Consider the following 51,935-nt stretch of genomic DNA (forward strand, 5'->3'; position numbering starts at 1 on the left):
GTCCATCGCGAAGCGACGCCGAAGGCGCCCTTGACTTTGGAGGGGCGGCCCCGTACGCCAGCGCCGCCCCCACCGCCCGATATCCCATCTCCCCGATATCCCATGGCCCGGCGCCTGACCGTCGCCATACCTTTACTCGGACTGGCCGGTTTCGAGCTTCTCATAATCGTAGGTCATGCCGATTCCGAGGGTGCTCTGCATTGGAAGGAGTCCGGTGCCGACGATGTCGAGAACGATAGGCATCAGCAAGTCCGCCAATTCCTTCACCTCGCCGGACGTGAGCAGATCCCACGGACCAGCGGCGAGTTCGTCGGTGCGCTTCTCGACCGCCGCGCGAACCCGGACGCCCTCTTCGGTAGCGGTGACTGCCGCAGCGCTCGCTTGACCGACACGCCCGGGCGCCGCCGCCCCCTCCGTCCCCGCCTCGCCCACGTCGCCCGCCTCGCCCGCGTTGCCCGGCTCGCCCGCCTTTTCCCCAGCCGCTTTCTCATCCGCCCGCACCAGCCCGCGAGCGGCGAGACGGTCACGAGCGGCGTTCCACTGCTCGACGGTCCACTGCCGGCTGGCGAACACTTCGGCGGGAGCGGCACCCACCGCGGCGTGCGAGACCAGCGCCTCGGCGGGACCGATGTCATAGGCCCGGAGCGCCGCTATGTGGCCGTCGCCGCGGTGCTCGCGCAGGATGGTAGCGGCCTGCCACAGCACCATGTGCGGCTCGTCCGGCCAGGGCAGTGCGGCGTTGGCGGCGGCCATCGGCCGATCCGCCACGTCCGCCGCCTCGGCGACTCGACGCGCCGTCTGGGCAGCTTGCCGCAGTTCCGGTGAACCGATCCGATCGCCCAGGATCCGGCGCAGCACCCGGTCCATGGCGCTACGGCGCGCGGCCAGAACCTGCTCGGGCGTTGCTGTTTGCCAGGCCGCTGCCATGTACCGCTCGACCATCTCCGGGTTGAAGCTGTAGAAGAGCTCGCTCACCGTCTGCGGGTCCACCGCTCCCAGGGGAGCGGCCCGGTACGGGAAATAGCTCGGCCAGCGCTCGTCGACGGCATATCCCAAGGCCGCAGCCTCTTCGGAAGCCTCGGGCGCGTAGTACAGGACGGCATGGACGGGCTCCAGCAGCTGCCACATCTGCCGGACGGTGCTCAAGTCATGATTCATGGCCATCTCCGTCACCTCAAACTCCCCGCTGCCGCTCCCCGCTCGTGGAGTCACGGCTCGCAGCGCAATCTTGTCACTGTCTAGATCCGGGTACAGCTTCACCTGCGAACGCGAACTTGTCAATGCCTAGTTCTGGCGACGGCGCCGCCGCTCAGCCCTCCGAGGCGCGGCGAAGAAGAGTCCGGACGTCCTCGACGTACACCAGGCGCCGGAACGGAACCCTCCGGTACCTGATCGGGAAGCCGAAAGAGGCCCGCTCACCCGTCCGATGCTCCACGAGCACGCGGACCTCCCCGTCCAGAACCGGCAGTTCACGGTAGAGAAGCCCTACGAGCACGCCGAGGCAACCCCAGGTACGGGACGGCAGCGCATTCCCATAGACCAGGGCGGCGCAACGACACGTCCGTGCCTTCGCGTGAACGGCAGGCCAGAACGAGTCCTCACCCCGGAGGCGGTCCCAGTCCACAGCGAGGTCCTCGTGCGTAGGCTTCTGCACTCGCACCTGGCCCTGATCACGGGCCCCGCCCCCGTCCCGGCTTCAACCGGCGCTCCCGCGACTGAGCACTCGCCGTCGAGCCGTCCAAGACGACCCACCGCAGCGGGACGCCCCGAAAGCGACCCCACTCCCCCTGAGCCGTCCTCAGAGCAGCGAGCAGAACCTGGACGACATCTCCCCTGGCCTCCGCAGAAAAGACGTCCAGCTCCCGCACAGCGGTCAGGAGATGCGGTCGAGGATGAGGGGATGGAGGTCGGGCGTTCCGTTCTCTTCGATGGAGAACGCACCGTCCAGCGATTCCAGCGCGCGCGCGAACCGGGACTCGTCGTCGGCGTGCAGCGTCAGCAGCGGCTGCCCAACCGTGACGCGGTCACCCGGCTTGGCGTGGCACGTGATCCCGGCCGCGAACGACACGGGGTCCTCCTTGCGCGCGCGCCCGGCGCCGAGACGCCACGCGGCGACGCCGACACCGTAGGCGTCCAGACGAGTCAGCACACCGGACGACGGCGCCGCGACGACATGGTTCTCCCGCGCGGACGGCAGCGCCGCGTCCGGGTCGCCGCCCTGAGCGCTGATCATCCGGCGCCAGACGTCCATGGCGGACCCGTCCTTCAGCGCGTCCGCCGGGTCCTTCCCGGAGACGCCGGCGGCGGCCAGCATCTCCCGCGCCAGCGTGAGCGTCAGCTCCACCACGTCGGACGGCCCGCCCCCGGCCAGCACCTCGACCGACTCCGCGACCTCGACGGCGTTGCCGACCGCGTTGCCGAGCGGGCGGTCCATGGCGGTGAGCAGGGCGACCGTCCGCAGCCCGTGATCGGTGCCGATCGCGACCATCGTCTCGGCGAGCTCCCTGGCCGTCTCCGGTGTCTTCATGAAGGCGCCGGAGCCGACCTTGACGTCCAGGACCAGCGCGCCCGTCCCCTCGGCGATCTTCTTGGACATGATCGAGGACGCGATCAGCGGGATCGACTCGACGGTCCCGGTGACGTCCCGCAGCGCGTACAGCTTGCGGTCGGCGGGGGCGAGCCCGCTGCCGGCGGCGCAGATCACCGCGCCGGTGGAGCGCAGCACGTCCAGCATCCCGGCGTTCGACAGCGACGCGCGCCAGCCGGGGATGGACTCCAGCTTGTCCAGGGTGCCGCCGGTGTGGCCGAGGCCCCGCCCGGACAGCTGCGGGACGGCCGCGCCGCACGCCGCGACCACCGGCGCCAGCGGCAGCGTGATCTTGTCTCCGACGCCTCCGGTGGAGTGCTTGTCGGTGGTCGGACGGTCCAGCGCGGACCAGTCCATCCGCTCGCCGGACCGGATCATCGCCTCGGTCCAGCGGGCGACCTCGGCGCGCGTCATGCCGTTGAGCAGGATCGCCATCGCCAGCGACGCCATCTGCTCCTCGGCGATCTCGCCGCGCGTGTAGGCGTCCACCGCCCAGTCGATCTGGTCGGCGGTGAGCGTCCCGCCGTCGCGCTTGCTGCGGATGACGTCGATGGCGTCCACAGTGTCCTCTCAGTTCGGAACGGAGCCCCTGGGGCCGGACCTTGGCCGGACTCGGTCAGGACTTGGTCGGCCCCCACGGGTGAGGGGTCGGGGCGTCAGGCCCGGGTGATCAGGTCGTCGGGGCCGAAGGCGTCGGGCAGGACGTCCGACATGGGCAGGATGCCGCGGACGGTCTCCAGCAGCGTCTGGGCGCCGCCGTGCTCCCACAGGAGCTGGCGGCAGCGCCCGCACGGCATCAGCGGGTCGCCGTGCCGGTCGACGACCGAAACCGCGACGAGCCGAGGCGACCCGGTCTTGCCGGGCCCGTGCAGCGCCGACACCAGGGAGCATTCGGCGCACAGCCCGACGCCGTACGAGGCGTTCTCGACGTTGCAGCCGGTGATGACGCGTCCGTCGTCCACCAGCGCCGCCGCTCCCACCGGGAAACCGGAGTAGGGCGCGTACGCGCGCTCCATCGCTTCCCGCGCGGCGGTGCGCAGGGCAGGCCAGTCGATATCGGTCATGCACCCATGATCTCTCAGGAAGGCACCGGGTCAGCGGGTCGGCGAGCCTCGCAAAACCGAGCCAGCGAGCCTCGCGTCGCCGGGCAAGCAAGCCTCACCACGCCAGCTCAGCAAGCCTCACCACACCAGCACAGCAAGCCTCACCACACCAAGCCTCACCACGCCCAGCACAGCAAGCGCGCCGCGCCAGGTCAGCAAGCCTCACCGCACCAGGTCAGCGAGCCTCACCGCGCCGGTACCGCAGGCCGTCGGCGGCGGGCATCCGCAGCCGCTGGCTGGCGAGCGCGAGGACGAGCAGCGTCGTCAGGTGCGGGCTGAACGACACGAGCTCACCGGGGACGGCGTCGCTCAGCAGGAACCAGACGAGCAGCGCCGCCGCCGCGACCAGCGACAGCACCGCGCCGACGTAGGCGCCGCGGACCTCGCGCCGCCCGAGGTCCGTCACGACCTGCGAGCGCAGCCGGTTGGCGCGCACGCCCTGCCACACCGCGACCCCGATGAGCAGGATCGTGACGAACAGGAGCAGCGCGTGCACGGACTGGCCGCCGCCGCGCACGTTCATCGCGTCGGTGTAGCCGAACAGCAGCGACCCGGCGGCGAGCCCGCCCGGACGCCAGTTCCCGAAGATCATCGACGCGAGGCCGATGTAGCCGCGTCCGCCGGTCTGCCCGTCCTGGTAGAGGGTCGCGGCGACGGTGACGAGGAACGCGCCGGCGAGGCCGGAGAACCCGCCCGAGATGATGACGGCCGCGTACTTCATCCGGTACACGTGCACGCCGAGGGACTCGGCCGCGTACGGGTCCTCGCCGCAGGACCGGATCCGCAGCCCGAACGGAGTTTTCCACAGGATCAGGAAAGTCAGCGGGATCAGCAGCAGGCAGACCACGGTGAGCAGTGACAGCCCGTTCGTCACCCCGCGAAGGATGCCCGCGATGTCCGACACCAGGAACCAGTGGTGGTTCTCCAGCGAGCCGAGCCAGTCGGGGCTCTCCCAGCCGCCGATCTTGCCGCCGGACAGCACCGGCAGCGTCAGCGTCTTGATCGGGTCGATCGGCGGCGACTGCCGCGGCCCGCCGCCGAGGTCCTTCGCGTGCCCGCTGTTGAAGATCAGCCCGGCGAGGAACTGGGTGAGGCCGAGCCCGAGGATGTTGATCGCGACACCGGACACGATGTGGTCGACGCCGAACGTGACCGTCGCGACGGCGTGCAGCAGCCCGCCGAGCGCGCCGCCGAGGATGCCGAACAGCACGCCGATCCAGGGACCCCACTGGTAGCCGGCCCACGCCCCGGTCCAGGTCCCGAGGATCATCATGCCCTCGAGCCCGATGTTGATCACGCCGGAGCGTTCCGCCCACAGCCCGCCGAGCCCGGCGAGGAAGATCGGCACGGCCAGCCGGAGCGCCGCGCCGACCGTCCCGCTGGAGGTGACGTCGTTCGCGCCGTCGATCACCCGGACGAGCGACAGCAGCACCAGCATCCCCGCCGCGATCAGCAGGTAGTGCGGCCAGCGCAGCCGGAACTTGCCGTTCCCCGCCTTCGCCGGCGCGACGGTCTCGGTCGCGGTCATGAGGTGCTCCCAGCGGCCTCGCGGGCCAGGTCATGGCCGGTGGCGAGCTCCGCGGCGACGGACCGCTGCTGCAACCGGATCTCCCAGCGCCGGACGAGCTCGTAGACGATGACGACGGTCAGCACGACCACGCCCTGCATCACCCCGACGATCTCCTTCGGGACCTCGACCTCCTGGAGGATGTCGGAGGTCTGGTCGAGGAAGGCGAACAGCAGTGACGCGAGCGCGATCCCCGCCGGATGGTTGCGGCCGAGCAGCGCGACGGTGATGCCGGTGAAGCCGAGGCCCGCCGGGAAGTTCAGCGAGTAGTCGTAGGACTCGCCGAGCAGCCCCGGGATGCCGATCAGCCCGGCCACCGCACCGGACGCCACCATCGTGATCACGATCATCCGCTTGGCGCTGACACCGCTGGCCTGCGCGGCGGACGGGGAAAGCCCGGAGATCTTCAGGTCGAACCCGAACCGGGTGTAGTTGATGACCACCCAGAACACGACGCCGACCACGATCGCCAGGGGCAGCAGCCCGTACACCGCGCCGGGCAGGTCGATGCCGATCGCCGACAGGAAGCCGTTCAGCGGCCCGACCCGTCCCGAGTGCGGGATGGTCGCGGTCGCGACGTCGTTGCTGTTCGGCCGGGGCTCGGCGAGCCGCTTGTCGTTCAGCAGGTAGGCGATGACGCCGGTGGCGATCGCGTTCAGCATGATCGTCGACAGCACCTCGCTGACCCCGCGGGTCACCTTCAGCACGCCCGCGATCGCCGCCCACAGCCCGCCGACCAGCACCGCCGCGACGATCACCAGGATCTGCCCGAACGGGGCGGGCAGCGAGACCGCGCCGCCCAGCGCGGCGGCGAGGAACGCCGCCAGCCGGTACTGGCCGTCCACGCCGATGTTCAGCAGCGCCATCCGGAAGCCGATCGCGACCGCGACCGCCGACAGGTAGTACCGGGTGGCGCGGTTGATGATGTCGACGATGGAGTGCTGCTGCGTGCCGTAGTCGACCATGCTCTGCACGGCGCTGACGGGGTCGGCGCCGGTCAGCCGGAGCAGGATCATCGTGATGCCGAGCGAGATCAGCAGCGCGAGGATCGGCGCGCCGATCTTCAGGCCGAGCCCGGTCGGGCCGAGCCCGCGCAGGACCGCCTTCCACGACGGCACCGGCTCGGGCCCCGCCTTCACCGGCCCCCCGCGCTCCGAAGGATCGGGCTCAGCCGGCTTGGGAACCTCCACCCGCCCCGCCCCGGAGCCCGCACCGGCCCCGGACGCAGCGCCGGACGCGGACGCCCCGCCAGCCCCGGAAGCCGCACCCTGCTCGGACGCCGCACCAGACTCGGACGCTGTGCCGGGCTCGGAGGCCGCGTCTGGCTTGGGCGGTGCATCCGACTTGGGCGCCGCGCCAGGCTTGGGCGCACCACCAGACTCCGACGCTGCGCCGGGCTCCGTCCCCGCGCCGGGCTCCGATGCCGTGCTGGGCTCGGACGCATCACTGGATCCTGAAGCCGCACCGGCCCCGGGCGCTGTGTTGGGGTCGGATGCCTTGTCGGGCTTGGAAGGCGTGTTCTGGTCGGAGGGCGGGGTGAGGGGGTCGTTCGGGTCCGGGGTGTCGTTCGGGCCGGTCATGACGGGTCCCCGGCGCCGGTCATGGCGGAGCCGAGCTCCTCCGGGGTGACCGTCCGCGGATCGACCTCCGCGACCAGGCGGCCCCGCAGGATCACGTGCAGGGTGTCGGACATTCCGATGAGTTCCTCAAGATCGGCGCTGATCAGCAGCACGGCGAGCCCGCCGGCGCGGGCCTGGCGCAGGTAGTCCCAGATGGCGGCCTGGGCGCCGACGTCGATGCCGCGGGTCGGGTGCGCGGCGATCAGCAGCCGCGGCTCGCCGGACATCTCCCGCCCGACGATCAGCTTCTGCTGGTTGCCGCCCGAGAGGGCGGCGGCGGGCACGTCGATGCCGGGCGTCCGGACGTCGTACTCGCGGACGATCCGGGTGGTGTCGCGGCGGGCGCCGCGCCGGTCCACCCAGGGGCCGCGGACGTTGGGGCGCTGCGTCTGGTGGCCGAGCACCCGGTTCTCCCACAGGGTGGCCTCCAGCACGAGCCCGTGCCGGTGCCGGTCCTCGGGGATGTAGGCGATGCCGGCCTCGCGGCGGCGCCGCGTCGGCCAGTGCTCGATCTCCTCGCCGCCGAAGACGATCGTCCCGGCGTCCGCGGACCGCAGGCCCATGATCGCTTCGATCAGCTCGCTCTGCCCGTTGCCCTCGACGCCGGCCAGCCCGACGATCTCGCCGCGCCGGATCCGCAGCGAGACGTCGTCGACGACGGGACGGCCCTCGGGGGTGAGGACCGTGAGCCCGCCGACCTCCAGCTGGACGTCCTCGGTGACGGTCGAGTCCCGCAGCTCCGGGGTGGGAAGCTGCGAGCCGACCATCAGCTCGGCGAGCCGCCGCGAGGTGACCTCGGACGGGTCGAGCCGCGTCGCGACGGTGGTGCCGCGGCGGATCACCGAGATGGTGTCGGCGACCGACAGCACCTCGTCCAGCTTGTGGGAGATGAACAGGACGGTGAGGCCCTCGGCGCGCAGCTCCCGCAGGTTGCCGAACAGCTCCTCGACCTCCTGCGGGACGAGCACGGCGGTGGGCTCGTCGAGGATCAGCACGCGGGCGCCCCGGTACAGCACCTTGAGGATCTCGACGCGCTGCCGCTCCCCGACGCCGAGCGTCTCGACGAGGACGTCGGGGTCGACGCGCAGCCCGTACGCCTTCGACATCTCGCGGATGCGGGCGCGGGCGGCGTCGAAGTCGATGCGGCCGCGCAGCCAGCCCTTGGCGCGCGGCTCGGCGCCGAGGATGACGTTCTCCAGCACGGTCAGGTTGTCGGCCAGCTTGAAGTGCTGGTGGACCATGCCGATGCCGCGGGCGATCGCGTCGGCGGGGGTGCGGAACGACACCGGCTCCCCATCGATCTCGATGGTGCCCTCGTCCGGCCGCTGCATCCCGTACAGGATCTTCATCAGCGTGGACTTGCCCGCGCCGTTCTCGCCGCAGAGCGCGTGCACCTCGCCGGGCTCGATGCTCAGGTTGATGTCGCGGTTGGCGACGACGCCGGGGAACCGCTTGGTGATCGATGTCAGCCGCACGGCCGGCACCTGGTCAGGCACGAGTGCCCCTCCTCCTGCCTCGGGATACGCGGCCGGGGCGCGCGCGCCGGGCGGCGTCGCGTCGGCGACGCACGGCCCGGGCGCGCGCGCCCGGCCGGGAGACGGTCGGGGGGGGCGGGGCCGGGGGGGGGCGGGGCCCCCCCCCCGGGGGCCGGACGGCGTCGCCGAAGGCGGGCACCTTCCCGGCCGGGACGCGGTGTCCGATCTCCTCGGCGAACCGGCTGGAGACGATGCCGCCGAACACCGCCATCCCGGCGGCGGTGCCGAGCATGCGGGACGCGAACACGCCCGAGCTGGCGGCGCCGAGGTCGCGCCTCGGCGCCGCGTTCTGCGCGATCAGCATGACGACCTGCTGCGACAGCCCGGCCCCGAAGCCGAGGACGGTCATGTAGACCCCGGCGGTGACGAGGCCGGTGCGCACGTCCATGGTGGCGAGCAGGGCGACGCCGACGGCGCTGATCGCCATGCTGGCGGCGGGCAGCCGGTGGTAGCGGCCGGTCCGCGCGATGTACCGGCCGGCGCCCATCGAGGCGGCCAGCAGGCCGGTCATCATCGGCAGCAGCAGGAGCCCGGACTCGGTGGCGCCGACTCCCCCGACGACCTGGAAGAACATCGGCAGGTACGTGGCGAGGCCGAAGCCGGTCGCGCCGCCGACCGCGGCGACGGCGCACGCCACCGCGAACGACCGGTCGCGGAACAGCCGCGGCGGGATGATCGCCTCGGCGGCGCGGCGCTCCACGAGCACCCACGCGGCGAACAGCACCGCGGAGCCGGCGGCGAGCGCGAGGACCTCCGCCGAGTCCCACGCGTACCGGGTCCCGGCCCAGCTGGTCAGGAGCGTGAAGCAGGTGACGGCGGCGCCGAGCAGGGCGATGCCCGCGTAGTCGATCCGGGGCCGCCGGTCCGGCTTCGGCAGCCGCAGGAACGCCAGGGTGATCGCGGTGGCGGCCAGCCCCAGCGGCAGGTTGACGTAGAACGCCCACCGCCAGGACGCGTGGTCGGTGAGGAAGCCGCCGACCAGCGGTCCCGCGATGCTGGACACCGCGAAGACCAGCGCCGAGTAGCCCTGGTAGCGGGCCCGCTCGCGCGGTTCGAACAGCTCCCCCGTCAGCGCGAACATCGAGCTCATCAGGCACCCGGCGGCCGCCCCCTGGACGACGCGGAACGCGATCAGCGCGTCCATCGACGGCGCCGCCCCGCACGCCGCCGAGCCCGCCAGGAACCCGATCAGCCCGATGAGCAGGACCGGGCGGCGGCCGAACAGGTCGCCGAGCCGTCCGGACAGCGGGACGGTGACGCTCGTGGCCAGCACGTACGCGGTGGAGACCCAGGCGAGCCGGTCCAGCCCGCCGAGGTCGCCGACGATCGTCGGCAGCGCGGTGCCGAGGACCGTCGCGTCCAGGGACGACATCAGCCCGGCGAGCATCAGGCCGCCGAACACCAGGACCCGGTGCCGGTGGCTCATGCCCGCCGGCGCGTCTTGGACGATCGTCATGTGCACCCCTCATTCATATGCTTAAGACATGTAGATGCTAAGCACAGCAATATGAGGGATGCAACCGGACTAGACTGGGCGGCATGACCGACGAGGCACTGGACGCCGTCGAGCGGAACATGGTCAAGCTGCGCCGCGGCATGTCCCGGCAGCGGCTCGGCAGGGCGGCGATCCGGGACCACAACCTGCCCGTCGACGTGCAGGTCCTGCACGTCGTGGACGTCGTGGACGAGGGTCCCGACGGGCCCGGCCAGGAGATGAGCGTCGGCCTGGTCGCCACCCGCCTCGGCGTCGACGCCTCGCGCGGCAGCCGCATCGTCGCCGAGGCCGTCAAGTCCGGGTACGTCCGCCGCGTCGCGTCCCAGGAGGACGGCCGCCGCATCCACCTGGAGCTGACCCCGGCGGGCCGGTCCGTCGTCGAGGCGACCCGCCGCACCCGCCAGGAGCACTTCGCCAAGGCCATGCGCGACTGGAGCGACACCGAGCGCGCCGAGTTCGCGCGCCTCCTCGCCCGCTTCGTCGACGGCTACGAAGGCTGATCGCGACGGCGATTTGGCCGGTCCATGACCCTCCCGGAAACGGTCCGCTACCGTTCGTGACTAATGTCGGGAGTATGAGCGCCGACGCGGACCTCGATCGGATCGTCGACGCCGCCACCCGGCTGTTCGCCGAGCTCGGGTTCGACGGCACGTCGCCGCGCCTGATCGCGGACGCGGCGGGCGTCGACCCCGCCACCGTCGACCGCCTGACCGGCGGCAAGACGGAGCTGTACCGGGAGGTGATGCGCCGCGCCACCGACGCCGAGAAGGCGGCGGTCGGCGGCGCCGCCGGCGGCTTCACCCCGACCCGGCAGGGCGTCGAGCGGCTGCTGGACGAGTACCTCGACTTCTACTCCGCGCACCCCGAGTACCTGGGGCTGTGGCTGCACCGCCGGACCGGCGACGCCGCCGACACCGCCGACCTGGAGGAGCAGTACGTCCGGCCGCGGCTCGGCGGGATCGTCAAGGCCCTGCGCGAGGCGGTCCCCGACGACGTCGACCTCGACCTGACGATCTGGACGATCCCCTGGGTCATCTCCGGTTTCCTCAGCCAGCGGGCGCTCGGCACGCGCGCGGAGGGGGAAGAGGAGGAGTCCGACGGCCCCTACCGGAACATCTCACGGGGCGAACTGGAGCGTTTCCGCGCGCACCTGCACATGCTCCTCGAACGGATGCTCACGCTGCCCGACGGCCCGGACCGCTGACCTCAGGGCAGGACGACCGGTTCGAGCCGGGGCCGTTTCGCGCTGCGGCCGTCGCCCGACGAGCGTCCGCGCAGCCGCCGCACGACCCACGGACCCATGAACCTGCCCGCCCAGGCGGCCTCCGTGCCCGCCCGGCGCCACGCCGGGACGGGCGGCAGCGGCGGGAGCGCGTCGGACCAGGACGCGTGGCCGCCGGGCAGGCCCAGCGCGTGGGCGGCCGCCGCGGCGATGCGCGCGTGCCCGAGCGGGCTCGCGTGGATGCGGTCGGGGCTCCACAGCCGCGGGTCGGTCGTCACGGGATGCGGGAACGTGTCCACCACCAGGGCGCCGTGCCGGCCGGCGGCCGTTCGGATGCGCTCGTTGAGGTCGACCACCCGCGGCCGCAGGTGCCGCACCAGCGGCGCGATCTTCGCGACGTCGGGGAAGGTGAACGTGACCACCCGCGCCCCGGCGCCGGTGAACGCCGACAGCATCGCCTCCAGCTCGGCGGCCACGGCCCGCGCGTCGAAACCGGGCCTGACCAGGTCGTTCATCCCGGCCATGACGGTGACCAGGTCCGGTTCCAGGGCGAGCGCCGCCTCGGTCTGCTCCGCCCGCACGCCCGCCGCGAGCCGCCCGCGCACCGCGAGGTTGGCGTAGCGGAAACCGGCGTCCCGCGCCGCGAGCAGCTCGGCGAGCCGGTCGGCCCATCCGCGGTACCCGGTCAGCTCGTCGCCGTCGTTGAGGCCCTCGGTCTGGCTGTCCCCGACCGCGACGTACCGGAGGTACCGCATCAGCCGACCCGCTGCCTCAGCACGGCCAGGGCCCATTCGCCCCACCGCTCGTTCTCGCGCTCGAACGCCAGGCCGCGCATCAGCGTCAGGTAGGGGCCGACGCGCTCGGCGTGCGCGAGGAACTCCTCCTCGGTGCGGCCGCCCAGCAGCCGCGCCTGCAGCCGCTCGAACCGGGCGATCTTCGCCCGCGCCCACTCCACCCGCTCCTCGACGGCGGAGCGCACGCCCTCGGCGTCCCCGGCGTCGACGGCCTGCACCATGACCATCATCTCGTCGCGGATCGCGCCGGGGCGGGGCGGACCGGCGGTGAACTCCCGCAGCTCCCGCCGCCCCTCCTCGGTCAGCGAGAACAGCCGCTTGTTCGGCCGCCGCTCCTGCTCGACGACCCGCGCCTGGACCAGGCCGTCCTCGCGCATCCGGTCGAGTTCCCGATAGAGCTGCTGCGGGGTGGCCATCCAGAAGTTGGCCACCGACGCGTCGAACCCCTTGGCCAGGTCGTACCCCGACGCCTCGCCCTCCAGCAGCGCGGCCATCACCGCATGACGCAACGACATGCCCCGACGATAACCCCGCGCGATTACTCAAATTGTTGACTACCCCCAGATGTGATCATCACCACGCCCTCATGCGGGCGGGCGGCGGGTGGCGGTGACGGCGACGGTGGCGTAGGGCATGGTGAAGGCGCCGCCCAGCGCGTCGATGGCGGCTCCGACCTCCTCCAGCACCTGCGCCACGTGGTCGGCGGGGAGCCGGGTGAGCGAGCCCTGGGTGGGCATCTGGTCCAGCCACTCGTCGCGCGTGTAGGTGTGCTCCCACTCGAACCGCCACCGCTCGGGGGCGGAGAATCCGCCTGCCTCCGCGATGCCGCCGGCGGCCTTGTCGAGGATGGGCTCGTAGCCGTCCAGGCCCTGCCGGGCCGCCTGCATGTTGAACGGCGAGTCGGGCGCGACGCGCCGGTAGACCGCCACGAAGGCGTCGACGATCTCCGCGGGGAGCTCCATGGCGTGCCAGAACACGGCGAGGCGGCCGCCGGGGCGCAGCACGCGGGCGGCCTTGGCGGCGCCGGCGACCGGGTCGACCCAGTGCCATGCGGTCCCCGCGACGACCGCGTCGAACATCCGGCCGGCCGGGTCCCAGTCCTCGATCGTGGCCACCTCGACCTCGATGCCGGTGCCGCGCGCGAACGCGGCCATCCGCGCGTCGGGCTCCACGCCCAGCACCCGGCACCCCGCCGCCTGGAGCTGCCGCGCCTCGATGCCGGTGCCGCAGCCGACGTCGAGGACGTCGCGGCCGGGGCTGCCCGCGACGATCCGCTCGATCAACGCGTCCGGGTAGCGGGGGCGGGTGCGGTCGTAGCGCTCGGTGTCGGCGCCGAACGACTCGGCCACCTCGCGGTACTGGTGGGGGGCGGGACGCGGAGGCTCCGGCGGTAGAGTGGTCATGCGCCCACTATAAATGGGCGGTCGCCCACTTGGTCAAGGAGGGATGCACTGTGCCGACCGGGGTGGCTCTGCGGGACGCGCGGCAGCAACTGTTCGACGCGGCCGAGCGCGTCCTGCTCCGCGACGGGCCGAACGCGCTGACCAGCCGCGCCGTCACCACCGAGGCCGGATGCGCCAAGGGCGTCCTGCACCGGCACTTCAGCGACTTCGACACCTTCCTCGCCGAACTCGTCGAGGACCGCATCGCCCGCGTCCGGGCCCAGGAGGCCGAGCTGTGCGAGCGGGCCGGGACGGGGACCGTCGTCGGCAACCTCGCCGAGGCCCTGACCGGGGTGTTCGAGACGGTCGCGGTCGCGATCGTCGCCCTCATCACGTCGCGGGACGAGCTGCGCGCGAAGCTCCGGGCGACCAGGCCGACGGGGGTCCCGCTGGCCACCGAGGCGGTCACCATGATCGCGTCCTACCTCGCCGCCGAGCGCGACCTCGGGCGCGTCGCCGCCGACGCCGACGTGGACACCCTCGCGCCGATGCTGGTCGGCGCGGGGCACCTGGCGTTCGCCGACCGGACCGGCCCACGCCCGAGCCCCGAGGCCGTCCGCAAGGTCGTCGCCACCACCGTCGCCGGGGTGGTCCGCGACCGTTGATCCCTCAACGGGCCGCGCGGTGGCCCAGGCCGCTGACGCGCAGTAGCGCCGGGGTGAGGACGAGCAGGGCGGCGGCCAGGGCCGCGATCGCGAGCATCGCTCCGCGCAGTCCCACGGCGTCGGCCCACAGCCCGACGTAGACCGGGCCGAAGAGGAATCCGAGGTAGGACACGGTCGAGACGACGGACGTCGCGCGGCCGCGGCGGGCCTCCTCGACGTCGCGGGAGACGATGCCGAGCAGGGTGGGGAACAGCACCGCGGTCCCGGCGGCGGCCACCGCGAGCCCCGCCGCCGCGACGAGCAGCGTGGGCGCCGCCGCGATGAGGGCCGCGCCGGTCGCGGCGGCCACCGCGCCGCCGAGGAGGACGGCGCGGGCATGGGCGGCTCCGAGCCCGCCGATGGCGAACCGGGTGACCGCGACCGCGCCGGCGAACACGGCGGGGGCGACGGCGCTCAGCCCGGCGCCCGAATGGAGTTCGTCGTGGGCGAAGACCGCGCTCCAGCTCTGGTGGGCGTTCTCCCCGGCGAATCCGAGCGCGCCCAGCGTGCCGATGAGCACGAACGGGACGAGGCCGCGCCGTCCGGGCGGAGCAGGATCTGCTTCCGCGACGCGCTCGCGCCCCTGACCGGCGCTCCCGTCGTCCAAGGCCCTGACCAGCGCGGCGCCCGCCGCCAGGGAGAGGACGGCCACGGCCGCGAACGGGACCGCGACCGGCAGCGACGCGACCGCCCCGGTGGCGAGGCTCGCGAGGACCACGAGCCCCGAGAAGACGCCGTGGGCGCGGGTGATGACGGGGCGGCCGGCCGTTCTCTCGGCGCGGCCCGCGACCGCGTTCATGGCCACGTCCGCCGCTCCGCTGGTCGCGCCGACGACGGTCAGCCCCGCGCACAGGGACGCCAGGTTCGCCGCGGTCAGCACCATCGCGGCACCGGCGCAGCCCAGGGCGGCGATGGCCGCGCCCGCGACCCTCGGCCCCCACCGATCGAGCGCCCTGCCCATGAGCAGCATCGACGGGAGGGCGCCCGCGCCGACGAACAGCAGCGCGAAACCGAGCCGGCCGTCGTCGAGCCCGGCCTGCCGCTGCACCCGCGGCACGGACGCGCCCCACACTCCCCAGAACGCGCCGAACGCCGCGAAGGCCACGATCGCCGCGGCGATCAGGCGGCGCGGCGGGTGAACGGACGTATCCGACATATGTGTAACGATACACAGCCTCGCTAGGCTGGTCGCCATGGAATCGTCCGCGGGTTCGAAGCGGGTGACGCTCGCGCAGGTGGCCGAACTGGCCGGCGTGTCGGTCATGACCGCCTCCTACGCCTACAACCGGCCGGAGCGCGTGTCGGACCGGGCCCGGTCGAAGGTGCTCGACGCCGCCGCGCGGCTCGGGTACGCCGGCCCGGATCCGAGCGCCCGGTCGCTGCGCCGCGGCAGCACCCGCGCCCTCGGCGTCGTCATGGGAGAGCATCTGAGCTACGCCTTCGAGGACCCGGAGGCGGCGTCCTTCCTGGCGGGGATCGCCGACGTCTGCGCCGACCGCGGGTACGGCATGACGATCCTGCCGATCACGGGCGCCGCCGACGACGGCCGGCGGATCACCGAGGCCGCGGTCGACGGGTTCGTCGTCTGGACCACCTCCGACGACGACCCGGTCCTGTCGGCCGTCCAGGCCGTGAAGCGTCCGGCGGTGGTGCACGGAGGTCCGGCGGTCCCCGGGATCGGGCTGGTCGGCATCGACGACCGCGCGGCGGCCCGCGCGGTGGGCGCGATCGCGTTCGCGGGGGCCGAGCGTCCGGCGGTGGTGAGCTTCCCGCTCTCCCGGGACCGGATCAGCATGGTCACCACGGGCATCGATCCGGCGGACGTGCTGTTCCCGGTGACGCGCGAGCGGCTGGAGGGCTACCGGCGCGCGGCCGAGGACGCTGGTATCGCCTGGCGCGACGTGACCGTGGCGGTGTGCTCGCGCAATGACGGAGCCGAAGCCGAGCGGCTCACGGCGGCCCTGCTGGCCTCCCCCGAGCCGCCCGACGCGATCGCCGCGATGAGCGACCAGCAGGCGGCGGGGGTCGTGCATGCCGTCCGCGCCGCCGGCCGCACCGTCCCCGGCGACGTGGCGGTGACCGGCTGGGACGACGCGGCGGTGGCGGCCCGGCTGGGGTTGACGACCGTCGCGCAATCGCTGCGCGAGCAGGGCGCCGCCTGCGCGCGTGCCGCGCTGGGTGAGGAACCTGACCCCGAGGCCGCGTCGTGGTCCATCGTCCGCCGGACCAGCACCCGCCCCGGCCAGGAGGAGGCCGCGTCCTCCTGATGGACCGCTACCGCCTCGCGGTCAGACCACGTCCGCTAAGCGTCGTACCGGCCACGCTTGACGTCCCGGAGGAACACCGACCACTCCCCCGTGCTGAAAGCCAGCACAGGCCCTGACGGATCCTTCGAGTCCCGCGCCACGACCCGCCGCGCCATATCCCCGACCTCGACGCACTCAGTTCCCTGACCGGAGCTATGACTGCTGGTACGCCACCGCGCGGTGGACGTCTCCTGCCCGCTCACAGGTCGTGAGCACCCCGCTTCACGTCATTGAGGAACGCCCGCCACTCCCCCGGACCGAACGTCAACACCGGCCCGGCTGGGTCCTTCGAGTCCCGCGCAGCAACCATTTGGGCTCGCCCTGCGACCTCCACGCACTGTGTCGCATCGCCACCACTGTGACTGCTCGTCCGCCACCGCAGCGCAGGCGTCTCTCGCCCACTCATCTGTCGTGAACCCCGTGCTTGACGTCAGCGAGGAAAGCCCGCCACTCCCCAGGCATGAACTTCAACGTCGGCCCGGACGGGTCGCTGGAGTCCCTGGTGAGGACACCTCGTGTCGCGCGCCTGACCTCCACGCACTCAGCCGGGTCCTGCGTGCTGTAGCTGCTCTTGCGCCAACGCGCCCGCTCAGAGGAGTGTCCGCTCATAGTTCAGACGCTATCTCCTTGATGCGGTTACGGGAATCCATCTTCGAGAGGGAGCGTGACATCAGCTCTCCGTGCACTTTTTCGTACTCCGCAATCTTCGACGGCTCATCAACGAGCCAACTCCGCGTGAGACTGTGGGTTGCCACGACCTGCACGGGGGCCTCCGACCCGACATCGAGTATCGAGAAGGACCCGTCCATGCCAGGGTGCGCCCCCGCGCACAACGGCATCACCCTCAGGGAATGGCGACTCCGATCAGCGATCTCCACCAATCTGGTGAGCTGCTCTTTCATTACGCTCGGGCTCCCGACGAGCATTCGCAACGCGGCTTCTGCAATGATCCAGGAGACGTGCAGCGAGGATTTTTCGAGGACGCGCTGCCGCATCAGCCGAAACTCGACCGCCTTGTTCCCATGGGGCTCGCTTCGAAGGGGGTCGTACGCCCTGAACACGGCGGCGATGTAGGCGGGGGTCTGAAGAAGCCCCGGGATCGCCATGCTCTCGAAGGAGCGAATACGCGAAGCATCCCCTTCGAGCGACACGAAGTCGACGATGAAGGGGCCCTTGGGAACGTCGAAGTCGCGCCACCAGCCAGGCTTGCGCCCCTGCGCGGCCAGGTCGAGCAGGAGTGCACGCTCACGTTCATCTGTGATGCCGTAGTGGTCGAGGATTTGGCGGAGGTCACGGGGGCGGATGGCGCGGTGGCCGTTCTCGTAGGCACTGAGCGAGGCCGGGGAGCGTTCGACCAGCCGGGCCGCGGCTTCCTGCGTCAGACCGCGCTCGTCCCGGTACCGGCGGAGCGCCCCGCCGATCTTTCGCCGACGATACGACAACTGATCTTCTGACGACATGTGAGCATCATGTCACGCTGCGCGTTCGATCGGGAGTGGCTTGCCACGGTTTCAAAACATTCGAAGTTAGATACTTCAGCTTTTGGAGGCACCCACAGCGGATGGCCCTCACCTCGCGGGAAGGCATTGATACCCGGAGGGGTGGTGGCGAGCCTTGCGGAGGCAGAAGAGAGGAAGGAAACGATGGCATCCGGCAAGGCTCGATATGTATGGACGGGAACAGAGAACGGCATGGAGCTTCTGGGGGCGCTCACGCTTCCGGGAGTTGACCGTTCCGTCCCTTATGCTCGGCTTTTTCTGCGGGACACGCTGGTTCCCGGGCACATCTCCCCCGGGTCGGAATTGCTCGCGGACATGGCGCTGGTGGTGGACGAGCTGGCGGCCAACGGCATCCGGCACACCGCGTCCGGGAGGGGCGGGAAGATCACGATCGCGCTGTGGGCGGGACGTGGGGTTCTGCGCGCCGAGGTGACCGATGACGGCGCGGGCGGCGCGCGGCCGGTCGTGCGGAGCGAGCCGGGCGGCGAGAGCGGGCGCGGCCTGCACATCGTCGCCGCGCTCGCGAAGGCGTGGGGCCACCGCTCGGACGGCCCCCGCACCACCGTCTGGGCCGAGTTCCCGTCAGTCCGCGGCGCGGGTTCGCCATGAATGCGCGGACGGGCCTTTGGCCATGTCGGTGAAGTAGCTGTCGTGGTGGACGAAGAAGGCGGCCCGTTCCTCGTCGCTCATACCGGCGAGGTGGGCGACTCCTTCGAAGTAGCCTTCCCGGGCCGCGCCCGGCGAGAACAGCATGAGGAAGTCGACGGGCTCGCCGGACTCGTTCCCGAAGGAATGCAGTCCACCGGGCGGCACATAGAGGAAGTCGCCGGCCGACGCGTCGAACCACCGGTCGCCGTCGTAGACGCGCAGCGTCCCGGCCACGACATAGAACGACTCGGACATCGTCCTGTGGAAGTGGGGGCTGGTCCCGAACGCGTCGGGTCCCATGCGCACCCGGTACAAGCCGAACTCGCCGCCGGTCGACGCCTTGGTAGCGAGGTAGTCGGTCCGCCCTCCGGAGGGCGTGACGAGGTCGGCCGGTGTCCCGGCGGGGCGGAAACGCGCGCTGACCTCCCCTTCCTCCTCGTGGTAGCGAACCGGTGGATAGTCGCCGTCCAGCCAGGTCATCTCGTCTCCTCGTCCTGTTTCGGAGGGCGCGGAACCCGCGCCCGAGCGATTCTTCCTGGTAAGATACCAGGAAGAGAATAGCGAGAGAGGTGGGCCGGTGGACGACGCGGTGGACGAGGTGATGGCGGCCTGGCGCCGGGAGCGTCCCGACGTGGACACGTGGCCGGTCGGGATCGTGGGGCGCGTGCAGCGGCTGTCGCGGCTGCTGGAGGCCGAGATCCAGGCGTTCTTCAAACGGCACGGCCTGGACAACAGCGAGGCCGACGTCCTGACCACGCTCCGGCGGTCCGGCGAGCCCTACGAGCTGACCCCGGGGCAGCTCGTCAAGGCGTCGATGGTCACCTCGGGCGCCATCACCAAGCGGATCGACCGCATGGAGGCCAAGGGGCTCGTCGAACGGGTCCCGGACGCCGCCGACCGCCGGACGGTCCGCGTCCGGCTCACCGACCACGGCCGCCGGACCATCGACGACCTGTTCGGCCTGCACGTGGCCAACGAGACCCGCCTGCTGCAGGCCCTCGACCGCGACCGGGCCGACCAGCTGGCCGACGCGCTGCGGATCCTGCTGCGGTCGCTCGGCGACACGTCCCTCACCTGAACGCGCCACCGAACCGCGCACCGGGGCTTACGGCCGGTCGAGTCTCGTTCTGAGCCATTCGAGGGCTGCGGTGCCCTGGGCGGTCTGGAATTCGCGGAGGGTGGGCAGGCCGGGCGGCGGAGGGCGGCGGCCATTGCCGATGAGGAAGCCGGACCAGGCGACGAGGGCGGTCGTCACCGCGTCGCCGTCGGCGCGGCGCGCGACCGGGTGGGCGGCGAAGACGTCCTCGCAGGGCGGGCCGCCCTGCATGCGGAGGCTGGGCAGGAAGAGCATCAGGTCGAACCACGGCGCCGCCCGGCAGGCCCACGGCCAGTCGACGACGACCACGCGGTCCGGGGTGAGGAGGAGGTTGTCCGCGCGCAGGTCGGCGTGGGCGAGGGTGGTGCCGGAGACGGCGGAGGGCCAGCCGGGCTCGGCGGCGGCGAGGCGCGCGAGGTTCCGCGCCGCCCACGGGTCGAGGCCCGCCAGGTCGTCGTCGCCCCGGCGGTGGGCGGCGAGGAGGTGCCGCCAGCCCTGGAACTCGTCCGCGAAGCGCTCCTCGGCGGGCGGTGCGGAGAGGGGCGCGGGCGTCAGGCTTCGGGACAGGTCGGCGACGGCGTCCAGGACGCGGGCCAGCTCGCCGGGGTCCCATGGCTGGGCGGGCGGTGCGCCGTCGACGTCCTCGAAGAGCAGGACGACCCAGCCGTCGCGGTCGAACGAGCCGAGGAAGGCGGGTGTGGGCGCGTCCTCCGGGAGGGCGGCGGCGATGGCCGCCTCGGCGCGGTGGATGGCGGGGCTGTCGGGGTTCGGCGCCGGGCCGACCGCCTTGACGAACGCGCGGCGGCCGTCGGCGAGGCGGAGGCGGGCGGCGACGCCCGGGGAGAACCCGCCGGGCTGCGTCGCGGCCTCCACCACGTCGCCGCCGAGCCGTTCCTCGACGTCCGCGCGCAGCGCGGCGGGGACCGCTTCCCAGGGCAGTCGGCGGCCGGTCGCGGGTGGTGGTGTCATCCGAGCATGCTGGCGAGGGCGCCCGGACGAGCGCAACGGGATTTGTTTCTGTAAGGCGGCTCACAACGACCCGCCGGGAAGTTGGTGGCGAGCTTCATTCCGCGGCGGTCGGGCGTGGGCGACAGTTTCCGGCAACCACCCCGAGGCCGGAGGTCGTCCCATGAGCACCCTCAGTCGCCGTTCGTTCCTGCAGGTGTCCGCCGGAAGCGGGCTGGCCGTCGCGCTGGGCGGGGCGCTCGGGCGCCCGGCGTCCGCGGCGGAGAGGACGGACTACAAGGCGATCGTGGTCGGATCCGGGTTCGGCGGGTCGATCAGCGCGTGCCGGCTCGGGCAGGCCGGCGTGGACACGCTCGTCCTGGAACGCGGCCAGGAATGGACGACGGACCCGCAGAAGGCGGTGTTCGGATCGCAGCTGAACTACAGCGAGAAGATGTTCTGGTTCCGCAATTACGCGGACTGGCCGATGGTCCTGCCGTTCCCCATGACGCCGTACGCGGGCGTCATGGAGGTGTCGAACGAGAAGAACCTGAACATCGCGTGCGGCGCGGGGCTCGGCGGCGGGTCGCTGGTGTACACGTGCGCGACGGTGGCACCGCCGCGGAAGTACTTCGAGAAGCTGTTCCCGGCGGACATCACCTATCAGGAGATGACGTCGAAGTGGTACCCGAAGGTGCAGTCGGTGCTGAAGCCGAGCGTGATGCCGGACGACGTCTACGGGTCGGCGCCGTTCACGCATTCGCGGGTGTGGGACCAGCACGTCGCGAAGGCCGGGTACACGTCCGAGCGGCTGATGTCGATGTTCAACTGGGACGTGCTGCGCAAGGAACTGGCCGGCACGGTGCGTCCGTCCGCCATCGCGGGCGAAGCGGACTTCGGGTGCAGCGACGGCGCCAAGAACAGCCTGACGGTGAACTACATCCCGGCGGCGAAGGCGACCGGGAAGGTGCGGTTCCAGACGATGAGCGAGGTGACGTCGATCGGGATCGGGACGGACGGCAGGTACCGGCTGGCCGTCCGGCATCTCGACACCGCGGGCAGGACCCTCGACACCGTCGAGTACACCTGCGACATGCTCTTCCTGTGCGCCGGGACGCTCAACACCAACCGGCTGCTCGTCGCGGCGCGGGAGACGGGCGCGCTGCCCGACCTGGACGCGTCGGTGGGGACGGGGTTCGGCGACAACGGCGACCAGTACGCCGGGTACAGCTACGCGGGTCCGGCGGGGCCGAGCCAGGGCGCGCCGAGCGCGTCCACGATCTTCGTGGACGGGGAGTTCGAGCTGCCGATGCGGGTGGAGAGCTGGCAGCTCATCGAGGCGCAGGGCCTGCCGATCGTGCAGACGCTGGTGATGACCGCCGACCTGGAGAACCGCGCGACCTTCGTCTACGACAAGGCCGGCAAGACGGTGAAGCTGTCGGACTGGGCGGGCAAGGCGGACGCGGCGGCGAAGTCGGCGACGGACTGGGTGAACAAGGTGATGCACGCCAACGCCGACGCCATCCCGATCGCGGTGACGTGGCCGGCGACGCTGACGGCGCATCCGCTGGGCGGGTGCGTGCTCGGCACCTCGTCCGACCTGTACGGCCGGGTGAAGGGCTACAAGGGCCTGTACGCGCTGGACGGGTCGATGGTCCCGGGCAGCGTCGGCGGCGCGAATCCGTCGTTCACGATCGCCGCGCTCGCCGAGCGCGGCATCGCCGACATCATCGCCAAGGCCGGCTGACGCCGCCCGGGTCCCCGGTCAGGCGTTCGGCGGCAGCGCCGTGCCCGCGCCGCGGCGGCGGACGGACACCGTCTCGGCGCGGCGGTGCTCCGGCATGCTGGGCGTGTCGGCGCCCTCCACCTCGAAGCCGAGGTCCTCGATCATCTCCAGGTCGGCCTTGCCGGCCTGGCCCTCGCTGGTCAGGTAGTCGCCGAGGAAGATCGAGTTGACGACGTGCAGGGCGAGCGGCTGCAGGCTGCGCAGGTGGATCTCGCGGCCGCCGGCGAGCCGGACCTCCACGTCCGGGTGGACGAACCGGACCATCGCGAGGATCCGCAGGCAGCGCTGCGGGGTGAGCGCCCACCGCTCGGCGAGGGGCGTGCCGTCGAACGGGATGAGGAAGTTGACGGGGACCGAGTCCACGCCGAGGTCGCGGAGCGCGAACGCGACGTCGACGAGGTCCTCGTCGGTCTCCCCCATCCCGGCGATGAGGCCGGAGCACGGGGACAGGCCGGCGTCCTTCGACTTCTGGACGGTGTCCTGCCGGTCGCTGAAGTCGTGGGTGGTGCAGATGTCGCCGTACACGCCCTCGGAGGTGTTGAGGTTGTGGTTGTAGGCGTGCGCGCCGGCCTCGGCGAGCCGCTCGCCCTGGCCGTCGCGGAGCAGGCCGAGGCAGGCGCAGATCTCCACGTCGCCGCGCTCCTTGATCGCGGCGATGGTGTCGGCGACGCGCTCGACGTCGCGGTCCGTCGGGCCGCGGCCGCTGGCGACCAGGCAGACCCGCTTGGCGCCCGCCGCCATCCCGGCGGCGGCCGCGTCGGCGGCCTCCTCGGGCTTCAGCCACGTGTACTTGAGGACGTCGGCCTTCGAGCCGAGCCGCTGCGAGCAGTACGAGCAGTCCTCGGGGCACAGCCCGGACTTGAGGTTGACCAGGTAGTTCAGCTTGACCCGGCGGCCGAACCAGTGCCGGCGGACACGGCCGGCGGCGGCCACCACGTCGAGGATGTCGTCGTCGGACGTCGCCAGCACCGCCAGCGCCTCGTCCCGCGTCGGCGGCTCGCGCCGCAGTCCCTTGCCGGCCAGGGTCTCGAGAAGGCTCATGACAGAGGATCCTTGCAGAAGCGCCCCGCGGTGTTGATGAGCAGGGCCGACAAACCGGACCGATCAGGCTTTGTACCGCAGGACGGAGCAGAGCGCGTCGAGCGCGGCGGCGTAGCCGGACCGGAGCGGGGTGCTGTAGCCGACGACGAGTCCCCGCGGGCGCCCGTCCGGCCGCTGCCAGAACTCGCCGAGCGGCTGGAGCGCGAGGCCGCGCGCCGCCGCCCGCGCCATGATCTCGGCCTCGCCGGGACCGCCGTCCGGGAGCAGGACGAGCGCGTGCAGCCCGGCCGCGACGCCCAGCACGCGCACGTGCGGCGCCCGCCGCCGCAGCGCCCCGACCAGTTCGTCCCGGCGGCGCCGGTAGCGCAGCCGGGCGGCGCGCACGTGCCGGTCGTAGGCGTGGCCGGTGATCAGGTCGGCGAGGACGAGCTGCCCGAGCGACGGGGTGTGCGCGTCGGCGAGGCGCTTGGCCTCCGCGACCGGCTCGACCAGGGCGTCGGGCAGCACCAGCCACGCCAGCCGCAGCGCCGGCGCGAGGGTCTTGGACGCGGTGCCCGCGTAGACGACGTGGCCCGGCGCGGTGCCCTGGAGGGAGCCGACGGGCTGGCGGTCGTAGCGGAACTCGCCGTCGTAGTCGTCCTCGACGACGAGCCCGCCGGTGTCGCGCGCCCACGCGGCCGCGGCGCGGCGGCGGTCCGGGGCGAGCGTGGCGCCGGACGGGTACTGGTGCGCCGGGGTGAGCACCGCCGCGCCGGCGTCCACGGGCAGGTCGGTGCGGGCGCCGAGGCCGTCCACCGGCAGCGGGACGACCCGGAGCCCCGCGCGGGCGACGATCATGCGGTGGTACGGATGCCCCGGCTCCTCCATGGCGACGGCGGACGTCCCGGCGTCGCCGAGGACCCGGGCGAGCAGGCCGAGCCCCTGCGCGTACCCGGACGTGATCACGATCCGGCCGGGGTCGGCGTCGACGCCCCGGACGCGCCGCAGGTAGCCGGCGAGGGCGTCGCGCAGCTCAGGCCGCCCGCGCGGGTCGCTGAGCGCGTGCGCCTCGGGGCCCGCCGTGGTCAGGACGCGGCGCGTCGAGCGCAGCCAGGCCGACGCGGGAAAGGTGCCGAGGTCGGGGCGGCCGGGCCGCAGGTCGTGCGCGACCGTCCCGGCGGTCGCCCACGAACCGGCCCAGACGGGCCCGCCGGGCGGCGCGGGCGAGGGTTTCGCGGGCGCGGGCTTCCCGGTCTCCGCGGAACGGATCTCGGCGGAAGGGATCTCCGCGGAACGGATCTCGGCGACCCGGGTCGCGGCGCCCTGGCGGGCCGTCAGGTAGCCCTCGGCGATCAGCTGGTCGTAGGCGGCCGTCACCGTGCCGCGCGAGACGCCGAGCTGGGCGGCGAGGGCGCGCGTCGAGGGGACGACCGCGCCCGGCCCGAGGCGCCCGGACCTGACCGCGTCGCGGAGGGCGCGTTCGAGGGCGTCCCGGCGCCCGCCGGACGGGTCGAGCTCCAGGTGCAGGTCGACTCCTGGACTGGTCCACTCTTCCGCCATGGAACTGGATCTTAAGGTTGGTCCTGTCGCGGCCTAGATTCGCGGCATGATCACTTTCGCGCAGCTCAGCGACACCCATCTCGACGGCGGGGAGCGCGCTCTCGAACGCACCCGCCGGGTCATGCGGCACCTGGACGGGCTGCCGCTCGACGCCGTCCTCGTCACCGGGGACGTCGCCGACCACGGCGCGCCCGCCGAGTACGAGGAGGCCCGCGCGGTCCTCCGGTCGCCGCACCCCGTGCTGACCTGCCCCGGCAACCACGACCGGCGGGAGGCGTTCCGCAAGGCGCTGCTCGGCGAGGAGCCGTCCGGCGGGCCGGTCGACCGGGTCCACGAGATCGGGGGCGCGGTCTTCGCCATGTGCGACTCGTCCGTCCCCGGGGAGGACCACGGGTACCTCTCAGACGAGACGCTCGGCTGGCTGGACGGCGTGCTCGGCGACCGCCCCGGCGCTCCGGCGTTCGTCTGCTTCCACCATCCGCCGGTGACGCTCGGCGTCCCGTACGTCGACGGGATCCGGCTGTTCGGGGCGGAACGGCTCGCCGCCGTGCTCGACCGGCACCCGCAGGTGGTGGCCGTGCTGTGCGGGCACGCGCACACGGCGGCGGCCACCACGTTCGCCGGGCGGCCGCTGCTGGTGGCGCCGGGGGTCGTCTCCACCATCCGGCTCCCCGGGCAGGGCGGCCCCGTCGCCGACTATGAGGCGCCGCCCGGCGTCGCGTTCCACACGCTGGACGACGAGCGGCGCCTCACGACGCACTACCGGCCGGTCCCCGGTGGGTCGTCCACGTCCGCGTGATCTCCTCGGCGGCGTCGCGGACGAGCGCCCGGTACCGCTCCACGGCCTCCGGGGTGAAGCGGTGCCGGGGGCCGCAGACGCTGATCGAGCCGTGCACCTCGCCGTCCGGGCCGAACAGCGGTGCGGCGACCGACCCGGCGTCGGCCTGCCGCTCCCCCAGCGAGACGCCGACGCCCTCGCGGGCCGTCTCGGCGAGCTGGGCGCGCAGCGCCGCCACGTCGGTGACGGTGCCGGGGGTCAGCGCGGCCAGCGGGCGGGCCAGCAGCGCCTCGCGGCGCTCCTCGGGCAGGAAGGCGAGGATCACCTTGCCCGAGGAGCCCGCGTGCAGCGGGAACCGGCGGCCGACCTCGACGGTCATCTTGACCTCGTGCGGGCTCTCGAACTGGTCGAGGTAGACCCGCTCATCGGCGACGAGCCCGGACAGCGTCGTCGTCTCGCCGGTCTCGTCGCGCAGCCGGCGCAGCACCGGCGCGGCGGCATTGCGGACGTTGAACCGGCGCAGCGCGCTGACGCCGAGCGCGACGGCGGCGGGCCCGAGCCGGTACCCGCCGGGGTCCGCCTCCAGCATCTCCCGCGACACCAGCGACTGCAGGATGCGGTGCACGACGGCCTTGGAGATGCCGAGCTCCCGGCTGATCGCGCTGACGCCGAGGTACTGCGGCCCCCCGGCGAACAGCAGCAGCACGTCGGCGACCCGGCCGGCCACCTCCGTGCCGGACGACTGCCGTTCTGCGGTCTGGTTGGTCACGCGATGATCCTAGGGAGCCGTCAGCGACCGCGCCGCAGGTACTTGCCGACCGGGTCGCCGAGCACCTTCCCGTCGGAGTACACGTGGTTGCCGCGCACGAACGTGTCGGTGACCCTCGCCGTCATCGGGAAGCCCTCGAACGGGGTGTACTCCTGCGTGGACTCCGAGTCGGCGGCGCGCACCGTCCAGGACACGTCCGGGTCGACCAGCGCGATGTCGGCGTCGTAGCCCTCGGCGATGGTCCCCTTGGTGAGCAGGCCGTAGCGGCGGGCCGGGTTCCACGAGGTCAGCTGCGCGACGCGCTGGAGCGGCAGGCCGCGCTTGGCGCCCTCGCCGACCAGGCCGGGCAGCAGGTACTCGGCGCCGCCGAACCCGGACTTGGCCAGGAAGATGTCGTCGCGGTCGGCGCCGAACTTCATCTCGTCGCGGCAGCAGGCGTGGTCGCTGACGACCCAGTCGACCTCGCCGGCGAGGACGTGCCGCCAGAGCGCCTCGACGTCCTCGCGGTCGCGCAGCGGCGGGTTGACCTTGCCGCCGAGGCCGTGCGCGGTGTCGACGTCGGCGAGCAGGTGCCCGATCGTGACCTCCCGGCGGAAGTCGATGTGCGGGAACGCCGACGCCATGATCAGCGCCGCCGACAGCGCCTTCTCCGACGACAGGTGCAGCAGGTTGATGTTCGGCAGGCCCGTCTCGTGCGCGAGGTAGGAGGCGATGGTGACGGCGAGGCCCTCGGAGTGCGGCGGGCGGGAGGCGCTGTAGGCGCGCAGGCCGGTGAGCTTCCCCTCCCGCTCGACCATCTTCGTGTACGCCGTCATGATCTCGGCGGTCTCGCAATGCAGCGACAGCGAGATGTGGTCGGCGTAGTCGGACAGCTGCTCGCGGGCCTTCTGGATGCCGCGCATGACGAACTCGAAGTGCGCGATGTCGTACCGCTCGTCCGGCGGCGTCATCAGGAACTCGCTCTGGCTGGTGGAGCGGCCGTGCAGCCCGTGGCTCCCGTAGAACATGAAGATCTTGAACGAGGTGACGCCGTGCTCCTCGACGAGGTACGGGATCTCCTCGATGTGCTCGGCCATCATCGGCGCGAGGTGGAAGGCGTAGTCGACGTAGGCGTTGCCGCTCGCGGCGCTCAGCACCTCGGGGAAGAACTCGCGGTACGGGCCGCCCTTGTTCAGGTAGTACTGCCCGGTCCGCATGTAGGTCAGCGAGGTGGTGACGCCGCCCTGCGCGCTGGCGCGGCTCTCCGAACGGGTGTCGGTGGCGAGCTCGTTGTAGATGCCCCAGTGCTGGTGCGCGTCCACCACGCCGGGGAACGCCAGCTTGCCGCCGCCGTCCACCACCGTCGCGGCGTCGTCATCGGGCAGGTCGGGCGCGAGGCGGACGATGGTGCCGTCGTTGACGGCGATGTCGAGGCGCTCGGGCTCGGCGCCCTCGGGAGCGTCGGGACGGACCACCCGCACGTTCTTCAGCAGCAGCTCGGTCGTGGCCAATTCATCTCTCCTCAGTGTCGTGGGGCGGTCAGCGTTCGGAAGGTCCGGGGGCGGGGCGGCGGCGCGCGACGTCGCCGGCCGCGAGGTAGGCGAGCCCGAAGGCGGGCAGCAGGCCGTTGCCGGGCAGGTAGCCGTCGGCGCCGTGGCCGGAGATCCCGGCCGCCGCGCCGCCCGCCGCGTACAGGCCGGGGATGGGGCGGTCGTCGTGGTCGACGACGGCGGCGTCCTCGTTGACGATCAGCCCGCCCTGGGTGTGGAACAGCGCCGGGACGACCCGGACCGCCGCGTACGGCGCGGCGAGCGGGCGCTCCCAGTTGGCGCGGCCGTGCTCGTCGGCGCGCTCGCCGCGGGCGACGGCGGCGGCGGTCTCCAGTTCGGCGGCGAGGGCACCGGCGGGCAGCCCGGTGGCCTCGGCGAGGCCGTCGGCGTCGTCGGCCCAGACCAGCACGCCCGACTCGACGGTGTCGCGGAAGTCCTTGAACGGCTCGCACTGGTGGAAGATCGTCTCGTCCAGGACGATCCAGCCGGTGGCGCCGGGCCGGGCGGCGAGTTCGGCGGCGTACTCGGAGTAGCCGCGGGTCTCGTCGCCGAACCGGCGGCCCTCCAGGTCGACCATGATCGCGCCGTGGATGATCGTGGCCCAGCCGACGAGGGTGCCCGCGCCGGCGGCGATCGCGCCGTGCCCCTGGTAGGCGTCCAGGTAGCCGGTGGCCGCGCCGAGGCCGCCGCCGATGCGCAGCGCGTCGCCGAGCGACTGGTCGCTGCCCTGGTAGAGGGCGTCGGCGATCTCCGGGAGGTGGCGGCGCACGAGGTCCCGGTCCGCGCCGAAACCGTTGGTGGCCAGCAGCACGGCCCGGGTCGGGATCTCCTCCTCCGTCCCGTCGGGGTACCGCACGACGGCCGCGCGGACCGCGCCGTCCCCGCCCGTCGCCACGTTCGTGAGCTTCGCGGGGACGAGCAGGTCGATGTTCGGGTGCGCGCGAGCGCGACGGGCCAGGTGGTCGATCACGCTGGAGCCGTGCCGCCCGGGGACGGAGTGGCAGCGCGTGACGGAGTGGCCCGGGTAGTTGAAGTCGGTGACCAGGTCGAGCGGCAGCTCCACCGAGTCGGCGAGCCACTCGACGAGCGGCGCGCTGACCTCCGCGAGCGTGCGGGCGAGCCGGGCGTCGGCGCGGCCCTTGGTCTTGGCCTCGATGTCGGCGACGAACCGGTCCGGGGAGTCGTCCACGCCCTGCTCGGCCTGCCAGCGTGAGCCGGCGCCGGGGAACATCGCCGTGGACATCGAGGTGTTGTTGCCGCGCCGGAAGTGCTCGCTGGACTCCACGACGACCACGGTCAGTCCCAGCTCGGCGGCGCGCAGCGCCCCGGCGAGGCCGCCGCCGGCGCCCGCCACGACGAGATCGATGTCGGTCAAGACGCCCTCCCGGCGACGAGCACCTGCAGTGCGAGGGCGGTCGGGTCGACGACCTCCGCCCGGAACCGGCCCTCCTCCACGTCCACGGCGGAGCAGCCGTTGATCACGGCGGCGGCGCCCTGCGCGGCGAGCGCGTCGACCGCCTCGCCGAGCGCGGCGTTCCACGTCTCGCCCTCGGCGACGGCGTCGAACGGAAGTTCCAGCACGGCGATGCCGGCGACATATTCGTCCAGCCCGTAGGCCTTGAGGCGGCGGCCCAGCTCCGCGCCGATCGCCTCGTTCCGCACCACGGCCCCGAATCGGACATTCTTCGCAGCAAGCGCCATGCTACTCAGCCTCAGCAGCCCGTTGACCGGAACGCGCTGGTCAGCGGGCCCGTCCGGGACGGCGGGGTCGAGCACGCAGTCGGGGAGGACGACGTCCCAGGCCGCGTCCGGCTCGGCCACGGCGGCGGCCACGGCGGCGGCGACCTCGCGCTCGGAGACCCGGATCGACGCCTCGTCGTCCAGCGATCCCGGGGCGCCGGGTCCGACGTCGCGCAGCTCGATGCTCAGCCCGGCGGGGGCGAGCCGGTCGTAGCGGGCCTGCCGCCGCGTGATCTCCTCCGGCGGCAGGTGGATCGGCGTCACGGACAGTGCGCGCATCAACTCGGCTCCTTCTCGGCGGTGTCGTCGGCCAGCCCGCGCAGCGCGCCGCCGACGCGGGCCAGTGCGGGCAGTTCGCGGGCGACCTCGGCGGCGCGGTCGACCAGGGCGGCGCGGCCCGGCAGCCACGCCTTCAGCATCCGGATCACGTCCGGCTCGGTGAGCGGCTCGTGGTCGGCGTCGCCGACCGGGTTCGGCTGCTCGCGGGTGAGGGACGTGCCGTCGTCCAGCTCGATCGTCACGCGGGCGGCGCGCTCGGCGGGCAGCCGCGCGGTCAGGTCGCCGGCCGCGACCAGGCGGACCCGGCGGGCGAGGTCCCGCAGCGCGGGGTCGCCGAGCCGGGCGGCGTCGGAGGCGCGCGGCCCGACCTCGCCGTCCAGCAGCGCGGTCGCGACGACGAACGGGGTGGAGAACATCGCCGACAGCCGGTTGTCCCATTCGGGCGACCCGAGCCCGGCGCCGAGCGCGTGCGTCTCGACGAGGATCCGGCTGATCCTGGACGGGTCGAGGCCCGCGCGCAGCGGGAGCACCGCGTCGGCGGCCGGGTGGGTGAACGAGCACGACGCGTGCCGCTTGAAGTAGCCGCGCGTGACGTCCCAGCGCTCGCCGAGCCCGTCCGTCAGCTCGGCGGCGTCGAAACCGCCGAGCAGGTCGCCGAGCGAGCCGCCCGCAGTGCCGGTGTTGCGGGCCAGGCCGGCGGCCGCCATCCGCGCCGCGACCAGCCCCGACAGGTTCGACGCGCCCATCCACGCGTCGCGGACCGGGTTCCCGTCCGTGGCGGACGAGAAGTGCCCCGCGACCGGCAGCCCGGCGCCGGCGTCGATCGCGGCGGCGGTGGCCTCGGGGCCGAGCCGCAGCAGCCGGGCGCAGCCGGCGGCGGCGCCGGCGACGCCCCAGCTCCCGTGCGGGTGCGCGCCGGGCCGGAGCGAGGTCGCCCGCCCGAACCGGGACGCGACCTCGTAGGCGGCCAGCAGCGCGGCGGCCGTGTCCGGGCCCGTCGCGTCGAGCTCGGACGCCAGCGCCAGCACGGCGGGGAACCCGTGCGCCGCCGGATGCCCCTTGGCGTACTTGTTGCCCTCGTCCAGCTCCAGCGAGACCAGCGCCATCGCGTTCAGCCAGGCCGCGGCGTCGACGGTGACGGACCGGCCCGCGCCGATCAGCGGGGCGGGGCCGTCCGGAGCGTTCCACGCCGACCGCAGCGCGGCCTGCTCGTCCAGCGCCGCGCCGAGCGCGGTCACCCCGAAGGTGTCCAGCAGGACCAGCGACAGCCGGTCGAGCACGGGGCGCGGCACGTCCGCGGTGTCCAGGGCGGCGGCCCACTCCCCCAGCCGCGCCGCCGCCCGCTTCGCTTCGTCGTTCACAGTCCCAGGTAGGCCTTCCTGACCTCGGCGGATCCGGCCAGCTCGGCGCCCGTCCCGTGCAGCACGGTCGAGCCACTCTCCAGCACGTAGGCGCGGTCGGCGATGCCGAGCGCCTGCTTGGCGTTCTGCTCGACGAGCAGCACCGCCACCCCGGAGTCGCGGATCGCCTTGACCGCGTCGAGCACCGCCCAGGTGAGCTTGGGCGACAGGCCGGTGGACGGCTCGTCCAGCATGAGCAGCCTCGGGCGGGCCATCAGCGCGCGGCCGATCGCGAGCATCTGCTGCTGCCCGCCGGAGAACGTCTGCGCGACCGTGGAGCGGCGCTCGGCGAGCACCGGGAACAGCGCGAACACCTCGCGCATGTCCTTGTCGATCTCGGCGGCGGGCCGCGTCCAGGCGCCCATCCGCAGGTTCTCCTCGACGGTGAGCGTGCCGAACAGCGCCCGGTCCTCCGGGACGTGCACCAGCCCGTCGCGGACGAGCTGGTCGGGGCGGCGGCCCGCGGTGGACGCGCCGCCGAACGTGATCGTCCCGGACGTTGCGCGCAGCTGCCCGCAGACGGCCCGCAGCGTCGTCGTCTTGCCCGCGCCGTTCGCGCCGACGAGCGCGACGATCTCGCCCGCGCCGACCTCCAGGTCGATCTCGTGCAGGATCTGCATCCGGCCGTAGCCGGCGCAGAGCTTGTCAATCCTCAGCATCGCCGGGCTCCTCTCCGAGATACGCCTCGATCACCCGGGGGTCGGAGGTGACCTGCTCGGCGGAGCCGGTGGCCAGCACCCGCCCCTGGTCGAGGACCAGCACCCGGTCCGACAGCCGCATCACGGCGGCCATGATGTGCTCGATGAACAGCAGCGTCGTGCCGTCCTCCTCGCGCAGCGCGGCGAGCAGGTCCAGGACGGGCTCGCGCTCGGCGGGGACGAGGCCGGCGAGCACCTCGTCCAGCAGCAGCACCTTCGGCCGCATGGCGAGGGCGCGGGCCAGTTCGAGGCGCTTGAGGCCGGCGGTCGGCAACTCCGTCGCGGGACGGTGCGCCCACGGGCCGAGCCCGACCCGCTCCACCACCTCCATCGCCTCGCCGCGCAGCCTGCGCAGCGGCCCCCGGCGGTGCTGCGCGGCCAGGCCCACGTTCTCCAGGACGCTCATGCTCCCGAACGGGCGCATCAGCTGGAACGTGCGGACCATGCCGGCGCGGGCGATCCGGTGCGGCGCCGTGCCGGTGACGTCCTTGCGGCCGAACACGACCCGGCCCGCGTCGGGCGCGATCGCGCCGCTGATCACGTTGAACAGGGTGGTCTTCCCGGCGCCGTTCGGGCCGATGATCCCGAGGATCTCCCCCGGCTCCACCTCGAACCCGACCTCCGACAGGGCGCGCAGGCCCCGGAAGTCCTTGCCGACGCCGTCGACGTCCAGCAGCTTCACCGCCGCCACCTCGCTTGGATCGTGCCGACGATGCCCTTCGGCAGCACCCGGACGATGAGGATCAGCAGGACCGCGTAGAGCGCGACGTCCAGGCCGCTGCGGCCCTGCAGGAAGTTCAGGAAGTCCGGCGGCGTGCGCAGCAGCGTCGCCGTCAGGTCCGACAGCGACCCGAGGATGATCGCCCCGACCACCGGGCCCCAGACCGTGCCGATCCCGCCGATCACCACGGTCGCGATCGCCTGGATCGACACCGAGGAGCCGAACGCCAGGTCCGGGTTCACGAACAGGTAGTACTGCGTGTAGAAGGCACCGGCGACCGCGGTGATCGCCGCCGACAGCGCGACGGTGACCAGCTTGTAGCGCATCACCGGGGTGCCGAGCGCGGCGGCCGCCACCTCGTCGTCGCGGATCGCGGTGACGTAGCGTCCCGTCCGCGAGTGCAGGAACAGGATGCTGACCAGCGCGGCGATCCCGGCGAGCGCGAGCGCGACCCAGAAGTAGGCGGGCGAGTCCGCGGCGAACTGGATCTTCCAGAGCGAGGAGCCCTGGATCAGCGGGACGCTGAACCCGACGGCCTTGTTGGTGAAGTCGGTGGTGGTGGCGACCAGCCGGAGCATCTCGGCGAACGCGAACGTCGCGAGGGCGAAGTAGGCGCCGCGCAGCTTGTAGCGGAACGCGAAGTACCCGATGACGACGGCGACGACGGCCGCGACCGCCATCCCGGCGAGCATCCCGATCCACGGCGACACGTCGTGCTTCACCAGCAGGTACGCGCTGGTGTAGGCGCCGAGGCCGAAGAACGCCGCGTGCCCGAAGCTGAACATCCCGCCGAACCCGCTCATCACGTTCCAGCCGATGGCCATCAGCAGGAAGATCAGGATGCGGACCGCGACCGCGCCCATCGCGGGCGGCAGCACCAGCGGCAGCGGGATCGCGACGACCAGCAGCACGGCGAGGACGGCCAGCTGCCGGTTCTGCGGGCGCAGCGGCGGCGCCTTGACCGGGCGGACGGCGCCGCCCGTGTCGCGCCCGCCGGCGATGGTGAGGCCGCTCATGCCTGCGCCCTGCGAGGGGACGACCCCCCGCGCCCCCCGGTTCGCTCCGCTCATGACTTCCTCCCGAAGAGGCCCTCGGGCCGCAGGAACAGCACGACCAGGAACACGACGAACACCCCGAGCAGCGAGCTCTGCCCGCCCATGTAGATGGTGGTGAGCTGCTCGACCAGGCCGATCAGCAGGCCGCCGACCAGCGCGCCCGCGACGTTGCCCATGCCGCCGAGCACCACCACCACGAACGCGGTGATGTTGAACTGGTCGCCGAGCGTCGGCGTGACGGTGACCAGCGGCGCCGCCAGCACGGCGGCGGCGCCGGCGCAGGCCGTCCCGATCGCGAACGTGAGGGTGTGGACGCGGCGGACGTTCACGCCGACCAGCTCCGCGCCCTGCCCGTTCGCCGCGACCGCGCGGATCGCGGTGCCGAACCGGGTGCGGCGCAGCAGGTAGAACAGCACCGCGCCGATCAGGATCGCGCCGATGAAGGCGTACAGCCGGCCGCCGGTCACCACCGCGCCGAACAGCGAGAACTGGAAGTCGCCGGGCAGCGGGACGTTCTTCGGCTCGGCGCCGAAGAACATCAGCAGCCCGTTCTCCAGCAGCAGCGACAGCCCGAGGGTGATCAGCAGCTGGTTCTCCAGCGTCGCGCCGCCCGAGCCGCTGAGCAGGCCGCGGTGCACGACCGCGCCGACGAGGAACAGCGCGGGGACCGCGATGACGAGGGTGAGGTAGGGGTGCAGGCCCGTGCCCTGCACCACCCCGAAGGCGATGAACATCGCGACGGCCAGCAGGGCGCCGTGCGCGAAGTTGACGATGTCCAGCACGCCGAAGATCAGCGTGAGGCCCATCGCGATCAGCCCGTACAGACCGCCGGTCAGCAGGCCGGTCACCACCGACTGCCAGACGACCAGGCCGCTGCCGGACCGGATCAGCGCGACCGCGATGGCGATCGCGACCAGGCCGCCGGTGAGGGCGGCGCGCTTGAGGACGGGGCCGCGCAGGGCGGCCGCTCTGAGGTTCGCAGTTGTGTCGCTCATGGCCGCCACGTCACCGAGTAGTTGGGCTGGGATTCGGCCTTGTCCTGGGGATAGACCTGCTTGATCTGCCCGTTCTGCACCTGCATGAGGACGGGCAGCGCGTTCCTGTTGTCGCCGTTGGCCGCGAAGGCGATCGGCCCGGTGCCGACGGTCAGCGGCCGCACCTGCGACGAGGCGATCGCGGCGCGGACCTTCTTCGGGTCGGTGCTCGCGGCCCGCTCCACGCCCTGCGCGATCACCTGGACGGCGTCGTAGGCGAGGACGGCGCCGGTGCGCATCGGCGCGCCGAAGCGCTTCTGGTACTCGGCGCGCAGCTTCACCGTGCCGGGGTTCTGCGCGTCGTAGTGGTAGTTGGTGCTGAAGTAGCGCTCGCCGAGCGAGCCGACGTCGCTGACGAACTTGGGCTGGTCGAACGCGCCGTCCGACACGCCCCACACCGCGTTCAGGTTCGGCTTGACCGCGTTGATCGCCTTGGCGGCGAGGAGCCCGTCGCGGTAGTAGCCGGCGACGGCCAGCACGTCCGCGCCGGACGCCTTGACCTGGGTGATCTGCGCGGTGAGGTCGGACGCGGTCACCGCGTCGTAGCTGATGTTCGGGCCGACCTGGATGCCGAGCTTCTTCGCCGCCTTGGCGAACGCCTCGGCGGCACCGCTGCCGAAGTCGGTCTGCTCGTGCAGGAACGCCACCTTCTTGACGGGCTTGCCCGCCTTCTCCGAGACCTCCTTGAGGTAGCGGGCCGCCGCGTCCGCGATCGCCGCGCTGCCCGGCTGCACCCGGAACGAGTACTTGTAGCCGTGCGAGAAGATCGCGTCCGACGCGGTGACGTCCATGACGAACGGGACGCGGTTGCGCTCGGCGACCACGGACACGTTGGTGCTGACCGCGCTCTGGTAGGTGCCGACGAGGCCGACCGCGCCCTCGGAGATCAGCCGCTGCGCCTCGCTCTGGCCGACCTCCGCCTTGCCCTGGGTGTCGCCGGTTTCCAGCTCCACCTTGCGGCCGCCCAGTGACTTGATGCCTCCGGCGGCGTTGATCGCCTCGACCGCCATCTGCGCGCCGCGCCGCATCTGCTGGCCGTCGACCGCGTTCGCGCCGCTGACCGGGTGCAGGGCGCCGATCCGCACCGGGCCGCTGTCGCGGCCGGCCGCGGCCCCGGCGGCGCCCGAGGGCGCCGAGCCGCCGCAGCCGGCGGTGGCGGCCAGCAGGGCCGCGCACGCGCCGAGCCCGGCGGCGAGCTTTCGAGCCGACATTCACCTCTCCTGCCTGCCCGGCGCCACCTCGCGACGATCGTTCCGCTTAGAGGAACACCAGGCCACTGATGCGTCATGGTGGCATCCATCACGTGACCTGGTCAATATCTTGGTGAAACTTGACGGAACTCGACAGCCGGTGCCAACTTGAAGACATCCGGCGCCGGCACGGCACCGGAACATGGACTTACCATTGTTCCGCTAAGAGAAACGATCAGAACCGAAGGCGGTACCGCCCATGCCCGACGCCCTGTCCGGAGTCCGCGTGCTCGACGCGGCCACCCTGTTCGCCGGGCCGCTGGCGGCCACGCTGCTCGCCGACTTCGGGGCCGAGGTCGTCAAGATCGAGCACCCGAAGGGCGATCCGGTGCGCAGCCACGGCGCCCGCCGCGACGGCGTCGGGCTGTGGTGGAAGATGCTCGGCCGCAACAAGAAGGCGATCACCCTCTACCTCGGCTCCCCCGAGGGCCAGGAGATCTTCCGCCGGCTCGCCGCCGACGCCGACGTGGTGATCGAGAACTTCCGGCCCGGCACGCTGGAGCGCTGGGGCATCGGCTACGACGAGCTGAAGCGGATCAACCCGCGGCTGGTGCTGGCCCGGGTCACCGGGTTCGGGCAGACCGGCCCGTACTCGCGGCGGCCCGGCTTCGGCACGCTCGCCGAGGCGATGAGCGGGTTCGCCGCGATCACCGGGGAGCCGGACGGCCCGCCGACCCTGCCGCCGTTCGGCCTCGCCGACGGGATCGCCGCGCTGACCACCGCGTTCGCCGTGATGACGGCGCTGCGCGCGCGGGAGGCGACCGGCGAGGGCCAGGTCGTCGACCTGGCGATCATCGAGCCGATCCTCACCCTGCTCGGCCCGCAGATCATCACCTACGACCAGCTCGGCGAGCTGCAGGCCCGCACCGGCAACCGGTCGCACAACAACGCGCCGCGCAACACCTACCGGACCCGCGACGGCGGCTGGGTCGCGATCTCCACCAGCGCCCAGTCCATCGCCGAGCGGGTGATGCGGCTGGTCGGCCGGCCCGAGTTCATCGACGAGCCGTGGTTCGCCACCGGCGCCGAGCGCGCCGAGCACGCCGACGAGCTGGACGAGGCCGTCGGCTCGTGGATCGCCCGGCGCGACCGCGACGAGGTCGTGAAGGCGTTCGAGGAGGCCGAGGCCGCCGTCGCGCCGATCTACACCGCCGCCGACGTGATGACCGATCCCCAGTTCGCCGCGCTCGGCACCATCGCCACCGTCCCCGACGACGAGCTCGGTCCCGTGAAGATGCAGAACGTGCTGTTCCGGCTCTCGCAGACGCCGGGGCGCATCGACTCGGCCGGGCCGCCGCTCGGCGCGCACACCGCCGAGATCCTCGGCCGCTACGGGGTAGGCGAGGCAGAGCTCGGCGAACTGCGCGCCAAGGGGGTGGTCAAGTGACCGGGCCGGAGCATCCGCACCGGACCTGGCTGTACGTCCCCGGCGACCGTCCCGACCGCATCGGCAAGGCCCTGGACTCCGCCGCGGACGCGGTCGTCCTCGACCTGGAGGACGCCGTCGCCCCGGACGCCAAGGAGACCGCGCGCCGCACCGTCGCGGGCGTGCTCGCCGAGGGACGGCCCGGACGGCGCCCCGCCTACGTGCGGATCAACGCGCCCGGCACCCCGGACGGCACCGCCGACATCGGGCTGCTGGCCTCCGCGCCCGGCGCGCCCGCCGGGGTCCGGATCCCCAAGTGCGAGGACCCGGACATGCTGCGCCGCGTCGCCGACGCGCTCGGCGTGCCGGTGTTCCCCGTCCTGGAGTCGGCGCTCGGCGTGGAGAACGCCCTGGCCCTCGCCACCGCGCACCCGCTGGTCGCCGGGATCTCGCTCGGCGAGGCCGACCTGTCCGCCGACCTGCGGGTGACCGGCGGAGACGCGCTGGCGTGGCCGCGCTCGCGGGTCGTCGTCGCGGCGCGCGCCGCCGGGCTCCCGTCCCCGCCGCAGAGCGTGTGGACCGCCGTCCGCGACCTGGACGGCCTGCGCGCCGACACCGCCGCGGGGCACCGGGCCGGGTTCTTCGGCCGGTCGGTGATCCATCCCGCGCAGATCCCCGTCGTGCACGAGGCGTGCGCGCCCGACCCCGGCGACGTCGCCTGGGCGCGCGACCTCATGGACCGTCTCACCGGGCGCGACGGCCCCGCCCGTGAACAGCAGGCCGCGTGGATCGACTCCGACGGCCGGTTCGTGGACAAGGCGGTCGTCGAGCGCGCCTCCTGGATCCTCGCCGTCGCCGCGTCCGCCCACCGCCCCGATGCACCAGAAAAGGAAGGCTCCCCGTCATGACCACCCAGGATCCGCTGCTCGCGGCGGTCGCCCGCGGCGTCCGGCTGATCGAGCTCGGCCAGCCGTTCTTCACCGGCATGCCCTGCTCCCCCAACCACCCCGGCTTCCGGATGACGCTGATCCGCCGGCACGGCGACATGCGGCGCCCGGACGGGGGCTCGGCCGCCAACGAGATCATCGTGACCGGCGGGCACGTCGGCACCCACATCGACGCGCTGTCGCACGTCAGCCACGACGGCGAACTGCACGGCGGGATCGACGCCGCCGAGGCGCAGCGCGGCGGGGCGTTCACCAGCCACGGCGCCGAGAACCTGCCGGGCCTGCTGCGCCGCGGCGTCCTGCTGGACGTCGCCGCCGTGCACGGCGTCCCGACGCTTCCGCCCGGCTACGGGGTCACCGCCGAGGACCTGGACCTGGCCGCGAAGCGCGCCGGGACCGAGCCCGGCGAAGGCGACGTCGCGCTGGTCCGCACCGGCTGGTCCCGCAACTTCGGCGACACCGCCGCCTACCTCGGCAAGGAGACGGGCGTGCCCGGCGCGACACCGGAGGCGGCCCGCTGGCTGGCGGACCGCGGGATCGTCGCGACCGGCGCCGACACCACCGCCTACGAGCAGATCCCGGCGGGGGCGGGCCACGCGGTGCTGCCCGTGCACCGGATCCTGCTGGTCGAGTCGGGGATCTTCATCATGGAGCACCTGAACCTGGAGGCGCTCGCCGAGGCGGGGCTGCACGAGTTCGCGTTCCTGCTCGCCCCGCTGCGGATCAAGGGCGGCACCGGCTCCCCCGTCCGCCCGCTCGCGGCGGTGTCGGCATGACCGCGGATGCCGGCATGACCGCGCCGACCCCGGTGCAGCGGCTCGCCGCGCTCGCCGCCGACGTGCGGGCGGACGGGCTGACCGCCGACCTGCGCGCCGACGCCGCGCGCCGCGTCCTGGACGCCCTCGGCAACAGCCTCGGCGCGACCGGCGAGGCACCGGCCCGCGCGGTCGGCGAACTGGTCGCCGAATGGGGCGGCGCGGGACGCGCCACCGCGATCGGCACCGGCGCCCGGCTCCCCGAGCCCAGCGCCGCCCTGCTCAACGGCACCCTCGCCCACTCGCTGGACTTCGACGACACGCACCTGCCGTCGGTGCTGCACCCGTCCGCGTCGGTCGTGCCCGCCGCGCTCGCGGTCGCCGAGGCGCGCGGCGCCACCGGCGCGGCGCTGCTGGACGCGGTGGGCGTCGGCGTGGAGATCACCGTCCGGCTCGGCATGGCCGGATACGACCGGGAACTGGGCAACTCGGTGTTCTTCGAGCGGGGCCAGCACGCCACGGCGATCTGCGGTGCCGTCGGGGCGGCGGCGTCCGCCGCGATGCTCTCGGGCCTGGACGCGGGCGGGATCGCCGACGCGATGGGCATCGCCGCCAGCATGGGCTCCGGGATCCTGGAGGCCAACCGGACCGGCGGGACCGTCAAGCGGATCCACTGCGGCTGGGCGGCGCACGCGGCCGTCACCGCCGCCGGGCTCGCCCGCACCGGCATCACCGGCCCGCCGACCGTGTTCGAGGGGCGGTTCGGGTTCCTGCAGGCGTGGTGCGGCGACCAGGTCGACCTGGACGCCCTCACCGACCGGCTCGGCGCGCACTGGGAACTGCCCGGGATCTTCTTCAAGCCGTACCCGTGCAACCACTTCACCCACGCCGGCATCGACGCCGCGCTCCGGCTCCGCGCGCGCGGGCTCGACCCGTCCGACATCGAGAGCATCGAGCTGGGCGCGCCCACGGCCGTGCTCCGCACGATCGGCGAGCCCCGCGAGGACAAGATCCGTCCGAAGTCCGGGTACCACGCCGCGTTCTCCGGCCCGTACACGGTCGCGGCGGCGCTGCTGGGCGGCGGCGGGCTCGGCGTCTTCCACGAGGACTTCACCGACGAGGCCGCCGCGGACCCGGAGCGGCTCGCGCTGGCCGCCAAGGTCCGGTGCGTGCCGGACGCCCGCTGCGACGAGATCTTCCCGCACCAGTTCCCGGCCGTCCTGCGCGTGACGACCCGCGACGGGACCGTCCTGGAGGAGCGCGTGGACGCCAACCGCGGCGGCCCAGGCAACCCGCTGTCGGCCGAGGAGCTGGCGACCAAGTTCCGCCTCAACGCCGCCCGCCGCGTCTCGCCGGACCAGGCCGAACGGATCACCGAGCTGGCCTACGGGCTCGCCGACCTCGACGATCTCCGCACCCTGACCGCCCTCCTCGCCTGACCCGCCCGTCAGGTGTGCTCCATGATGAAGGTGGCGGTGGTCCCGGGGGCCAGGGCGCGGAAGACGTGGGGGGCGTCGCCGGGGTAGGCGACGTAGTCGCCCGGCGCCAGTTCGACCGGATCGTCCGCCGGACCGGCCAGGGCGCGGCCGGTGCCCAGGAGCACGTGCTCGGTCGTGCCGGGCAGGTGCGGGTCGGACAGGTGCGGCTCCCCCGGTTCCGCCGTGACGCGGTAGACGTCGCGGCGGGCGTGGGGCGGGCAGGACGCCAGCAGGGTCGCCGTGTAGTCCGCCTGCTCCGAGCGGGTGGCGGGCCCTTCGCCCGCGCGGACGACCCGCACGCCCGCCCGCGGCGGGTCGACCAGGCGGCTGAAGGGGACGCCGAGCGCGCCGCCGAGCGCCCACAGCGTCTCGACGCTCGGGTTGCCGGTGCCCGCCTCCAGCTGGGACAGCGTCGACTTGGCGATGCCGGCGCGCCGGGCCAGCTCGCTCTGGGTCAGCCCGGCGCGGGCGCGCTCCCGCCGGATCGAGGCGGCGATCAGCGCGATCAGGTCGAGGTTGCCCACTTGTTCGCTCCAGACGTCCAGGTGTTCAGTTTGACGAACGCGACGGCGATTGTTCATTCTAGTGGACAGTTGTTCGGCACATCGGACTGGAGCGGCCATGGAGCACCTCGGCATCCTCGCCCACAGCGCGGAGGGCGCCGCGCTGTGCTTCCGCGCCTTCTGCCATGAGGGCTTCCGCGAGCTGGGCCCCGACGACCATCCCGACGTCACCCTCGACCTGATCGCGCTCGCGCGCAGCATGCCGCACTGGGAGGCGGGCGACCACGACGCCGTCCGCGCGATCCTCGCCGAGAGCGTCCGGCGCCTGGCCGCCGCCGGGGCGACGTTCTTCGCCTGCCCCGACAACACCGCGCACATGGCGCTGGAGCGGCCCGGCGGCGACCTCGCGCTTCCCGGCCTGCACATCGCCGAGGTCGTCGCCGACCGCGCCGCCCGCGACGGCCGGACGCGCGTCGGCGTCCTCGGCACCCGCTACACCATGGACGGCCCGGTCTACCCGCGCGAGCTCGCCGCCCGCGGCATCGAGGCCATGGTGCCGGACGCCGCCGACCGCGCCCGCGTGCACGAGATCATCTTCGGCGAGCTGGTGAACGGCGTCGTCACCGAGGAGTCCCGCCGCGCGTACGTGCGGATCATCGAGCGGCTCGCCGGGCGCGGCTGCGACGCCGTCGCCCTGGTCTGCACGGAGATCCCGCTGCTGGTCACCCCGGAGGTGTCGCCGCTGCCGACCCTGGACTCGACGCGGCTGCTCGCCCGCGCCGCGTTCGAGGTCGCGGCGGGCCGCCGTCCGATGCCGTCCTGGCGCGGCGGTCCCGCCGTCACCGCCTGAGGCCCGCCGACCGCGCCCGGCTCGTCGAGCTCCTCACCGGGATCGCCGACCGCGCCGGCGACATTTCGACCGGCGGCGAAACGACCCCTCCCTAGATTCGGGGGCATGGCGAACACCGACCTGGTCATCACCCGGCACGCCGAGGTGAGCGCCGTCCTCGCGGACGAGCGCTTCGTCGTTCCCGTCGCGGAGGGCGGAGCGCCACGGGGCTCGCTGGCCTGGCTGCGCGGGGCCGTCTGCCGGTTCAGCGAGGGCGCCGAGCACGACCGGCGGCTGGACGTCGTGGCCCGGTCCCTGGACGAGGCCGACCCGGCCCGGCTGCGGCGGCGCACCCGCGAGCGCATCCTGGCCGGAGAGGCGCCGGACCTCGCGCCGATCTCCGCGCTCGGCGAGGCGCTCGGCGTCACGGACCTGGACGCGCTCACCGGCGCCGTGCCCGCCGCCGCGTCCGGCTACCTGACCGGGACCGGGCGGGACGGCGCGGACGCGGCCGTCGCGGCCCTCGCGCGGCTGCTCGGACCCGGCCCGGACGAGGAGGTCGCCAACCGGATCGCCGTCTACCTGCAGGCGTACGAGGCCACCGCCGGGCTCGTCCGCGCGGTCCTCCCGGCGTCGCGGCGCCCCGAGGCGCGCGGGTTCCCGATCGAGGCCGTCGTCGCCGAGACGCTGCGCTTCGACCCGCCGGTCCCGGCGTTGCGCCGCGTCACCCGCACGGCCCTCGCCTTCGGCGGGCGCGAGATCGCCGAAGGCGCCACCGTGACCCTCGACCTGCGGGCGGCCAACCGGGACCCGGCGGTGTTCGCCGAGCCGGACCGTTTCGATCCGGGGCGCGGGGAACCCCGTCATCTGACCTTCGGGACCGGCCGCCGGCCCTGCCCGGGCGCGGACCACGCCGTGCAGCTGGCGGCGGGCGCGGTCGAGGCGCTCAACGAGATGGAGTCCGTCCGATGAACCATCCGCAGACGTTCCGGGACCTGCACCGCGGCGACCGCCCGCTGCTCCTGCCCAACGCCTGGGACTTCGCGAGCGGCGCGGCGCTGGCGGAGGCGGGGTTCCCCGCCGTCGGGACGACCAGTCTCGGCGTCGCCGCCGCGGCCGGGAAGGCCGACGCGACCGGCGACGCGCGGGACGAGACCCTCGCGCTGGCGCGGAGCCTCGCCCGGCTGCCCGTCCCGGTCACGGTCGACATCGAGGGCGGCTTCTCCACGAGGGTCGCCGACGTCGCCGAGCTCGCGACGGAACTGGCCTCGTACGGGATCGCCGGCGTCAACCTGGAGGACGGCCGCTCCGACGGGACGCTCGCCCCGCTCGACCACCAGACCACGGTCATCGCGGCGGTCAAGCGGGCCGCGCCGCAGGTGTTCCTCAACGCCCGCACCGACACGTTCTGGCTGGCCGGGGACGAACCCGACATGGACGAGACGCTGCGCCGGGTGCGGGCGTTCGCCGAGGCGGGCGCGGACGGGGTGTTCGTCCCCGGGATCGCCGCCGACGAGGACGTCCGGGCCGTCGTCGACGCGGTCGACCTGCCGTTGAACGTGCTGTTCATGCCGGGCAGGACGGACGTCGAGCGGCTCGCCGGCCTGGGCGTCCGCCGGGTCAGCACGGGCTCGCTGCTGTTCCGCAAGGCCCTCCAGGCGGCCGTCGCGTCCGCCCTGGACGTCTCCGGCGCCGCCACTGAGGCCCCCGCCTTCTCCTACGGCGACGTCCAGGCCCTGGTCTCGGGTTGACCGCCGCGAGCCGGCGGAGCCGTCAGTGGCCCGTGATCGCGTCGGCGAGACGGGCCAGCGCGGACGTCCGCGGCGACGAGGTCGCGGACTCGCGGGCGTCCGCGGCCCGGTAGAGGGCGTACATCGCGTGGACGCCGAGCCAGCGCAGCGGCTCGGGCTCCCAGCGGCGGACGCGCCGGTCCACCCACGGCAGCGCGGTCAGCTCCGTGTCCTCGCGCAGTACGAGGTCGCGCAGCGTCCTGCCGGCGAGGTTCGCCGTGGCGACGCCGTGGCCGGTGTAGCCGCCGGCGTGCCCGAGCCCGGACGCGTGGTCCACCACCACGGTCGAGCACCAGTCGCGGGGCACGCCGAGGACGCCGGACCAGGCGTGCGCGACGCGCCCGTGCTCGGCGGCCGCCGGGAACATCGCGGCGAGCATCGACCACAGCTCGGCGACGGTCGCGGGCTCCGTCCGGCCGCCGTCGTCCACCCGGGACGCGTAGCGGTACGGCCGGCCGCGGCCGCCGAACGCGATGCGGTCGTCGGCGGTCCGCTGCGCGTACATGTAGTAGTGCGCGAGGTCGCCGAGCAGCTCGCGGCGGTCCCAGCCGATCGCGTCCCACACGGCCGGCGGCAGCGGCGTCGTCACGATCATGGAGCTGTTCATCGGCAGCCAGTCGCGGTGGTGGCCGCCGACCCCGGCGGTGAACCCCTCGGTCGCGCGCAGCACGTACTCGGCGGTGACGGTGCCGTTCGGGGTGACGGCGGCGGCCGGGACGGCGCCGCGCCGCGGCACGATCCGGACCACCGGGGTCCGCTCGTAGACGTGGACGCCGAGGCCGCGGACCGTCTCCGCCAGGCCCCGGACGAGCTTGGCGGGCTGCACGCGGGCGCAGTGCGGGCTCCACGCGGCGGCCGTCGCGCCCGCGACGCGCAGCCGCTCGTCGCGCTCGGCGGCGGGCAGCGGGACGAGGTCCTCCTCCGTCCAGCCCCAGTCGCGGGACGCGGCGACCATCGCGGCGAGCCGGGCCCGCTGCGCGGGGTTGCGGGCGACGTGCAGCACCCCGCTCTTGACCAGGTCGGCGTCGATGCCCTCCGCCGCGGCGACCCGGATCACCTCGTCGACCGCGTCGAACATCGCGTGCTGCAGCGCCACGGCGGCGAAGCGCCCGTGCCGGGCCGCGTACCGCTCCCGCGATCCGGCGATCTCCCCGAGCACCCAGCCGCCGTTGCGGCCGGACGCCCCGAACCCGGCGAACTCGCGCTCCAGCACGACGATCTCCAGTTCGGGACGGGCGCGCTTGAGGTAGTAGGCCGTCCAGAGGCCGGTGTAGCCGGCGCCGACCACGCAGACGTCGGCGGCGCGCGGGCCGGGCAGCCGGGGGCCCGGTTCGGGGCGGCCGGTCCGCCGGTACCAGTGGGAGACGCCGCCGTTGGCGAAGCCGGGTGCCAGCGGCGCCCGGCCGGACGAGGAGCTCATCCGCTCATACTGCTGTATCCGACAGTCCGGACGGTAGAGGGCAACGGATTCTAAGGGACCGCGTCGATCCCACGACGGGATCCGAGCCATCCGGACCGGTCGGCGGCATAGTAGGACGCGCCGTCGGGGCCGCTCGCGCCGCCGCGCCACGGCCGCATCCCGAGGCTCGCGGCGACCTCGGCGGACACCGCGCTGTCCGGGTCGAACTCGGCGGTGACCCGGCGCAGCCCGACCACCCCGAACGCGTAGTCCAGCACCGCGCGGGACGCCTCGGCCGCCAGCCCCTGCCCCCACCGGTCCGGTTCGAGGCTGTAGAGGATCTCCACGTCCACCCCGCGGTCGAACGGGCCCTCGTGGCCGCGCAGCCCGGCCACCCCGATCAGCGGCGCGCCCGGCCGCGGCTCGGCGGGCGCCGGACCCCCGCGCAGGGGCCGCAGCGCCCACAGGCCGTAGCCCTCGGTGGCGAAGTCCCGCTCGCTGGTCTCGATGATCTCGGTGACCTGGACGGGCGAGATCGACGCGCCGTCGAACAGGTGCCGGCGGACGACCGGGCCGGTCCAGTGCGTGAGCAGCGCGTGGTGGTCGGTCATGCCGATGGGGTGCAGGGCGAGCCGTCTCGTCAGCAGCGTCTCGGTCATCGCGGGCCTCACTCGTCGGGCGCCCGGCCGCCGGCGGCGGGCTCGGGCCAGTGCGGGGCGGGCTCCCCGTCGGGCACGCCGACCCTGAACACCCGCAGCTGCGTGGCCAGCGCCGCGTAGTAGCCGACGAGCGTGACGAGCTCGACGAGGGCGGGCCGGCCGAGGGTCGCGACCGCCTCGGTGTAGACGGCGTCGGCGAGGTCGTTCTCGGCGACGAGCTGCCGGGCGGCCTCGTGGACGAGGCGTTCGCGGGCGTCGGCGAGCATCGGGGCGCGGCCCTCGCGCAGCGCGTCCAGCTCGTCCTCGCGCAGGCCCGCGCGGCGGCCGAGCCGCTCGTGCGCGTACCACTCGTAGTCCGAGCGCAGGTGCGCGGCGACGACGAGGGTCGCGATCTCCCGCTCGCGCTTGGTGAAGGCGGTGCGGAACCGCAGGGCGGCGCCGAGGTCCTGCAGCGGCATCCCGACGGCCGGGCTGTACAGCATGGCGTTGAACGGGCCGAGCAGGCGGCCCTCGTCGTCCATGAACCCGAGCGCGCGGGCCTTCGCCCGGGAGCCCGGAGGGGCGTCGCCGCCGGCCGCGGGCGCGGTGCCGCCGTCCGCGCGGGGGCCGCCGGTCAGGGCCTCGTACACGGCCTGCTGCTCGGCGCCGAGCGAGGCCGGGGACAGCAGGGGCAGGCGGGCCGACGGCGGCCCGTGCCGGGGTGGGTCGTTGACGTGCTCACCGCTCACGGGGTCGATCACTTACCGCACGCTAGGCCGTCGCGTCTGGCCTCTCAAGCCCTCGTCCGGAATGTGAAACCGCGCGCTCACGATGACGTAGCGCCCGCGTAACAGCCGTGAACCAGAGTGGCCACGTCCGCACCGGACACCGGCCGGACCCGGATCGCCCGCGACCCGGCCGGCGGCCCGCGAAGGGAACGTTCCATGCCGCTGCTCCGCATCCGCACCGAGATCGAGGACCGGCCGGGAAGGCTGGCCCTGCTGACCGCCGCGCTGGCCGGCCGCGGCGCCAACATCCTCGCCCTGTCCGTCCAGGTGGACGCCGGCGGCGTGGTCGACGAGTTCCTCGTGGACGTCCCGGCCGGCACCGCCGGGCCGCGGGAGCTGGCCGAGGCGCTCGCCGCGGCGGGCGGCGCGCGCACGGCCGTCCGCCCGGCCCGGCCGCACGAGCTGGTGGACGAGCCCACGCGGGCGCTGGTGCTGGCCTCCCGGCTGCGCGCCGAGCCCCACGCGGTCCCGGAGGTCCTCGCCGAACTGCTGCGCGCCGACGAGTCCGCCTGGGCGCACCCCTCCGACCGCGCCGACGCGGACGACGAGTACGTCCTGACCGTCCCGCTGGGGCACGGGCGGGCCGTCCGGCTCCGGCGCTACGGCCTGCCGTTCACCGCGACGGAGGCGGCGCGCGCCGACGCCCTCGTCCGCGCGGCGCTGCCCGCCGAGCCGCCGCGCCCGGCGTCCCGCAGGCTGCCGCTGCGCGACGGGACGCACGTGACCGTCCGGCCGATCGAGCGCCGCGACGCCGGCGCGATCCGCGAGCTGCACGAGCGGTGCTCGCTGGACAGCCGCCGGATGCGCTACTTCAGCCCGAAGCCGTACCCGCCGCCGCGGGCGATCGAGCGGTTCTGCGACCCGGCGCACGGCCTGACGCTCGTCGCCGAGGGCCCGGACGGGTCGCTGCTCGCCCTCGCGCACCTGATCCACGTGCTCGACCCGGGCGTCGCGGAACTGGCGTTCCTGGTCGAGGACGGCTGGCAGGGCCGCGGCCTCGGCCGCGCGCTCGCCGAGCTGCTGCTGGCGCTGGCCCGCGAGCGCGGCCTGGTGGAGCTGCGCGCGACCGCGCTGAGCGAGAACGTGCGGATGCGGCGCCTGCTGACCTCGCTCGGCGGCCGGACCCGGCGCACCGAGGAGCCGTCCATCGTGGAGATCAGGCTGCGGGCGGACGGCCGCCCCGCCCCCGGGGCGCTGGCAGGATGGCGGGGTGACCGGCATCTATGACGACCCCTGGGCCTACGAGCTGGCCTGCTCGTTCCGCGACGTGGGCGCCGAGACCGGCGTGCTCCTCGGCTGGTGCGCCGAGCACCGCCCGGACGCGGCGGGCCCGGTCCGGACGGTGCTGGAGCTGGCCGCCGGGCCCGCCGAGCACGCCCGCGAGCTGGCCCGCCGCGGCCTGACCGCGACCGCGCTGGACCTGAACCCGGCGATGTGCGCGTACGCGGCGCGCGAGGCCGGGCGCGCCGGGGTCGCGGTCGAGGTCGTCCAGGACGACATGACGGCGTTCGACCTCGGCCGCCGGTTCGACCTGGTGCTGACCATGCTGGACTCCACGTCCCACCTGATGACGCTGGACGCGTTCGTCGCGCACCTGCGCCGCGTCGCCGCGCACCTGGCGCCCGGCGGGCTGTACGTGATCGAGATGTCGCACCCGCGCGACCGGCTCTCGGACGACCCGAGCGTCAGCACCGGCTGGACGGTCGAGCGCGACGGCGTGCGCGCCACCGTCCGGTGGGGCGAGCCCACCGACCTGCTCGACCCCGTCACCCAGATCGCCGACGACCGCGTGACGATGACGATCGAGGCGGACGGCGCGACCCGCGTCATCGAGGACGTCGTCCCCTACCGGTTCTGGACCGCGACCGAGCTCGACGCGGCGATCCGGCTCGCGGGCGGGCTGGACGTCGCCGCCCGGTACGGCGACTTCGGGACCGGTGCGGACGCGGTGGCCCTCACCGATCCCGAGGCCTGGCGAATGATCACGATCCTGCGCGCGTCCTGATCAGGGGGTGGGCGCCCACCCCGGCATCGGGTAGCCCGCCAGCATCTCGCGGACCTCGCCCGCGACCCGCTCGACGACCGTCTCGTCCCCCCGGGCGGCGGCCCGCACGACCTCGTCGATCCAGGCCGCGATCCGCGGCATCCGCGCCTCGTCCAGCCCGCGGGTGGTGATCGCGCCGGTGCCGAGCCGCAGCCCCGACGGGTCGAACGGCTTGCGCGGGTCGAACGGGACCGCGTTGTAGTTCAGCTCGATGCCGGCGCGGTCGAGGGCCTGCGCGGCGGGCTTGCCCGCGACGCCCTTGTTCGTCAGGTCGATGAGGATCAGGTGGTTGTCGGTGCCGCCGGAGATCAGGTCGTAGCCGCGCTCCAGCAGCGCCCCGGCGAGCGCCTTCGCGTTCGCCACGACCTGGTGGGCGTACCGGGAGAAGTCCGGCGTCGCGGCCTCCTTCAGCGCGACGGCGATCGCGGCGGTGGTGTGGTTGTGCGGGCCGCCCTGCAGGCCGGGGAAGACGGCCTTGTCCACCGCCTTCGCGTGCTCCGCCGTCGACATGATCATCGCGCCGCGCGGGCCGCGCAGCGTCTTGTGCGTCGTCGTGGTGATCACGTCGGCGTGGCCCACCGGGGACGGGTGCGCGCCGCCGGCGACCAGGCCCGCGATGTGCGCGATGTCGGCGGCCAGCACCGCCCCGACCTCGCGGGCGATCTCGGCGAACGCCGGGAAGTCGATGGTGCGGGGCACCGCCGTCCCGCCGCACCAGATCAGCTTCGGCCGCTCCTTCAGCGCGAGGTCGCGGACCTCGTCCATGTCGACGCGGCCGGTGTCGGCGCGGACCTCGTACCGGACGGGCGTGAACCACCTGCCCGTCGCCGACACCGACCAGCCGTGCGTCAGGTGGCCGCCCATCGGCAGCGACAGGCCCATCACCGGGTCGCCGGGGTCGAGGAACGCCATGTAGACGGCGAGGTTCGCGGGCGAGCCGGAGTACGGCTGGACGTTGGCGTGCTCGACGCCGAACAGCTCCTCGGCCCGGGCGATGGCGGCCAGCTCGACCGGGTCGACGTTCTGCTGGCCCTCGTAGTACCGCTTGCCCGCGTACCCCTCGGAGTACTTGTTGGTCAGGACGGAGCCGGTGGCCTCCAGCACCGCCGGCGACACGTAGTTCTCCGAGGCGATCAGCCGGATCTTCTCGAACTGGCGGCGGGCCTCCGCCTCGACCAGCCCGGCGATCTCGGGATCGGCGGCCTGCAGATGGGGGACGGCGGGCTCGTGCACGACTACCTCCGCGCTGCTCGCGCCGGAACGCGCTGCGGGCGCCCCGGCCAGGGGACCCGTACACCCAGGCGCGCGGTGTGCGGACTAGTTTCGCTCCCCGGTGGTCGTCTCCACCTTGACTGCGCCAGTCGCGTTCGCCACATCATAGCGAGCCGCCTCCGGCCCCGCCGCGTCCGGCGGATCCGGCGGGTCCGGCGAGTCCGCGCGGGGATCGACACCACGGCAAGCCCGCCGAGCAGCAGCACGGCCCCGGCCGCGACACGCCCCGACATCCGCTCGCCGAGGACCGCCACGGCCAGGACGGCGGCCACCAGCGGCTCGGCGAGGCTCAGCGTCCCGGCCGTCGCGGCGCTCACCCGGTTCAGGCCCGTGACGAAGAACATGTACGCGGCGGCGGTCGCGGCGACGCCGAGCCACGCCACCAGGGCCGCCGACCGCGGCGCCGCGAGCGCGGGCAGGTCCGCGAGCGTCCAGGGCAGCAGCACCGACCCGCCGGCCAGCAGCGTCACCGACACCGCCGCCGCCATTGCGGTCGCGCCGCCGCCCGGCCCGCTCCGGCCGGTGAGGACCTTCGCCGACACCGTGTAGACGCCGAAGCACGTCCCGGCGACCAGGCTGAGCCCGACGCCGAGCAGGTCGACGCGGGCGTCGGGGCCCGGCGCCATCAGCAGCGCGACGCCGCCGATCGCGCAGGCCGTCCCCGCCCACCAGCGCCCGCTGAGCCGCGCCCGGAGGACCAGCCGCTCGCACAAGCCCGTCGAGACAGGCGCGAGCCCGAACACCACGGCGGTCGCGACCGCGGCGCCCGTCCGGCCGACCGCGCTGAAGAACGACGCCTGGAAGATCCCGGTGGCGGCGGACGCGGCGGCCACCGGCGGCCAGGTGCGCCGCGACAGCGTCCGGAACGCCCGCGGGTCGGCCACGAGCACCAGGGCGGCGAGGATCACCCCGCCGGAGAGGATCCGGGCACCGCCGACCGCGACCGGGTTCGCGGCGGAGCCCGCCAGCACCTGCGCCGGGCCGACCGTCCCCCACAGGACTCCGGCGGCCAGGACCAGCAGTGCTGCGGACGGGTTGTTTCGTCGGTCCATGCCTCCGAAGCTAGGCAGGCATGCGGCCGTCAGCACGCTGAGCCGTCATATCTTCGGACACGAAGCTATGCCCCGCCGGTTCTTCGGTTTCGGGACGGCCGACGCGATCTCAGGCGTACGGCGTTCGCCCCATCCGGCCGTCCGCCGCCGGAAGTTCGCCCTGCTCCTTCGGCTGGACGTAGTCGTACACCACGAGGGTGCGGACGTCCACGAACTCCTTGCGGCGGGCCAGCCGGTCGAGCACGAAGTCCCGCAGGTACGTGGTGCTGGGCACCGCCACGTGGACGAACAGGTCCTCGTTGCCCGTCACGACGAACACGCCCACGGCCTCGGGCATCGCGGCCATGCTGTCGCGCGCCGACTCGATCGCCTCGCGCGACTGCGGCCGGATCCGGATCGAGATCAGCGCCTGGACGCCGCGGCCGAGCCGCTCGAAGTCGACCGCCGCGTGGAAGCCGGTGATGACCCCGCGCGAGCGCAGCGCCCGCGTCCGCTCCAGCGCCGTGGACGGCGCGATCCCGACCGCCTCGGCCAACTCCCTGTTGGTCTGCCGCCCGTCCCGCTGCAACCGCCGCAGGATCGCCTGATCGACCGCGTCCATGGGGTCCCCTCCCGAACTCGCCGCCGCGTCCCGAACTCCCGAACGGAAGATGCGCCGCGACAGGGTGATGTCCGAAGGATATTCGGCGCTGTGCACCGGGCTCCAGCGCGGGGCGGGAGGGACTGGTGATTTCACCGATGCCTCCCGTCCCGCACGACGCCGACAATTGGCGGCCCACAGCGGCGGCGCGGGCCGCCCAACGGGGAGTCGAGGTCATCGTGAGCGGGGCGCATCGGGAAACGGGACGGCGCGCGCGGCGGCGGACCCCGGGGGCGCGCCGGGGGGGGGGGGGGGGGTGGGTGGCGATCGCGGGGGGGGGCGGCGCCGCGGGGTGGCCCCGGGCGGGGGGGAC

Annotated in this window: 53 protein-coding genes, 1 pseudogene and 1 riboswitch; of the genes and pseudogenes, 17 read left to right on the forward strand and 37 right to left on the reverse strand. The window is 73.7% G+C overall.

Going from position 1 to position 51,935, the window contains the following annotated elements:
• Positions 1 to 132: 132 nt before the first annotated feature.
• From ABZ914_RS05935 to ABZ914_RS05970, 8 genes are all read right to left on the reverse strand, one after another.
• On the reverse strand, positions 133 to 1,164 hold the full coding sequence (locus ABZ914_RS05935; RefSeq protein ID WP_500191999.1) for an SCO6745 family protein: 1,032 nt from the start codon (positions 1,162 to 1,164) through the stop codon (positions 133 to 135).
• A gap of 145 nt (positions 1,165 to 1,309) precedes the next feature.
• The gene (locus tag ABZ914_RS05940; protein WP_500191947.1) at positions 1,310 to 1,660 is read right to left on the reverse strand and encodes a hypothetical protein; all 351 of its coding nucleotides are present in this window, start codon (positions 1,658 to 1,660) and stop codon (positions 1,310 to 1,312) included.
• A gap of 213 nt (positions 1,661 to 1,873) precedes the next feature.
• On the reverse strand, positions 1,874 to 3,148 hold the full coding sequence (locus tag ABZ914_RS05945; RefSeq protein ID WP_500191949.1) for a thymidine phosphorylase: 1,275 nt from the start codon (positions 3,146 to 3,148) through the stop codon (positions 1,874 to 1,876).
• Positions 3,149 to 3,243: 95 nt separating this feature from the next.
• A complete protein-coding gene (locus ABZ914_RS05950) occupies positions 3,244 to 3,651 on the reverse strand; it encodes a cytidine deaminase (RefSeq protein WP_500191950.1) in 408 nt (135 codons plus the stop codon).
• 214 nt (positions 3,652 to 3,865) lie between these two features.
• The gene (locus tag ABZ914_RS05955; RefSeq protein WP_500191951.1) at positions 3,866 to 5,218 is read right to left on the reverse strand and encodes an ABC transporter permease; all 1,353 of its coding nucleotides are present in this window, start codon (positions 5,216 to 5,218) and stop codon (positions 3,866 to 3,868) included.
• Positions 5,215 to 6,396, reverse strand: coding sequence for an ABC transporter permease (locus ABZ914_RS05960; protein WP_387021604.1), 1,182 nt, complete (start codon positions 6,394 to 6,396; stop codon positions 5,215 to 5,217). Before ABZ914_RS05960 ends, ABZ914_RS05955 begins: the two co-directional genes overlap by 4 nt.
• Before the next feature lie 437 nt (positions 6,397 to 6,833).
• Entirely contained in the window at positions 6,834 to 8,372 is a 1,539-nt protein-coding gene (locus ABZ914_RS05965) for an ABC transporter ATP-binding protein (protein ID WP_500191953.1), read from the reverse strand.
• On the reverse strand, positions 8,365 to 9,867 hold the full coding sequence (locus tag ABZ914_RS05970) for an MDR family MFS transporter (protein WP_500191954.1): 1,503 nt from the start codon (positions 9,865 to 9,867) through the stop codon (positions 8,365 to 8,367). The genes ABZ914_RS05965 and ABZ914_RS05970 overlap by 8 nt, the downstream gene beginning before the upstream one ends.
• An 83-nt stretch (positions 9,868 to 9,950) precedes the next feature.
• Here ABZ914_RS05970 and ABZ914_RS05975 point away from each other — a divergent pair, with 83 nt between their 5' ends.
• Together ABZ914_RS05975 and ABZ914_RS05980 are read left to right on the forward strand one after the other, a co-directional pair.
• Positions 9,951 to 10,406, forward strand: coding sequence for a MarR family winged helix-turn-helix transcriptional regulator (locus ABZ914_RS05975; protein ID WP_433154168.1), 456 nt, complete (start codon positions 9,951 to 9,953; stop codon positions 10,404 to 10,406).
• A 74-nt stretch (positions 10,407 to 10,480) separates the two neighbouring features.
• A complete protein-coding gene (locus ABZ914_RS05980) occupies positions 10,481 to 11,110 on the forward strand; it encodes a TetR/AcrR family transcriptional regulator (RefSeq protein WP_500191955.1) in 630 nt (209 codons plus the stop codon).
• A 2-nt stretch (positions 11,111 to 11,112) separates the two neighbouring features.
• Here ABZ914_RS05980 and ABZ914_RS05985 read toward each other — a convergent pair whose 3' ends face one another.
• The 3 genes from ABZ914_RS05985 to ABZ914_RS05995 form a co-directional block, all read right to left on the reverse strand.
• A complete protein-coding gene (locus ABZ914_RS05985; RefSeq protein ID WP_500191956.1) occupies positions 11,113 to 11,883 on the reverse strand; it encodes an SGNH/GDSL hydrolase family protein in 771 nt (256 codons plus the stop codon).
• Positions 11,883 to 12,437, reverse strand: a complete 555-nt coding sequence (locus ABZ914_RS05990) for a PadR family transcriptional regulator (RefSeq protein WP_190856344.1) — start codon at positions 12,435 to 12,437, stop codon at positions 11,883 to 11,885. Before ABZ914_RS05990 ends, ABZ914_RS05985 begins: the two co-directional genes overlap by 1 nt.
• A gap of 69 nt (positions 12,438 to 12,506) precedes the next feature.
• Positions 12,507 to 13,325, reverse strand: a complete 819-nt coding sequence (locus ABZ914_RS05995; protein ID WP_500191958.1) for a class I SAM-dependent methyltransferase — start codon at positions 13,323 to 13,325, stop codon at positions 12,507 to 12,509.
• Between the two features lie 50 nt (positions 13,326 to 13,375).
• Here ABZ914_RS05995 and ABZ914_RS06000 point away from each other — a divergent pair, with 50 nt between their 5' ends.
• On the forward strand, positions 13,376 to 13,969 hold the full coding sequence (locus ABZ914_RS06000) for a TetR/AcrR family transcriptional regulator (protein ID WP_500191959.1): 594 nt from the start codon (positions 13,376 to 13,378) through the stop codon (positions 13,967 to 13,969).
• A gap of 4 nt (positions 13,970 to 13,973) precedes the next feature.
• Here the strand turns inward: ABZ914_RS06000 and ABZ914_RS06005 are convergent, their stop codons facing one another.
• Complete coding sequence (locus ABZ914_RS06005; protein WP_500191960.1) at positions 13,974 to 15,164, reverse strand: MFS transporter; 1,191 nt, start codon at positions 15,162 to 15,164, stop codon at positions 13,974 to 13,976.
• 37 nt (positions 15,165 to 15,201) lie between these two features.
• On the opposite strand from ABZ914_RS06005, the gene ABZ914_RS06010 reads away from it, so the two are divergent.
• Complete coding sequence (locus tag ABZ914_RS06010) at positions 15,202 to 16,275, forward strand: LacI family DNA-binding transcriptional regulator (protein WP_500191961.1); 1,074 nt, start codon at positions 15,202 to 15,204, stop codon at positions 16,273 to 16,275.
• Positions 16,276 to 16,310: 35 nt separating this feature from the next.
• On the opposite strand, the gene ABZ914_RS06015 is transcribed toward ABZ914_RS06010, so the two are convergent.
• Genes ABZ914_RS06015 through ABZ914_RS06030 form a run of 4 tightly spaced genes read right to left on the reverse strand, consistent with a single transcriptional unit; the run spans position 16,311 to position 17,774 of the window.
• Positions 16,311 to 16,517: a DUF397 domain-containing protein gene (locus ABZ914_RS06015; protein ID WP_500191963.1), complete on the reverse strand. Its 207-nt coding sequence runs from the start codon at positions 16,515 to 16,517 to the stop codon at positions 16,311 to 16,313.
• The gene (locus ABZ914_RS06020) at positions 16,514 to 16,720 is read right to left on the reverse strand and encodes a DUF397 domain-containing protein (RefSeq protein ID WP_500191964.1); all 207 of its coding nucleotides are present in this window, start codon (positions 16,718 to 16,720) and stop codon (positions 16,514 to 16,516) included. The genes ABZ914_RS06015 and ABZ914_RS06020 overlap by 4 nt, the downstream gene beginning before the upstream one ends.
• The gene (locus ABZ914_RS06025; protein WP_500191965.1) at positions 16,717 to 16,923 is read right to left on the reverse strand and encodes a DUF397 domain-containing protein; all 207 of its coding nucleotides are present in this window, start codon (positions 16,921 to 16,923) and stop codon (positions 16,717 to 16,719) included. The genes ABZ914_RS06020 and ABZ914_RS06025 overlap by 4 nt, the downstream gene beginning before the upstream one ends.
• On the reverse strand, positions 16,920 to 17,774 hold the full coding sequence (locus ABZ914_RS06030) for a helix-turn-helix domain-containing protein (protein WP_500191966.1): 855 nt from the start codon (positions 17,772 to 17,774) through the stop codon (positions 16,920 to 16,922). Before ABZ914_RS06030 ends, ABZ914_RS06025 begins: the two co-directional genes overlap by 4 nt.
• A gap of 231 nt (positions 17,775 to 18,005) precedes the next feature.
• On the opposite strand from ABZ914_RS06030, the gene ABZ914_RS06035 reads away from it, so the two are divergent.
• Entirely contained in the window at positions 18,006 to 18,422 is a 417-nt protein-coding gene (locus ABZ914_RS06035; RefSeq protein WP_500191967.1) for an ATP-binding protein, read from the forward strand.
• Here ABZ914_RS06035 and ABZ914_RS06040 read toward each other — a convergent pair.
• Entirely contained in the window at positions 18,396 to 18,941 is a 546-nt protein-coding gene (locus ABZ914_RS06040) for a cupin domain-containing protein (RefSeq protein ID WP_500191968.1), read from the reverse strand. The two genes, ABZ914_RS06035 and ABZ914_RS06040, sit on opposite strands and share 27 nt — an antisense overlap.
• 97 nt (positions 18,942 to 19,038) lie before the next feature.
• Between ABZ914_RS06040 and ABZ914_RS06045 the strand changes: the two genes are divergently transcribed.
• Positions 19,039 to 19,539 carry a MarR family winged helix-turn-helix transcriptional regulator gene (locus ABZ914_RS06045; protein ID WP_500191969.1) on the forward strand — a complete coding sequence of 167 codons (501 nt, stop codon included), beginning with the start codon at positions 19,039 to 19,041 and terminating at the stop codon, positions 19,537 to 19,539.
• A 27-nt stretch (positions 19,540 to 19,566) separates the two neighbouring features.
• Here the strand turns inward: ABZ914_RS06045 and ABZ914_RS06050 are convergent, their stop codons facing one another.
• Complete coding sequence (locus ABZ914_RS06050) at positions 19,567 to 20,526, reverse strand: aminoglycoside phosphotransferase family protein (protein WP_500191970.1); 960 nt, start codon at positions 20,524 to 20,526, stop codon at positions 19,567 to 19,569.
• A gap of 160 nt (positions 20,527 to 20,686) precedes the next feature.
• Between ABZ914_RS06050 and ABZ914_RS06055 the strand changes: the two genes are divergently transcribed.
• Positions 20,687 to 22,249, forward strand: coding sequence for a GMC oxidoreductase (locus ABZ914_RS06055; RefSeq protein WP_500191971.1), 1,563 nt, complete (start codon positions 20,687 to 20,689; stop codon positions 22,247 to 22,249).
• An 18-nt stretch (positions 22,250 to 22,267) separates the two neighbouring features.
• Here the strand turns inward: ABZ914_RS06055 and bioB are convergent, their stop codons facing one another.
• Both bioB and pdxR read right to left on the reverse strand, forming a co-directional pair.
• Positions 22,268 to 23,329 (reverse strand): biotin synthase BioB, encoded by a 1,062-nt coding sequence (bioB, locus tag ABZ914_RS06060; protein WP_500191972.1) that lies wholly within the window; start codon positions 23,327 to 23,329, stop codon positions 22,268 to 22,270.
• Positions 23,330 to 23,392: 63 nt separating this feature from the next.
• Positions 23,393 to 24,868, reverse strand: coding sequence for a MocR-like pyridoxine biosynthesis transcription factor PdxR (gene pdxR, locus ABZ914_RS06065; RefSeq protein ID WP_500191973.1), 1,476 nt, complete (start codon positions 24,866 to 24,868; stop codon positions 23,393 to 23,395).
• Positions 24,869 to 24,914: 46 nt separating this feature from the next.
• Here pdxR and ABZ914_RS06070 point away from each other — a divergent pair, with 46 nt between their 5' ends.
• Entirely contained in the window at positions 24,915 to 25,667 is a 753-nt protein-coding gene (locus ABZ914_RS06070; protein ID WP_500191974.1) for a phosphodiesterase, read from the forward strand.
• Here the strand turns inward: ABZ914_RS06070 and ABZ914_RS06075 are convergent.
• Genes ABZ914_RS06075 through ABZ914_RS06120 form a run of 10 tightly spaced genes read right to left on the reverse strand, consistent with a single transcriptional unit; the run spans position 25,618 to position 36,082 of the window.
• On the reverse strand, positions 25,618 to 26,415 hold the full coding sequence (locus ABZ914_RS06075) for an IclR family transcriptional regulator (RefSeq protein WP_500191975.1): 798 nt from the start codon (positions 26,413 to 26,415) through the stop codon (positions 25,618 to 25,620). The two genes, ABZ914_RS06070 and ABZ914_RS06075, sit on opposite strands and share 50 nt — an antisense overlap.
• Positions 26,416 to 26,435: 20 nt before the next feature.
• On the reverse strand, positions 26,436 to 27,905 hold the full coding sequence (locus ABZ914_RS06080) for a dihydroorotase (RefSeq protein ID WP_500191976.1): 1,470 nt from the start codon (positions 27,903 to 27,905) through the stop codon (positions 26,436 to 26,438).
• A gap of 28 nt (positions 27,906 to 27,933) precedes the next feature.
• Entirely contained in the window at positions 27,934 to 29,319 is a 1,386-nt protein-coding gene (locus tag ABZ914_RS06085) for an FAD-dependent oxidoreductase (RefSeq protein WP_500191977.1), read from the reverse strand.
• The gene (locus ABZ914_RS06090) at positions 29,316 to 29,963 is read right to left on the reverse strand and encodes an aspartate/glutamate racemase family protein (protein ID WP_500191978.1); all 648 of its coding nucleotides are present in this window, start codon (positions 29,961 to 29,963) and stop codon (positions 29,316 to 29,318) included. Before ABZ914_RS06090 ends, ABZ914_RS06085 begins: the two co-directional genes overlap by 4 nt.
• A complete protein-coding gene (locus ABZ914_RS06095) occupies positions 29,963 to 31,324 on the reverse strand; it encodes an MmgE/PrpD family protein (RefSeq protein ID WP_500191979.1) in 1,362 nt (453 codons plus the stop codon). The genes ABZ914_RS06090 and ABZ914_RS06095 overlap by 1 nt, the downstream gene beginning before the upstream one ends.
• Positions 31,321 to 32,022: an ABC transporter ATP-binding protein gene (locus ABZ914_RS06100; protein ID WP_500191980.1), complete on the reverse strand. Its 702-nt coding sequence runs from the start codon at positions 32,020 to 32,022 to the stop codon at positions 31,321 to 31,323. Before ABZ914_RS06100 ends, ABZ914_RS06095 begins: the two co-directional genes overlap by 4 nt.
• Positions 32,009 to 32,743, reverse strand: a complete 735-nt coding sequence (locus ABZ914_RS06105; protein WP_206699934.1) for an ATP-binding cassette domain-containing protein — start codon at positions 32,741 to 32,743, stop codon at positions 32,009 to 32,011. The genes ABZ914_RS06100 and ABZ914_RS06105 overlap by 14 nt, the downstream gene beginning before the upstream one ends.
• Positions 32,740 to 33,852 (reverse strand): branched-chain amino acid ABC transporter permease, encoded by a 1,113-nt coding sequence (locus ABZ914_RS06110; RefSeq protein ID WP_500191981.1) that lies wholly within the window; start codon positions 33,850 to 33,852, stop codon positions 32,740 to 32,742. The genes ABZ914_RS06105 and ABZ914_RS06110 overlap by 4 nt, the downstream gene beginning before the upstream one ends.
• Positions 33,849 to 34,832: a branched-chain amino acid ABC transporter permease gene (locus ABZ914_RS06115; protein ID WP_190856322.1), complete on the reverse strand. Its 984-nt coding sequence runs from the start codon at positions 34,830 to 34,832 to the stop codon at positions 33,849 to 33,851. The genes ABZ914_RS06110 and ABZ914_RS06115 overlap by 4 nt, the downstream gene beginning before the upstream one ends.
• A complete protein-coding gene (locus tag ABZ914_RS06120; protein ID WP_500191983.1) occupies positions 34,829 to 36,082 on the reverse strand; it encodes an ABC transporter substrate-binding protein in 1,254 nt (417 codons plus the stop codon). The genes ABZ914_RS06115 and ABZ914_RS06120 overlap by 4 nt, the downstream gene beginning before the upstream one ends.
• 238 nt (positions 36,083 to 36,320) lie before the next feature.
• Here ABZ914_RS06120 and ABZ914_RS06125 point away from each other — a divergent pair, with 238 nt between their 5' ends.
• From ABZ914_RS06125 to ABZ914_RS06140, 4 genes are read left to right on the forward strand one after another with little or no spacing between them, the layout of a single operon-like run.
• The gene (locus ABZ914_RS06125; RefSeq protein WP_500191984.1) at positions 36,321 to 37,508 is read left to right on the forward strand and encodes a CaiB/BaiF CoA transferase family protein; all 1,188 of its coding nucleotides are present in this window, start codon (positions 36,321 to 36,323) and stop codon (positions 37,506 to 37,508) included.
• Positions 37,505 to 38,395, forward strand: coding sequence for an aldolase/citrate lyase family protein (locus ABZ914_RS06130; RefSeq protein ID WP_190856319.1), 891 nt, complete (start codon positions 37,505 to 37,507; stop codon positions 38,393 to 38,395). The genes ABZ914_RS06125 and ABZ914_RS06130 overlap by 4 nt, the downstream gene beginning before the upstream one ends.
• Positions 38,392 to 39,210 carry a cyclase family protein gene (locus ABZ914_RS06135; RefSeq protein WP_387017816.1) on the forward strand — a complete coding sequence of 273 codons (819 nt, stop codon included), beginning with the start codon at positions 38,392 to 38,394 and terminating at the stop codon, positions 39,208 to 39,210. Before ABZ914_RS06130 ends, ABZ914_RS06135 begins: the two co-directional genes overlap by 4 nt.
• A complete protein-coding gene (locus ABZ914_RS06140; protein ID WP_500191985.1) occupies positions 39,207 to 40,628 on the forward strand; it encodes an MmgE/PrpD family protein in 1,422 nt (473 codons plus the stop codon). Before ABZ914_RS06135 ends, ABZ914_RS06140 begins: the two co-directional genes overlap by 4 nt.
• Before the next feature lie 8 nt (positions 40,629 to 40,636).
• Here the strand turns inward: ABZ914_RS06140 and ABZ914_RS06145 are convergent, their stop codons facing one another.
• Positions 40,637 to 41,191 (reverse strand): helix-turn-helix domain-containing protein, encoded by a 555-nt coding sequence (locus ABZ914_RS06145; RefSeq protein ID WP_500191986.1) that lies wholly within the window; start codon positions 41,189 to 41,191, stop codon positions 40,637 to 40,639.
• Between the two features lie 97 nt (positions 41,192 to 41,288).
• Between ABZ914_RS06145 and ABZ914_RS06150 the strand changes: the two genes are divergently transcribed.
• From ABZ914_RS06150 to ABZ914_RS06160, 3 genes are all read left to right on the forward strand, one after another.
• The gene (locus tag ABZ914_RS06150; RefSeq protein ID WP_500191987.1) at positions 41,289 to 42,020 is read left to right on the forward strand and encodes an aspartate/glutamate racemase family protein; all 732 of its coding nucleotides are present in this window, start codon (positions 41,289 to 41,291) and stop codon (positions 42,018 to 42,020) included.
• A gap of 105 nt (positions 42,021 to 42,125) precedes the next feature.
• Entirely contained in the window at positions 42,126 to 42,971 is an 846-nt protein-coding gene (locus ABZ914_RS06155; RefSeq protein WP_500191989.1) for a cytochrome P450, read from the forward strand.
• Positions 42,968 to 43,750, forward strand: coding sequence for an isocitrate lyase/PEP mutase family protein (locus tag ABZ914_RS06160; protein WP_500191990.1), 783 nt, complete (start codon positions 42,968 to 42,970; stop codon positions 43,748 to 43,750). The genes ABZ914_RS06155 and ABZ914_RS06160 overlap by 4 nt, the downstream gene beginning before the upstream one ends.
• A gap of 22 nt (positions 43,751 to 43,772) precedes the next feature.
• Here ABZ914_RS06160 and ABZ914_RS06165 read toward each other — a convergent pair whose 3' ends face one another.
• From ABZ914_RS06165 to ABZ914_RS06175, 3 genes are read right to left on the reverse strand one after another with little or no spacing between them, the layout of a single operon-like run.
• Entirely contained in the window at positions 43,773 to 45,209 is a 1,437-nt protein-coding gene (locus tag ABZ914_RS06165) for an NAD(P)/FAD-dependent oxidoreductase (protein WP_190856313.1), read from the reverse strand.
• Positions 45,210 to 45,259: 50 nt separating this feature from the next.
• Positions 45,260 to 45,847, reverse strand: a complete 588-nt coding sequence (locus tag ABZ914_RS06170) for a GNAT family N-acetyltransferase (RefSeq protein ID WP_500191991.1) — start codon at positions 45,845 to 45,847, stop codon at positions 45,260 to 45,262.
• Between the two features lie 8 nt (positions 45,848 to 45,855).
• Positions 45,856 to 46,587, reverse strand: coding sequence for a carboxymuconolactone decarboxylase family protein (locus ABZ914_RS06175; RefSeq protein ID WP_500191993.1), 732 nt, complete (start codon positions 46,585 to 46,587; stop codon positions 45,856 to 45,858).
• A gap of 183 nt (positions 46,588 to 46,770) precedes the next feature.
• On the opposite strand from ABZ914_RS06175, the gene ABZ914_RS06180 reads away from it, so the two are divergent.
• Both ABZ914_RS06180 and ABZ914_RS06185 read left to right on the forward strand, forming a co-directional pair.
• The gene (locus ABZ914_RS06180) at positions 46,771 to 47,841 is read left to right on the forward strand and encodes a GNAT family N-acetyltransferase (protein ID WP_500191995.1); all 1,071 of its coding nucleotides are present in this window, start codon (positions 46,771 to 46,773) and stop codon (positions 47,839 to 47,841) included.
• On the forward strand, positions 47,825 to 48,619 hold the full coding sequence (locus ABZ914_RS06185) for a methyltransferase domain-containing protein (RefSeq protein WP_190856309.1): 795 nt from the start codon (positions 47,825 to 47,827) through the stop codon (positions 48,617 to 48,619). The genes ABZ914_RS06180 and ABZ914_RS06185 overlap by 17 nt, the downstream gene beginning before the upstream one ends.
• On the opposite strand, the gene glyA is transcribed toward ABZ914_RS06185, so the two are convergent.
• From glyA to ABZ914_RS06200, 3 genes and pseudogenes are all read right to left on the reverse strand, one after another.
• Positions 48,620 to 49,891 (reverse strand): serine hydroxymethyltransferase, encoded by a 1,272-nt coding sequence (gene glyA, locus ABZ914_RS06190; protein WP_500191996.1) that lies wholly within the window; start codon positions 49,889 to 49,891, stop codon positions 48,620 to 48,622. It lies immediately after the preceding gene.
• 55 nt (positions 49,892 to 49,946) lie between these two features.
• Positions 49,947 to 50,033, reverse strand: a riboswitch (ZMP/ZTP riboswitch).
• 130 nt (positions 50,034 to 50,163) lie between these two features.
• Positions 50,164 to 50,982, reverse strand: a pseudogene (locus tag ABZ914_RS06195) (DMT family transporter); the annotation flags it as partial.
• 109 nt (positions 50,983 to 51,091) lie between these two features.
• On the reverse strand, positions 51,092 to 51,583 hold the full coding sequence (locus tag ABZ914_RS06200) for an Lrp/AsnC family transcriptional regulator (RefSeq protein WP_500191998.1): 492 nt from the start codon (positions 51,581 to 51,583) through the stop codon (positions 51,092 to 51,094).
• Positions 51,584 to 51,935 lie beyond the last annotated feature (352 nt).

Origin of the sequence: Spirillospora sp. NPDC046719 (assembly GCF_040645715.1) — a bacterium.
Lineage (GTDB): Bacteria > Actinomycetota > Actinomycetes > Streptosporangiales > Streptosporangiaceae > Spirillospora.

Excerpts from the sequence above, each read along its gene's own strand:
- ABZ914_RS06020 (WP_500191964.1), bottom strand. The coding sequence starts at position 16,720 with ATGAGTGGGCGAGAGACGCCTGCGCTGCGGTGGCGGACGAGCAGTCAC.
- ABZ914_RS06010 (WP_500191961.1), top strand. The coding sequence starts at position 15,202 with ATGGAATCGTCCGCGGGTTCGAAGCGGGTGACGCTCGCGCAGGTGGCC.
- ABZ914_RS06070 (WP_500191974.1), top strand. The coding sequence starts at position 24,915 with ATGATCACTTTCGCGCAGCTCAGCGACACCCATCTCGACGGCGGGGAG.
- ABZ914_RS06110 (WP_500191981.1), bottom strand. The coding sequence starts at position 33,852 with ATGAGCGGAGCGAACCGGGGGGCGCGGGGGGTCGTCCCCTCGCAGGGC.
- ABZ914_RS05980 (WP_500191955.1), top strand. The coding sequence starts at position 10,481 with ATGAGCGCCGACGCGGACCTCGATCGGATCGTCGACGCCGCCACCCGG.
- ABZ914_RS06155 (WP_500191989.1), top strand. The coding sequence starts at position 42,126 with ATGGCGAACACCGACCTGGTCATCACCCGGCACGCCGAGGTGAGCGCC.
- ABZ914_RS05950 (WP_500191950.1), bottom strand. The coding sequence starts at position 3,651 with ATGACCGATATCGACTGGCCTGCCCTGCGCACCGCCGCGCGGGAAGCG.
- ABZ914_RS06170 (WP_500191991.1), bottom strand. The coding sequence starts at position 45,847 with ATGACCGAGACGCTGCTGACGAGACGGCTCGCCCTGCACCCCATCGGC.
- ABZ914_RS06025 (WP_500191965.1), bottom strand. The coding sequence starts at position 16,923 with ATGAGCGGACACTCCTCTGAGCGGGCGCGTTGGCGCAAGAGCAGCTAC.
- ABZ914_RS05985 (WP_500191956.1), bottom strand. The coding sequence starts at position 11,883 with ATGCGGTACCTCCGGTACGTCGCGGTCGGGGACAGCCAGACCGAGGGC.
- ABZ914_RS06090 (WP_500191978.1), bottom strand. The coding sequence starts at position 29,963 with ATGCGCGCACTGTCCGTGACGCCGATCCACCTGCCGCCGGAGGAGATC.
- ABZ914_RS05990 (WP_190856344.1), bottom strand. The coding sequence starts at position 12,437 with ATGTCGTTGCGTCATGCGGTGATGGCCGCGCTGCTGGAGGGCGAGGCG.
- ABZ914_RS06150 (WP_500191987.1), top strand. The coding sequence starts at position 41,289 with ATGGAGCACCTCGGCATCCTCGCCCACAGCGCGGAGGGCGCCGCGCTG.
- ABZ914_RS06115 (WP_190856322.1), bottom strand. The coding sequence starts at position 34,832 with ATGAGCGACACAACTGCGAACCTCAGAGCGGCCGCCCTGCGCGGCCCC.
- ABZ914_RS06200 (WP_500191998.1), bottom strand. The coding sequence starts at position 51,583 with ATGGACGCGGTCGATCAGGCGATCCTGCGGCGGTTGCAGCGGGACGGG.
- ABZ914_RS05970 (WP_500191954.1), bottom strand. The coding sequence starts at position 9,867 with ATGACGATCGTCCAAGACGCGCCGGCGGGCATGAGCCACCGGCACCGG.
- ABZ914_RS06050 (WP_500191970.1), bottom strand. The coding sequence starts at position 20,526 with ATGACACCACCACCCGCGACCGGCCGCCGACTGCCCTGGGAAGCGGTC.
- ABZ914_RS05975 (WP_433154168.1), top strand. The coding sequence starts at position 9,951 with ATGACCGACGAGGCACTGGACGCCGTCGAGCGGAACATGGTCAAGCTG.
- ABZ914_RS05935 (WP_500191999.1), bottom strand. The coding sequence starts at position 1,164 with ATGGCCATGAATCATGACTTGAGCACCGTCCGGCAGATGTGGCAGCTG.
- bioB (WP_500191972.1), bottom strand. The coding sequence starts at position 23,329 with ATGAGCCTTCTCGAGACCCTGGCCGGCAAGGGACTGCGGCGCGAGCCG.
- ABZ914_RS06140 (WP_500191985.1), top strand. The coding sequence starts at position 39,207 with ATGACCGCGGATGCCGGCATGACCGCGCCGACCCCGGTGCAGCGGCTC.
- ABZ914_RS06100 (WP_500191980.1), bottom strand. The coding sequence starts at position 32,022 with ATGCTGAGGATTGACAAGCTCTGCGCCGGCTACGGCCGGATGCAGATC.
- ABZ914_RS05955 (WP_500191951.1), bottom strand. The coding sequence starts at position 5,218 with ATGACCGCGACCGAGACCGTCGCGCCGGCGAAGGCGGGGAACGGCAAG.
- ABZ914_RS06120 (WP_500191983.1), bottom strand. The coding sequence starts at position 36,082 with ATGTCGGCTCGAAAGCTCGCCGCCGGGCTCGGCGCGTGCGCGGCCCTG.
- ABZ914_RS06165 (WP_190856313.1), bottom strand. The coding sequence starts at position 45,209 with ATGAGCTCCTCGTCCGGCCGGGCGCCGCTGGCACCCGGCTTCGCCAAC.
- ABZ914_RS06035 (WP_500191967.1), top strand. The coding sequence starts at position 18,006 with ATGGAGCTTCTGGGGGCGCTCACGCTTCCGGGAGTTGACCGTTCCGTC.
- ABZ914_RS06125 (WP_500191984.1), top strand. The coding sequence starts at position 36,321 with ATGCCCGACGCCCTGTCCGGAGTCCGCGTGCTCGACGCGGCCACCCTG.
- ABZ914_RS06135 (WP_387017816.1), top strand. The coding sequence starts at position 38,392 with ATGACCACCCAGGATCCGCTGCTCGCGGCGGTCGCCCGCGGCGTCCGG.
- pdxR (WP_500191973.1), bottom strand. The coding sequence starts at position 24,868 with ATGGCGGAAGAGTGGACCAGTCCAGGAGTCGACCTGCACCTGGAGCTC.
- ABZ914_RS06040 (WP_500191968.1), bottom strand. The coding sequence starts at position 18,941 with ATGACCTGGCTGGACGGCGACTATCCACCGGTTCGCTACCACGAGGAG.
- ABZ914_RS06030 (WP_500191966.1), bottom strand. The coding sequence starts at position 17,774 with ATGTCGTCAGAAGATCAGTTGTCGTATCGTCGGCGAAAGATCGGCGGG.
- ABZ914_RS06055 (WP_500191971.1), top strand. The coding sequence starts at position 20,687 with ATGAGCACCCTCAGTCGCCGTTCGTTCCTGCAGGTGTCCGCCGGAAGC.
- ABZ914_RS06005 (WP_500191960.1), bottom strand. The coding sequence starts at position 15,164 with ATGTCGGATACGTCCGTTCACCCGCCGCGCCGCCTGATCGCCGCGGCG.
- ABZ914_RS05995 (WP_500191958.1), bottom strand. The coding sequence starts at position 13,325 with ATGACCACTCTACCGCCGGAGCCTCCGCGTCCCGCCCCCCACCAGTAC.
- ABZ914_RS06160 (WP_500191990.1), top strand. The coding sequence starts at position 42,968 with ATGAACCATCCGCAGACGTTCCGGGACCTGCACCGCGGCGACCGCCCG.
- ABZ914_RS06180 (WP_500191995.1), top strand. The coding sequence starts at position 46,771 with ATGCCGCTGCTCCGCATCCGCACCGAGATCGAGGACCGGCCGGGAAGG.